64 protein-coding genes and 1 riboswitch (2 of these 65 cut by a window edge) are annotated in these 56,350 nt (G+C 34.3%); of the genes, 32 read left to right on the forward strand and 32 right to left on the reverse strand.

What is annotated here, in order from left to right; genetic code table 11:
• On the forward strand, positions 1-340 hold the 3' portion of the coding sequence (locus ACM55M_RS10945; RefSeq protein ID WP_416857669.1) for a lytic transglycosylase domain-containing protein. It extends 554 nt beyond the left edge of the window; 340 of the gene's 894 nt are visible here — the last part of the coding sequence; the start codon falls outside the window, past its left edge; its stop codon occupies positions 338-340.
• A 202-nt stretch (positions 341-542) separates the two neighbouring features.
• Here ACM55M_RS10945 and ACM55M_RS10950 read toward each other — a convergent pair whose 3' ends face one another.
• Positions 543-1,058: a DUF2892 domain-containing protein gene (locus tag ACM55M_RS10950; protein WP_416843101.1), complete on the reverse strand. Its 516-nt coding sequence runs from the start codon at positions 1,056-1,058 to the stop codon at positions 543-545.
• Positions 1,059-1,223: 165 nt separating this feature from the next.
• On the opposite strand from ACM55M_RS10950, the gene rpmH reads away from it, so the two are divergent.
• Together rpmH and carB are read left to right on the forward strand one after the other, a co-directional pair.
• Positions 1,224-1,385, forward strand: coding sequence for a 50S ribosomal protein L34 (gene rpmH, locus ACM55M_RS10955; RefSeq protein ID WP_007136275.1), 162 nt, complete (start codon positions 1,224-1,226; stop codon positions 1,383-1,385).
• A gap of 154 nt (positions 1,386-1,539) precedes the next feature.
• Complete coding sequence (gene carB, locus ACM55M_RS10960; RefSeq protein ID WP_416857670.1) at positions 1,540-4,392, forward strand: carbamoyl-phosphate synthase large subunit; 2,853 nt, start codon at positions 1,540-1,542, stop codon at positions 4,390-4,392.
• Positions 4,393-4,563: 171 nt separating this feature from the next.
• On the opposite strand, the gene ACM55M_RS10965 is transcribed toward carB, so the two are convergent.
• The 9 genes from ACM55M_RS10965 to ACM55M_RS11005 form a co-directional block, all read right to left on the reverse strand.
• Complete coding sequence (locus tag ACM55M_RS10965) at positions 4,564-4,920, reverse strand: hypothetical protein (RefSeq protein WP_416857671.1); 357 nt, start codon at positions 4,918-4,920, stop codon at positions 4,564-4,566.
• A 426-nt stretch (positions 4,921-5,346) separates the two neighbouring features.
• Entirely contained in the window at positions 5,347-5,493 is a 147-nt protein-coding gene (locus ACM55M_RS10970; RefSeq protein ID WP_416857672.1) for a hypothetical protein, read from the reverse strand.
• Between the two features lie 376 nt (positions 5,494-5,869).
• Positions 5,870-7,540: a helicase associated domain-containing protein gene (locus ACM55M_RS10975; RefSeq protein ID WP_416857673.1), complete on the reverse strand. Its 1,671-nt coding sequence runs from the start codon at positions 7,538-7,540 to the stop codon at positions 5,870-5,872.
• 224 nt (positions 7,541-7,764) lie between these two features.
• The gene (locus tag ACM55M_RS10980) at positions 7,765-8,658 is read right to left on the reverse strand and encodes a dienelactone hydrolase family protein (RefSeq protein ID WP_416857674.1); all 894 of its coding nucleotides are present in this window, start codon (positions 8,656-8,658) and stop codon (positions 7,765-7,767) included.
• A gap of 76 nt (positions 8,659-8,734) precedes the next feature.
• Positions 8,735-9,358 (reverse strand): YkgJ family cysteine cluster protein, encoded by a 624-nt coding sequence (locus ACM55M_RS10985; protein WP_416857675.1) that lies wholly within the window; start codon positions 9,356-9,358, stop codon positions 8,735-8,737.
• Between the two features lie 319 nt (positions 9,359-9,677).
• On the reverse strand, positions 9,678-10,106 hold the full coding sequence (locus tag ACM55M_RS10990; RefSeq protein ID WP_416857677.1) for a VOC family protein: 429 nt from the start codon (positions 10,104-10,106) through the stop codon (positions 9,678-9,680).
• A gap of 133 nt (positions 10,107-10,239) precedes the next feature.
• On the reverse strand, positions 10,240-10,884 hold the full coding sequence (locus ACM55M_RS10995; protein ID WP_416857678.1) for a dienelactone hydrolase family protein: 645 nt from the start codon (positions 10,882-10,884) through the stop codon (positions 10,240-10,242).
• A 39-nt stretch (positions 10,885-10,923) separates the two neighbouring features.
• On the reverse strand, positions 10,924-11,559 hold the full coding sequence (locus ACM55M_RS11000; protein WP_416857680.1) for a phosphoribosyltransferase: 636 nt from the start codon (positions 11,557-11,559) through the stop codon (positions 10,924-10,926).
• 278 nt (positions 11,560-11,837) lie between these two features.
• Complete coding sequence (locus ACM55M_RS11005; RefSeq protein WP_416857681.1) at positions 11,838-13,124, reverse strand: serine hydrolase domain-containing protein; 1,287 nt, start codon at positions 13,122-13,124, stop codon at positions 11,838-11,840.
• A 354-nt stretch (positions 13,125-13,478) separates the two neighbouring features.
• On the opposite strand from ACM55M_RS11005, the gene ACM55M_RS11010 reads away from it, so the two are divergent.
• The 7 genes from ACM55M_RS11010 (at position 13,479) to ACM55M_RS11040 (ending at position 20,166) form a co-directional block, all read left to right on the forward strand.
• The gene (locus ACM55M_RS11010; RefSeq protein WP_416857682.1) at positions 13,479-14,441 is read left to right on the forward strand and encodes an ion channel; all 963 of its coding nucleotides are present in this window, start codon (positions 13,479-13,481) and stop codon (positions 14,439-14,441) included.
• A 71-nt stretch (positions 14,442-14,512) separates the two neighbouring features.
• Positions 14,513-15,412 carry a MerR family transcriptional regulator gene (locus ACM55M_RS11015; protein WP_416857683.1) on the forward strand — a complete coding sequence of 300 codons (900 nt, stop codon included), beginning with the start codon at positions 14,513-14,515 and terminating at the stop codon, positions 15,410-15,412.
• Between the two features lie 36 nt (positions 15,413-15,448).
• Positions 15,449-16,918: a phytoene desaturase family protein gene (locus tag ACM55M_RS11020; protein ID WP_416857684.1), complete on the forward strand. Its 1,470-nt coding sequence runs from the start codon at positions 15,449-15,451 to the stop codon at positions 16,916-16,918.
• Positions 16,919-16,920: 2 nt separating this feature from the next.
• Positions 16,921-17,760 carry a phytoene/squalene synthase family protein gene (locus tag ACM55M_RS11025; protein ID WP_416857685.1) on the forward strand — a complete coding sequence of 280 codons (840 nt, stop codon included), beginning with the start codon at positions 16,921-16,923 and terminating at the stop codon, positions 17,758-17,760.
• A gap of 47 nt (positions 17,761-17,807) precedes the next feature.
• The gene (locus ACM55M_RS11030; protein WP_282718092.1) at positions 17,808-18,248 is read left to right on the forward strand and encodes a sterol desaturase family protein; all 441 of its coding nucleotides are present in this window, start codon (positions 17,808-17,810) and stop codon (positions 18,246-18,248) included.
• Between the two features lie 161 nt (positions 18,249-18,409).
• Positions 18,410-18,871 (forward strand): SRPBCC family protein, encoded by a 462-nt coding sequence (locus ACM55M_RS11035; protein ID WP_416857686.1) that lies wholly within the window; start codon positions 18,410-18,412, stop codon positions 18,869-18,871.
• Entirely contained in the window at positions 18,871-20,166 is a 1,296-nt protein-coding gene (locus ACM55M_RS11040) for a cryptochrome/photolyase family protein (RefSeq protein ID WP_416857688.1), read from the forward strand. Before ACM55M_RS11035 ends, ACM55M_RS11040 begins: the two co-directional genes overlap by 1 nt.
• A 53-nt stretch (positions 20,167-20,219) precedes the next feature.
• Here the strand turns inward: ACM55M_RS11040 and ACM55M_RS11045 are convergent, their stop codons facing one another.
• The 9 genes from ACM55M_RS11045 to ACM55M_RS11085 form a co-directional block, all read right to left on the reverse strand.
• A complete protein-coding gene (locus tag ACM55M_RS11045) occupies positions 20,220-21,638 on the reverse strand; it encodes an SDR family oxidoreductase (protein WP_416857689.1) in 1,419 nt (472 codons plus the stop codon).
• A gap of 127 nt (positions 21,639-21,765) precedes the next feature.
• Positions 21,766-22,377 carry a GTP cyclohydrolase I FolE gene (gene folE, locus ACM55M_RS11050; RefSeq protein WP_416857690.1) on the reverse strand — a complete coding sequence of 204 codons (612 nt, stop codon included), beginning with the start codon at positions 22,375-22,377 and terminating at the stop codon, positions 21,766-21,768.
• 148 nt (positions 22,378-22,525) lie between these two features.
• Positions 22,526-23,209 carry an SDR family NAD(P)-dependent oxidoreductase gene (locus ACM55M_RS11055; protein ID WP_416857691.1) on the reverse strand — a complete coding sequence of 228 codons (684 nt, stop codon included), beginning with the start codon at positions 23,207-23,209 and terminating at the stop codon, positions 22,526-22,528.
• Between the two features lie 50 nt (positions 23,210-23,259).
• A complete protein-coding gene (locus ACM55M_RS11060) occupies positions 23,260-23,544 on the reverse strand; it encodes a TIGR03643 family protein (RefSeq protein ID WP_416857692.1) in 285 nt (94 codons plus the stop codon).
• A 54-nt stretch (positions 23,545-23,598) separates the two neighbouring features.
• Positions 23,599-25,083 (reverse strand): cryptochrome/deoxyribodipyrimidine photo-lyase family protein, encoded by a 1,485-nt coding sequence (locus ACM55M_RS11065; RefSeq protein ID WP_416857693.1) that lies wholly within the window; start codon positions 25,081-25,083, stop codon positions 23,599-23,601.
• A 7-nt stretch (positions 25,084-25,090) separates the two neighbouring features.
• Positions 25,091-26,395 (reverse strand): DASH family cryptochrome, encoded by a 1,305-nt coding sequence (locus ACM55M_RS11070; protein ID WP_416857694.1) that lies wholly within the window; start codon positions 26,393-26,395, stop codon positions 25,091-25,093.
• On the reverse strand, positions 26,371-26,505 hold the full coding sequence (locus tag ACM55M_RS11075; RefSeq protein WP_082014130.1) for a DUF2256 domain-containing protein: 135 nt from the start codon (positions 26,503-26,505) through the stop codon (positions 26,371-26,373). Before ACM55M_RS11075 ends, ACM55M_RS11070 begins: the two co-directional genes overlap by 25 nt.
• Entirely contained in the window at positions 26,505-27,812 is a 1,308-nt protein-coding gene (locus tag ACM55M_RS11080; RefSeq protein ID WP_416857695.1) for an ABC1 kinase family protein, read from the reverse strand. Before ACM55M_RS11080 ends, ACM55M_RS11075 begins: the two co-directional genes overlap by 1 nt.
• A complete protein-coding gene (locus ACM55M_RS11085) occupies positions 27,812-28,471 on the reverse strand; it encodes a TetR family transcriptional regulator C-terminal domain-containing protein (protein WP_416857697.1) in 660 nt (219 codons plus the stop codon). The genes ACM55M_RS11080 and ACM55M_RS11085 overlap by 1 nt, the downstream gene beginning before the upstream one ends.
• A gap of 119 nt (positions 28,472-28,590) precedes the next feature.
• Between ACM55M_RS11085 and ACM55M_RS11090 the strand changes: the two genes are divergently transcribed.
• A complete protein-coding gene (locus tag ACM55M_RS11090) occupies positions 28,591-29,505 on the forward strand; it encodes a TIGR01777 family oxidoreductase (RefSeq protein ID WP_416857698.1) in 915 nt (304 codons plus the stop codon).
• A 2-nt stretch (positions 29,506-29,507) separates the two neighbouring features.
• Here ACM55M_RS11090 and ACM55M_RS11095 read toward each other — a convergent pair whose 3' ends face one another.
• The 4 genes from ACM55M_RS11095 to ACM55M_RS11110 all read right to left on the reverse strand — a co-directional run bounded on the left by ACM55M_RS11095 (position 29,508) and on the right by ACM55M_RS11110 (position 32,528).
• Positions 29,508-30,047: a YceI family protein gene (locus ACM55M_RS11095; RefSeq protein ID WP_416857700.1), complete on the reverse strand. Its 540-nt coding sequence runs from the start codon at positions 30,045-30,047 to the stop codon at positions 29,508-29,510.
• Positions 30,048-30,232: 185 nt separating this feature from the next.
• Positions 30,233-30,781 carry an acyl-CoA thioesterase gene (locus ACM55M_RS11100; RefSeq protein WP_416857702.1) on the reverse strand — a complete coding sequence of 183 codons (549 nt, stop codon included), beginning with the start codon at positions 30,779-30,781 and terminating at the stop codon, positions 30,233-30,235.
• Between the two features lie 5 nt (positions 30,782-30,786).
• A complete protein-coding gene (locus tag ACM55M_RS11105; protein WP_416857703.1) occupies positions 30,787-31,152 on the reverse strand; it encodes a 6-phosphogluconate dehydrogenase in 366 nt (121 codons plus the stop codon).
• Complete coding sequence (locus ACM55M_RS11110; protein ID WP_416857704.1) at positions 31,149-32,528, reverse strand: DNA recombination protein RmuC; 1,380 nt, start codon at positions 32,526-32,528, stop codon at positions 31,149-31,151. The genes ACM55M_RS11105 and ACM55M_RS11110 overlap by 4 nt, the downstream gene beginning before the upstream one ends.
• Positions 32,529-32,901: 373 nt before the next feature.
• Between ACM55M_RS11110 and ACM55M_RS11115 the strand changes: the two genes are divergently transcribed.
• A complete protein-coding gene (locus ACM55M_RS11115) occupies positions 32,902-33,150 on the forward strand; it encodes a phage tail protein (RefSeq protein ID WP_416857705.1) in 249 nt (82 codons plus the stop codon).
• 172 nt (positions 33,151-33,322) lie between these two features.
• Here the strand turns inward: ACM55M_RS11115 and ACM55M_RS11120 are convergent, their stop codons facing one another.
• Positions 33,323-33,688, reverse strand: a complete 366-nt coding sequence (locus ACM55M_RS11120) for a hypothetical protein (RefSeq protein ID WP_416854081.1) — start codon at positions 33,686-33,688, stop codon at positions 33,323-33,325.
• A 171-nt stretch (positions 33,689-33,859) separates the two neighbouring features.
• Here ACM55M_RS11120 and ACM55M_RS11125 point away from each other — a divergent pair, with 171 nt between their 5' ends.
• From ACM55M_RS11125 to ACM55M_RS11135, 3 genes are all read left to right on the forward strand, one after another.
• Entirely contained in the window at positions 33,860-34,435 is a 576-nt protein-coding gene (locus tag ACM55M_RS11125) for a pseudouridine synthase (protein WP_416857706.1), read from the forward strand.
• A 26-nt stretch (positions 34,436-34,461) separates the two neighbouring features.
• Positions 34,462-34,917: a tRNA (cytidine(34)-2'-O)-methyltransferase gene (locus ACM55M_RS11130; RefSeq protein ID WP_416857708.1), complete on the forward strand. Its 456-nt coding sequence runs from the start codon at positions 34,462-34,464 to the stop codon at positions 34,915-34,917.
• A 112-nt stretch (positions 34,918-35,029) separates the two neighbouring features.
• The gene (locus tag ACM55M_RS11135; protein WP_416857709.1) at positions 35,030-36,640 is read left to right on the forward strand and encodes a class I SAM-dependent methyltransferase; all 1,611 of its coding nucleotides are present in this window, start codon (positions 35,030-35,032) and stop codon (positions 36,638-36,640) included.
• Between the two features lie 67 nt (positions 36,641-36,707).
• On the opposite strand, the gene ACM55M_RS11140 is transcribed toward ACM55M_RS11135, so the two are convergent.
• From ACM55M_RS11140 to ACM55M_RS11160, 5 genes are all read right to left on the reverse strand, one after another.
• Positions 36,708-37,562, reverse strand: coding sequence for a hypothetical protein (locus ACM55M_RS11140; protein WP_416857710.1), 855 nt, complete (start codon positions 37,560-37,562; stop codon positions 36,708-36,710).
• A gap of 282 nt (positions 37,563-37,844) precedes the next feature.
• Positions 37,845-38,627, reverse strand: a complete 783-nt coding sequence (locus tag ACM55M_RS11145) for an ABC transporter ATP-binding protein (RefSeq protein WP_416857711.1) — start codon at positions 38,625-38,627, stop codon at positions 37,845-37,847.
• Entirely contained in the window at positions 38,627-39,658 is a 1,032-nt protein-coding gene (locus ACM55M_RS11150; protein ID WP_416857713.1) for an iron chelate uptake ABC transporter family permease subunit, read from the reverse strand. The genes ACM55M_RS11145 and ACM55M_RS11150 overlap by 1 nt, the downstream gene beginning before the upstream one ends.
• A gap of 1 nt (position 39,659) precedes the next feature.
• Positions 39,660-40,802: an ABC transporter substrate-binding protein gene (locus ACM55M_RS11155; protein ID WP_416857714.1), complete on the reverse strand. Its 1,143-nt coding sequence runs from the start codon at positions 40,800-40,802 to the stop codon at positions 39,660-39,662.
• Positions 40,803-40,892: 90 nt separating this feature from the next.
• Positions 40,893-41,153, reverse strand: a complete 261-nt coding sequence (locus ACM55M_RS11160; RefSeq protein ID WP_416857784.1) for a hypothetical protein — start codon at positions 41,151-41,153, stop codon at positions 40,893-40,895.
• 7 nt (positions 41,154-41,160) lie between these two features.
• Here ACM55M_RS11160 and ACM55M_RS11165 point away from each other — a divergent pair, with 7 nt between their 5' ends.
• The 8 genes from ACM55M_RS11165 (at position 41,161) to ACM55M_RS11200 (ending at position 48,473) form a co-directional block, all read left to right on the forward strand.
• Entirely contained in the window at positions 41,161-41,265 is a 105-nt protein-coding gene (locus ACM55M_RS11165; protein WP_416843205.1) for a DUF5522 domain-containing protein, read from the forward strand.
• A gap of 23 nt (positions 41,266-41,288) precedes the next feature.
• Positions 41,289-41,654 (forward strand): four helix bundle protein, encoded by a 366-nt coding sequence (locus tag ACM55M_RS11170; protein WP_416857783.1) that lies wholly within the window; start codon positions 41,289-41,291, stop codon positions 41,652-41,654.
• Positions 41,655-41,713: 59 nt separating this feature from the next.
• Positions 41,714-42,229, forward strand: coding sequence for a bifunctional adenosylcobinamide kinase/adenosylcobinamide-phosphate guanylyltransferase (cobU, locus tag ACM55M_RS11175; protein ID WP_416857716.1), 516 nt, complete (start codon positions 41,714-41,716; stop codon positions 42,227-42,229).
• Between the two features lie 90 nt (positions 42,230-42,319).
• Positions 42,320-42,964, forward strand: a complete 645-nt coding sequence (locus tag ACM55M_RS11180) for a Dph6-related ATP pyrophosphatase (protein WP_416857717.1) — start codon at positions 42,320-42,322, stop codon at positions 42,962-42,964.
• Between the two features lie 147 nt (positions 42,965-43,111).
• The gene (cobT, locus tag ACM55M_RS11185) at positions 43,112-44,794 is read left to right on the forward strand and encodes a nicotinate-nucleotide--dimethylbenzimidazole phosphoribosyltransferase (RefSeq protein ID WP_416857719.1); all 1,683 of its coding nucleotides are present in this window, start codon (positions 43,112-43,114) and stop codon (positions 44,792-44,794) included.
• 53 nt (positions 44,795-44,847) lie between these two features.
• Positions 44,848-45,654: an adenosylcobinamide-GDP ribazoletransferase gene (locus ACM55M_RS11190; protein WP_416857721.1), complete on the forward strand. Its 807-nt coding sequence runs from the start codon at positions 44,848-44,850 to the stop codon at positions 45,652-45,654.
• Positions 45,639-46,175 carry an alpha-ribazole phosphatase gene (cobC, locus tag ACM55M_RS11195; RefSeq protein ID WP_416857723.1) on the forward strand — a complete coding sequence of 179 codons (537 nt, stop codon included), beginning with the start codon at positions 45,639-45,641 and terminating at the stop codon, positions 46,173-46,175. Before ACM55M_RS11190 ends, cobC begins: the two co-directional genes overlap by 16 nt.
• A 46-nt stretch (positions 46,176-46,221) precedes the next feature.
• A riboswitch (cobalamin riboswitch) is annotated at positions 46,222-46,486 on the forward strand.
• A gap of 76 nt (positions 46,487-46,562) precedes the next feature.
• Positions 46,563-48,473, forward strand: a complete 1,911-nt coding sequence (locus tag ACM55M_RS11200; protein ID WP_416857725.1) for a TonB-dependent receptor plug domain-containing protein — start codon at positions 46,563-46,565, stop codon at positions 48,471-48,473.
• A 70-nt stretch (positions 48,474-48,543) separates the two neighbouring features.
• Here ACM55M_RS11200 and ACM55M_RS11205 read toward each other — a convergent pair whose 3' ends face one another.
• Positions 48,544-49,158 (reverse strand): N-acetylmuramoyl-L-alanine amidase family protein, encoded by a 615-nt coding sequence (locus tag ACM55M_RS11205; RefSeq protein ID WP_416857726.1) that lies wholly within the window; start codon positions 49,156-49,158, stop codon positions 48,544-48,546.
• Between the two features lie 65 nt (positions 49,159-49,223).
• The gene (locus ACM55M_RS11210) at positions 49,224-50,669 is read right to left on the reverse strand and encodes a S41 family peptidase (protein ID WP_416857727.1); all 1,446 of its coding nucleotides are present in this window, start codon (positions 50,667-50,669) and stop codon (positions 49,224-49,226) included.
• Positions 50,670-50,796: 127 nt separating this feature from the next.
• Here ACM55M_RS11210 and ACM55M_RS11215 point away from each other — a divergent pair, with 127 nt between their 5' ends.
• The 6 genes from ACM55M_RS11215 (at position 50,797) to ACM55M_RS11240 (ending at position 54,295) form a co-directional block, all read left to right on the forward strand.
• The gene (locus tag ACM55M_RS11215) at positions 50,797-51,306 is read left to right on the forward strand and encodes an RNA polymerase sigma factor (protein ID WP_416857729.1); all 510 of its coding nucleotides are present in this window, start codon (positions 50,797-50,799) and stop codon (positions 51,304-51,306) included.
• Entirely contained in the window at positions 51,293-51,766 is a 474-nt protein-coding gene (locus ACM55M_RS11220; protein WP_416857730.1) for a hypothetical protein, read from the forward strand. The genes ACM55M_RS11215 and ACM55M_RS11220 overlap by 14 nt, the downstream gene beginning before the upstream one ends.
• 13 nt (positions 51,767-51,779) lie before the next feature.
• Positions 51,780-52,307: a DUF4252 domain-containing protein gene (locus ACM55M_RS11225; protein ID WP_416857731.1), complete on the forward strand. Its 528-nt coding sequence runs from the start codon at positions 51,780-51,782 to the stop codon at positions 52,305-52,307.
• Between the two features lies 1 nt (position 52,308).
• Positions 52,309-52,842, forward strand: coding sequence for a DUF4252 domain-containing protein (locus ACM55M_RS11230; RefSeq protein ID WP_416857732.1), 534 nt, complete (start codon positions 52,309-52,311; stop codon positions 52,840-52,842).
• Positions 52,843-52,961: 119 nt separating this feature from the next.
• Positions 52,962-53,186 carry a hypothetical protein gene (locus ACM55M_RS11235; RefSeq protein WP_416857733.1) on the forward strand — a complete coding sequence of 75 codons (225 nt, stop codon included), beginning with the start codon at positions 52,962-52,964 and terminating at the stop codon, positions 53,184-53,186.
• 755 nt (positions 53,187-53,941) lie between these two features.
• A complete protein-coding gene (locus ACM55M_RS11240; protein ID WP_416857734.1) occupies positions 53,942-54,295 on the forward strand; it encodes a cyclophilin-like fold protein in 354 nt (117 codons plus the stop codon).
• 135 nt (positions 54,296-54,430) lie between these two features.
• On the opposite strand, the gene ACM55M_RS11245 is transcribed toward ACM55M_RS11240, so the two are convergent.
• Positions 54,431-54,637 (reverse strand): winged helix-turn-helix transcriptional regulator, encoded by a 207-nt coding sequence (locus ACM55M_RS11245; RefSeq protein WP_416857735.1) that lies wholly within the window; start codon positions 54,635-54,637, stop codon positions 54,431-54,433.
• A 151-nt stretch (positions 54,638-54,788) separates the two neighbouring features.
• On the opposite strand from ACM55M_RS11245, the gene ACM55M_RS11250 reads away from it, so the two are divergent.
• The 3 genes from ACM55M_RS11250 to ACM55M_RS11260 all read left to right on the forward strand — a co-directional run.
• Positions 54,789-55,262 (forward strand): (2Fe-2S)-binding protein, encoded by a 474-nt coding sequence (locus ACM55M_RS11250; protein WP_416849983.1) that lies wholly within the window; start codon positions 54,789-54,791, stop codon positions 55,260-55,262.
• Between the two features lie 262 nt (positions 55,263-55,524).
• Positions 55,525-55,965: a c-type cytochrome gene (locus tag ACM55M_RS11255; RefSeq protein ID WP_416849982.1), complete on the forward strand. Its 441-nt coding sequence runs from the start codon at positions 55,525-55,527 to the stop codon at positions 55,963-55,965.
• 60 nt (positions 55,966-56,025) lie between these two features.
• Positions 56,026-56,350: the 5' end (the start) of a xanthine dehydrogenase family protein molybdopterin-binding subunit gene (locus tag ACM55M_RS11260; RefSeq protein WP_416857736.1), read on the forward strand. Its footprint extends 1,811 nt past the window's final position; only the first 325 of its 2,136 coding nucleotides appear in the window; it begins with the start codon at positions 56,026-56,028; its stop codon lies beyond the right edge, outside the window.

The following is a 56,350-nucleotide window of genomic DNA, read 5'->3' on the forward strand; positions in this document are numbered from 1 at the left end:
TGTGAATAAACAAATTGATCTTCAAAAAGTATCTAATTATTACGATTTGTTGCTGACTGAAGAAACGTCTCGCTATGTTTTCAGAATTTTAGCGTTGAAAGAGATCATGAAAAACCCGGTAAAATATGGATTTGCCATTGCTTCGGAAGATTTATACGGAATCTTGCCGACCAAGAAAATCGAAATTGACAGTTCGATTACTGATTTGGCCAGTTTTGCAATAAGCCAAGGAATTAACTATAAGATTTTGAAAATACACAATCCGTGGTTAAGGGAAACGAAATTAATAAATGATACTGGTAAAAAATACCAAATCGAAATTCCTTTGAAGGGATATTAGCTATTTTTTTTTAAACCATATAAGGCATTAAGAAAATATAAGTCACGTAAAAACTAAGATAAGCAAATGCTTAAATGAACTTATATTTCGTATATGGTTGATGAAAAAAGTGATGTAATTTTGTTCTTTCAAAGCAGGATTGAACGAAATAAAAAAGGGTCAAATGTGTATCATTTGACCCTTTTTCAATAGTTGAAATAAATTATATTTTCTTCATTTGATCTTTCATCATCGTAATCTGATCTTTCAACATATTCTGTTTGTCTAATTTTTTGGCTTCATTCAATAGAGAAGTAGCTTCTAATTTTCGGCGACGTGTCATGGCAACTCCAGCTAAATTTAATTTGGCTACAGCTAAATCCATATCCATTGACAATCCTAACTCAATTGCTTTCTTGAAATATTTCTCTGCTTGATTGATATTCGTTTGCGAAAGCATGATTCCGTGTAAGTAATTAAAGTATCCTTGTTGTTTTTGTACTAACGCAGTTTCGGGATTTTTGATGTAAGTCAACCATTTTTTAGCGCCTTCAAAATCCTGTTTTCTTAGTTTTAAGAAGGCAAGTAAGATGAATTCGTTTTTGAAGTACAGAAAAATAGGAATTGCACTCAATAAAATAAGGAATATTCCATTACCGATATTTCCTTCTGTAAATTGCCAAATGCCAGTAGCTATAATAAGTCCGGCGATAATAAGTTTAATATTTCTGTGAAACATAGTGTGTTTATTTTAAGATCACAAATATAGTAAAAGGAATTGAAAATATTTTTACAAAACTGCTTGTGAGAAAAAAAAGTCTTTGTATATTTGCACTCGGTTTTAGAATAACAGTTGTTCTAAAAATAGGAAGACATATAAATAAGATTTTAAAGATACAAAGCAATGAGCAAAAGAACGTTTCAACCATCGAAAAGAAAAAGAAGAAATAAGCACGGATTTATGGACAGAATGGCTTCTGCTAATGGAAGAAAAGTTCTAGCGCGTAGAAGAGCTAAAGGAAGACATAAATTGACTGTTTCTTGTGAACCAAGACACAAAAAATAATGTTTTTATAAACATACATAAGGCGTTACTTTTTTTAGTATCGCCTTTTTTTATACCTTATCGTTAAAAATTGTTAAGATTTAATGTAAGGACTTAAAGTTGAGTAACTTTGAACTTCGAAAAAAATAACTACACAACACAATAATACCATACAATGCCAAAAGATACATCCATAAAATCAGTTTTAATAATAGGTTCAGGCCCAATTGTTATTGGTCAAGCATGCGAATTTGATTATGCAGGATCACAATCTGCACGTTCTATTCGCGAAGAAGGAATTGAAGTGATCCTAATCAACTCGAATCCTGCTACGATTATGACCGACCCCACTATGGCCGATCATGTTTACTTGAAGCCGCTAACGACCAAATCCATTATTGAAATCCTTAAAGCACATCCTCAAATCGATGCCGTTTTACCTACTATGGGTGGACAAACCGCTTTGAACTTGTGTCTGGAAGCTGATGAAAAAGGAATTTGGCAGGATTTTGGAGTAAAATTAATCGGGGTTGATGTCAATGCCATTAATATTACCGAAGACAGGGAGCAATTCAAAAACCTTCTTAAAAAAATCGGAGTTCCATCTGCGCCTGCAGAAATATGTACCTCTTATCTTAGAGGAAAAGAAATTGCTCAGGAATTTGGTTTCCCGTTAGTAATCCGTCCGTCCTTTACTTTAGGTGGAACTGGAGCTGCTATTGTTTATAAAAAAGAAGATTTTGACGAACTTTTAACCAGAGGTTTAGAAGCTTCACCCATTCACGAAGTTTTAATTGATAAAGCATTGATGGGTTGGAAAGAATACGAATTGGAACTTTTGAGAGATAAGAATGATAATGTTGTGATTATCTGTTCTATCGAAAATATGGATCCAATGGGAATTCATACCGGAGATTCGATTACGGTGGCGCCTGCCATGACCTTGTCTGACACGACTTTTCAAAGAATGCGTGATTATGCGATCTTGATGATGCGTAGCATCGGAAATTTTGCTGGAGGTTGTAACGTGCAGTTTGCCGTTTCGCCTGACGATAAAGAAGATATTGTAGCGATTGAAATCAATCCTCGTGTGTCTCGTTCCTCCGCTTTGGCATCAAAAGCGACGGGGTATCCTATTGCTAAAATTGCTTCCAAACTGGCTTTGGGGTACAACTTAGATGAATTACAAAATCAAATTACCAAATCGACTTCGGCTTTATTCGAACCAACTTTGGATTATGTGATTGTAAAAATTCCACGTTGGAACTTTGATAAATTCGAAGGAGCTGATAGAACGTTAGGACTTCAAATGAAATCTGTTGGGGAAGTAATGGGAATTGGACGTTCGTTCCAAGAAGCATTGCACAAAGCGACTCAATCATTGGAAATCAAAAGAAATGGTTTGGGTGCTGATGGAAAAGGATATACTAACTACGAACAAATTATCGAGAAACTGACTTTTGCGAGTTGGGATCGTGTTTTTGTGATTTATGATGCTATCGCGATGGGAATTCCATTGAGCCGCATTCATGAAATTACTAAAATCGATATGTGGTTCTTGAAACAATACGAAGAGCTTTATACGTTAGAAAAAGAGATTTCAAACTATAAAGTAGAATCTTTACCAAGAGAATTGTTGCTTGAAGCGAAACAAAAAGGTTTTGCCGACAGACAAATCGCTCACATGGTAGGTTGCCTGGAAAGCCAAGTTCACAATTTACGTTCAGAAATGAATATCAATCGTGTATTCAAACTCGTTGATACTTGTGCGGCCGAATTTAAAGCGAAAACGCCTTACTATTACTCGACTTTTGAAGCAGAAATTGAAAAAGCAGATGGAACACGTTACGTTGATAACGAAAGTGTTGTTACAGATAAAAAGAAAATAATTGTTCTTGGGTCAGGCCCCAATAGAATTGGACAAGGAATCGAGTTTGATTATTCTTGTGTTCACGGGGTGCTTGCCGCCAAAGAATGTGGTTATGAAACGATTATGATCAACTGTAATCCAGAAACAGTTTCGACTGATTTTGATACAGCGGATAAATTGTATTTCGAACCGGTTTTCTGGGAGCATATTTACGATATTATTCAACATGAGAAACCGGAAGGCGTTATCGTACAATTAGGTGGGCAAACGGCCTTGAAATTGGCCGAAAAACTGTCTAAATACGGGATTAAAATTATAGGAACGAGTTTTGATGCTTTGGATTTAGCCGAAGACAGAGGACGTTTCTCAGAATTGTTAACCGATTTAAAAATTCCTTTTCCACAATTTGGGATTGCAGAAACAGCGGACGAAGCTTCTGCTTTAGCTGATACTTTAGACTTTCCATTATTGATTCGTCCTTCTTATGTGTTGGGTGGTCAGGGAATGAAAATTGTAATCAACAAACAAGAACTGGAAGAACACGTAATCAATTTGTTGAAAACGATTCCAGGAAATAAATTGCTTTTAGACCATTATTTGGATGGTGCAATTGAAGCGGAAGCGGATGCGATTTGCGATGGGGAGAATGTATACATCATAGGAATTATGGAGCATATCGAACCTTGCGGAGTACACTCTGGAGATAGTAACGCTACTTTACCACCGTTTAACTTAGGCGAATTTGTAATGCAACAAATAAAAGACCATACCAAAAATATTGCGTTGGCTTTGAGAACCGTTGGTTTAATCAACATTCAGTTTGCGATAAAAGATGATATCGTTTACATCATTGAAGCAAATCCTAGAGCGTCTCGTACGGTTCCATTTATTGCTAAAGCTTACGGAGAACCTTATGTAAACTATGCGACTAAAGTAATGTTAGGTCACAATAAAGTAACCGACTTTACTTTCAACCCACAGTTGAAAGGATATGCTATCAAGCAACCGGTTTTCTCTTTCAGCAAATTCCATAATGTGAACAAAGCATTAGGACCGGAAATGAAATCAACAGGAGAAAGCATCTTGTTTATTGATGACTTGAAAGACGATCAGTTCTACGAATTGTACTCTAGAAGAAAAATGTATTTGAGTAAATAAAAACTTGAGTTTATATATTGAAAAAGCCCCGATTGGGGCTTTTTTTTGTGGGTGTGTGTGTTTTGAAAGGACCACTTGGTAGTATAATATATTTGTACGTACCACCTTTGAAATTTAAAAATAAAAAAAGCCCAAATGTAAAAATGAGCTTTCTGGTTATTAATAGTAGTACTAAACTCTGATTAAAAATCTCGTAGAGGTTTTTGTGTTGTTTTGATCATAGACATCAATCATAATGTAAGTGTCCTTGGTAATACCAGTAATTAGGTAAGAGTAAGGATAGTTGTTTTTATTTTTTGCTGTTGTGTCATCAACAATAAATGGTGTTGCACCCCCTTCTTTCGTAAGAATAACCTTTAATAATGCTACCGAAGAAGTAATTGTTCCTGTAATAGTATATTCTCCATTTACAGCTTTTCCTTCTGCCTGTGTAAATGCAATTGCTGGTGTCGATGTCGGTTCGTCTTTACTACAGCTTACAATTGATAGCGCAATAAATAAGAATGCGAGAATTTGTTTCTTGATCATAAAATAATTGTTTAATTGGGGTTGAATTTTTACCTTTTGTTTAAATAAGGATTAGTTCTCAAATGTAGCTAAATATTAATGGTTGAGGTGATTATCTGTGAATTATGAAAATATAATTAATTTTTATATAAATTAATTTTTTAATAATTGGAATAAAAAAACAAGTAGATTTATTATGGTTGACTTTTCATGAAACTTACTACTCATATAATTTCGCATTTTTCAGTTACCCTTCTTAATAAGTATTCCAAAAAGCATTGCGCATTGGTATTGTCATTTTTATTCAGGTAGAAAGAGCTGCGAAATTGATGGCCGAAAGACGATTAGTTCTAATAATTTTACTCTAGAAGAAAAATGTATTTGAGTAAATAAAAACTTAAATTTGTTATATGTAAAAAGCCTCGATTGGGGCTTTTTTTTGTGGTTTTAAGGTTTTACCCTAACTATTTTATTATCCTTGAGAATAACCAATTCACTATTTTTTCTCTTTTTGAATTCGATTAATTTCTCGTAAACTTTGTTCATCCCATCAACAATTTTTTGTTGGTTTTGAGATCTTTTATACTCTTTCATTCCAGTATTTTTTTAAGTTATAGAATTTAGTTTCGCTTAAAATTTTTATTTCAGTTTCTAAAGATTTTTCTGCAATTAATTCTGGTACTCCAAATGAATTATCAAAAATAAGTACTTCATCTGCAATTTCAAGATAAATTTCAAAAAGGTTAGATAAACCCCCCGATTGGTTTTTTTTGTGGGATAATGTTTCGTGTTAGTGGCTTATTTTACGAGGTCAAAGTCGGAGACATTTGCCCAGCGTAAACCGACTAACTATTCGTAGAGCGAGGAAATTTTGAAACCAAGTATTTTCGGCTAAACGAAAATACAAATTAAAACGGTAATTCCACTAAAGTCCCAAATACGGCAAAACGTGTGTTGGGGGCTGGCATTTTTATGGAGTTTCATTTGGTTTTGGATAGGGAAAACCTGCATTGTCTAAAATATCAAGTTTCCACTTATTTTTTTCATTATCCCATATTTTAGTTCTGTGTCTAAGTTGAGTTACTTTTTCTCGGTATGATTTTATCAACTCTTTTTCTGTTTCAGTAATGTTTTTTTTAGAAGGTTGAGAGTCTATAAGTTTTAACTCCTCCCAACTTTTTAAGGTTTCTTCAACACTTTCTCTATGTTTTTGCTTTTCCCATTCCCATTCAACCGAATTTCTTTGTAGCAAATTACCAAGCATTTCTTCTCTAACAGGAGAAAGGAATTTTTTAACTTTTCCTCTACTACCTTTCAGTTTTAACGTCATCTGGTCATTAAGCCATTTACCTACTTTAGTCGTTTGTGGTGGTACAGTTTTATAATTCACAGATTCACTGTAATAATTTTCTAAATTGACTAAATTGTCTATCCATTCATCATCTTTTGGTCTGCTTCCCATATTAGAAGCCTCCCATAAAAAGTTTATTGAATTCATTTTTTCTTCTTCATAATCTGTCCATTCAGGGGGATAATTACCTTTTCTTCTTTGTTTTTGAGTTGCACACCAAGTTCCTAATTGATAATACTTGTTGGAGCTGTCTTTAAATTGTGGCACGTGGGTAAACTTACCTTCTGGGTCAACCATTTTCTTAAAAACTTTAAGTTGTTCAAATCGGTTATTCCAATTCATTAACCTTTTTCGTTCTTTACCTTCCCCAAATGGAAAATCAACTTCTAATAATCGCTCAAATATTTCCTCCGGTAACTCATCATTTCTGAAATAATCGGTCATTCTACGATACCAATTATATAGTTCTCTATCATCTGTATGATTGCTTACAACTCCACTTGGATTTATAGTTTTAATATGAGTAATATATTTCTCAATAAATACTTCGAAAATTTCGAACTCACGGTCAGTAAAATTCACATTTCGTGGTTTTGACTCTGTCGTATTTTGTTCAAAACCTGAGTTAATATCAAATTCAGTAACTGTTAGAAATTCATTTTCGTCAGGATTTTCGCCATCATTAGTTTTATTTTCTTTTATTGAATTACCTAGATCCTTTTGTGAATATATTAAATTGTCTGAAACAAGTTTTTCAATTAATTCAGTTGTTAGTCTTGTAAGTTGCTTAGATTTTAAGCTTAGTAATTCTGAGAAGTTAGTTTTAATTTCACTAAGAAGTTTTTCGCCTTGCTTATCAGTTTTTGTTCTGAAATCAATTTGAACAGAAGCTTCTATATTAGTTTTAATTCCTGAATTTGTGAGATTTGATGAACCAATAATTATTCTTGTAAAAACAGGTCCTTCAAAAATATAAATTTTCGGATGATATGTAATATATTCTCTGTTGTCGTGAAATATGTATGTTTCAATATTTTCCTTTAATAAAAGTTCAAGAGCTTCCTTAGAAGTTCCCATATTATCAACACCAATAAAAAAACGTAATTGAGAATAATTTGTTGATGCTAATTTTAAATTTTTTAAAATTGTCAAAACCCCTGATACAGCAGCAAAAGCAACAAAACCGTTAAAAGAATTATACTTATTGTCCGCTAATGATATTACAATTTGTTTCCCAACATTGAATTTATTTTCTGCATTTAGTCCGTGCCCTAAAAATGTTGCTTTCATTTGTTCGTGTTGTTCATTATGCTTGACCCCAACTTGTATATAGTTCTGACGATACTCGACTTATGATTCCTAAATTGGGTCGCTTTGTCTTGTAAACATCAGAGTTTATTTATTTTCAAATATAACCAAATTTAGTACTTCTTTATATTTATGCAGTATTTTCTTAAAAATAAGTAAATAAAAAAGTCCCAATCACGGGACTTTCTAAATATCAAAACTTATAATTATTTCTTCTTCAATTTCTCCTTGAAAAAATCAATAGTTCGTGTCCAAGATAAAGTAGCGGCTGCTTCGTCATATCTGGGAGTGGTATTGTTATGAAAACCATGATTCACTCCGGGATAGAAATAAGCGGTATGTTCTACTTTGTTTTTTTTGAGTATGGCTTCAAATACTGGCCAGCCCTCATTTACTTTGGTATCTAAACCGGCATAGTGTGCCATGATGGGCGTTTTTATTTTTTCGGCTTCCTCGACTGTGGGTTGTCCGCCGTAATAGGGAACTGCTGCAGCTAAAGTAGGAATCTTGACCGCCATCATATTGGCAATCCAACCGCCAAAACAAAATCCTACCACACCAATATGTCCATTACAATCTTTGTGTGATTTTAGGTATTCGTAGGCTGCAATGAAGTCTTCGAGCATTTCTTCACGGGTACGTTTTTTTTGTAATTCTCTTCCGGCGTCATCATTTCCGGGATAACCGCCCAAAGGGGATAAAGCATCTGGTGCCAAAGTGATGAATCCTTCTATTGCGGCTCTTCTGCCTACATCTTCAATATACGGATTCAGTCCTCGGTTTTCATGTACTACGATGATTCCCGGTAATTTCTTTTTGGTGTCGGTCGGTTGGGATAAAAGGCCTTTGATTTTTCCTCCGCCTTTAGGAGAATCATAGGTGATAAATTCTGATTTCAACCGTGGATCTACAGGTTTTATCAAAATGGAATCCACATAATTAGGCGTCATAAAGCTCAGTAATGACGGAAGTGTAAGACTTCCTACCGCAAACAGCGATAACTTTTCAACAAATTGCCTTCTTTCTATTTTATTATGTGCGTAGTCATCGTATAAGTCAAATACTTCCTGACTGATATCTTCTTTGGTTAGCTTTTTCATAGTTTTTATTTGATCCAACTAATTTAGGGAAAAAAGCGATTGTTTTAGCATTATCAGAATTTGCATGGTTTTAATGCTAAATTACTTTTTTCTCGGTAAGATTTTCGAGCCCATCGGGAAACGGTCTGTAGGCGTAATAATGCAAGACTTCTTCAATGGCTATTTTTAAGGCTTCATTTATTGGGAGTAAAGTGATGGCTAGTCTGTTGTCAATTTGGGAAAGCTGCATGTAATAATCAGAGAAAATGGGCACGTATAATCCTTTGCTAATGTCCTCTTCAGTATCCTTAAAGTTTTGTTGCTGCTCTTCTTTGATTATTTTGCACGTGGCCAATCGCAGTTTGCCATATTTGTCTCTGCTGGCGGCATACCCAAAAAGCCTGCAAATTAATCCACGATAGCGATAATTGCTGCAAATTCCGTTGCTGCGATCCAAGACATCTAGCGGTCGGTATAAATGACAGTTACTATCGGATTTGTTGTTTAATTCAACAAGCATTTCTTCGGCTTTGCCGTTTAAAAATAAATGCAATGCCCACGGCAAAAACTCCAAGGGAGAAGCAACGATGTCTGGGGTGGAACAGCACTTGCCACAACCAGTACGACAATGTAAATTAGTTTCTGATTGGAAAGCACTAATTTCATTTTCAAGACGGCCGAATAATTCTTCAACCAGCCGGACCTTATGTTCTATAGACATAGATTTTTGTGTAAGGTAGTCTATTAAAAAGAGTTAACTGTATAATCTATTTTTTCTTACTGTTCATGGGGTGTTTTTATTTTCGAAGTTATAAACGACGTGAATTTGAGTATACGAATTTATGCTAAAGGAAAACACAAATTCCAATTCAGAGAGATTTACGTTTGTCGAAAGTTAAGAATTTCCAATTGTTGAATTGGTTATAAATCCTAATGGTTTAGATTAATAAATTAAAGTTTTGAATCAAATCATAAAAAGAAAGTCCCACAATTAAGGGACTTTTCTTGTGGTATATTAATTTTGGTTGGTTTTATTTTTCTTAATCTTTTTCAAAATTCACCATCCAGTTTACACCAAATTTATCAGTAAATGTTCCAAAATAGCCTCCCCAAAAAGCATCTTCCATGGGCATTCCCACTTTTCCACCTATTGAAAGCGCATCGTAGAGTTTATCGGCTTCTTCTTTACTTTCTGCATTAATGGAAACCGAAAAATTATTCCCATAAACAGTTTTAGCTCCAAAGGATTCGAAACTGTCACTTCCCATTATAGCTGTTTCTGTACTAATGGGTAGCGAAACATGCATTATTTTTTCGGCATCTCCTGGAGGACAGGTTTTTCCCTCTAGTATTGGCATTTCCTTGAATCTTCCAAAATAAGAAAATTCACCCCCAAACACTGATTTGTAAAAATTGAACGCTTCTTCGCAATTTCCATTATAGTTGATGTATGTGTTTACTGTTGCCATTGTAGTTTCATTTAAATGTTAGACTGTTTATTTTTTAATTGATCTCAATACTATCAATAACTTAGAAAGATAAATGGTTTTAAGTGTTAAATTGAAAACATAGATTGGGGACTTTGGGACAAGGATAAAAGGATTACTCGTTTTCTTTTGTCAGATATCTTTTGTACCAAACAATAGCTAAATCAGCTACTTCCTGTAATTTTTCTGACTCTTCGAATAAATGGGTCGCCCCCGGAATTATTTTCATTTCTTTTATTGATTGCAGTTCGTCATAAGCCATTTTATTCATCCCAATAACCGGAACATCTTCACCACCAACAATGAGTAGTGTTGGAGCGGTTACTAATGGCAATTCAGTAATTGCTAAATCAGGGCGTCCGCCGCGTGATACTACCGCCTTTATTCTTTTTCCAAAATGAGCTGCTGCCCTCAATGCTGATGCTGCTCCCGTGCTGGCTCCAAAGTAGCCTATGGGTAAGTTTTTTGCACCTTTATAGCCCATTAACCATAATGTAGTTTCTATTAATCTGTTGGTCAGTAAATCGATATTAAACCGGTTTTCGTAAATACGATCTTCGTCTTCGGTAAGTAAGTCAAACAAGAACGTGCCTATCTTTTGTTGCTGAATCAGTTCTGCTACCATTCTGTTTCGGGAACTGAACCTACTGCTGCCACTGCCGTGTGAAAAAACAATAATCCCAATTGCGTTTTCAGGAATTACTAAATCCCCTTTCAATATTACAGATGACAAGGGGATATCCAAATCTAATTTCTCCATGATTGATTTTTTAAAATAAACAATAGTAGATTTGTAATGCTATTCAATAGGGCTTGTAACACTCAATATTTTAATTACTTCGTCATCTTCGACTTGGTCAAATTCTTCGTAAAATCCACCTACACCTCTAAAAGATTTGGAGGCAATCAGGTAGATAAACTCATCTGCATTTTTCTCAAATACTGCTACAATCTCACGAGGTAAAACCGGTACTGCAACAATAATTTTTGCAGGGTTTCTTTTTCGCAACATACTTATGCTGACCAGTAAGGTATTTCCGGTTGCGATACCATCATCTACCACAATTACGTTTTTCCCTTTTATATCAATAGGTTCGCGATTGCCCATGTAGAGTCCATATTTTCCCCGCAGTAATTTTCGGAGTCTGACGATTGCTTCTTCTATGTATTCATTGGAAACACCAGGATGTTCATCAATAATCGTAGAATCCATTGATGCGGCACCTATGGCAAATTCCTTATTGTAAGGATGTCCAATCTTTTTGGAAAGCACAATGTCTAAAGGAAGATGTAAACTTTTGGCAATTATAAATCCTACAGGCACTCCACCTCTGGGAACAGCAAGAACTACGGTATTGGTATTCTGATATTTTTTTAATTTTTCTGAAAGCAATAAACCCGCTTCAATTCTATCTTTTAAGATCTCGTTATACATAAACATTTAGTTTTATATAAAAAAATAAAATATAAAGGTACTGATTTTCAGTTAGTTTGATTTATTTTAAAACATTTTATTTTAGGAGGAAAAATTCCAAATCCTGTATAGTTGGGTTTGATATAAAGCTAAAAAAAAAGATTGAACAAAAAAAGATTCCATTTGAAAGCAAAAATAAACCTCGCTCAAAAAATTTGAGCGAGGTTTATTTTTATAAAGACTTTTGTATTATGAGCAATACTAAAAAGCATTATTTAGTTTTTAATTTCCGTTTTATATTAATCATCAATAGATTGGCCAACTAATTGACGAAATTTCCAACCTGTAGAATCCGTATTGGCTGCTTGTGTTTGCTTCATTATGATTCCGATAATATTTTCTTTTGGATCTGCGAAATATTGGGTGTTGAAGTATCCTCCCCAGCCAAATGTACCCTTACTGTTTCTGCTTCCCATGTTTTCGCCTTTTTCGTCAATAACTTCAAAAGCCAAGCCATGATAGGCCCCAGTGTCTCCTCGTAGATTACCTATTTGATTTTTCATCATAAATTCGACTGTAGTTCTGCTTAGTAGACGGATACCGTTTAATTCTCCATTATTCAAATACATTTGTAGAAAAGTAGCGTAATCTTTAGCAGTACTAGATAAACCAGCCCCTCCAGAGAAAAAGCGTTGCGCTCCCTTTACTGGATAATTTGGGTCATAAAATGTGGTAGGAAACTTAATCCAATTTCCATTTTCTTTTTTCTGAATCGAAACCAATCGATTATGTTTTGACTCGGGAAGATAGAATCGGGTGTCATTCATCTCCAGCGGGTCAAAAATTCTTGTTTTGTAAAATTGATCAAGCGGCATTCCTGAAACTATTTCTATAAAATAACCTAATACATCAAGGCCTTCGCTATAAGTGAATTTTTCCCCCGGATTATGGTGTAAAGGAAGTTTTGCCAGTTTTTTAATGCTTTCTTCTATACTAATGTTTTCTGTGGTAAACAAATCGGTTATTCCGGCATTTTTATATATTCTTTTAAAGCGGTTGTCACTGTCTATGGCGCCATAACCAATTCCGGAAGTATGTGTTAAAAGATGTCTTATGGTAATTGGATTCTTGGCTGGGATAGTTTTATAAGTACCGTTTTCATAAAGAGTGTCTAAAACCTGTTCGTTTTTAAATTCTGGAATATATTTTGAAATGGGATCATCTAATTTGAATTTTCCTTCTTCCCATAACATCATAATTGCAGTAGAAGTAATGGCTTTTGTTTGAGAAGCGATTCTAAAAATAGCATCCCGTTTTAATTCTTTTCCGGATTCATTATCAGCCATTCCAAAGGCCTTGTAGAAAATAATTTTTCCGTTTCTTGCCACTAGGACTACCGCTCCGGGAATTTCATTTTTTTCTATTGCTTCTTTGCACATGGCGTCAATTTTTGCTAATCTTTCTGCTGACATTCCAGCACTTTTAGCAGGCGCTTCAATAAGTAAAGGAGATTTTTTAATTGAAATTGTTTGTGCAAAAGACGATAGTGTGTAAATACTGAAGAGGAGAAAGAACAGGTTTTTCATAAAATATTTAGTTTAGTTTGGTTTTTCTGTTGGTATAGGAAAAGAATTGATGGCTAAAATACTAATTATTTTTTAGTTAGTACTCTCCATCAAAATAGGATAGGTAAGTTGTTTACTAGCGTATTATTGCTTTTCGGAAGCTGTTGTAAGAACTAATAAATAGAGTATTAGTGACTAAAGCCGATACGACTTCCCCTAAAAAATAATAGCGGTTGTATCTGTTTTTAAATTTAAAGAATCCGGCCATTAGTATCAAATCCAATTGAACTCATAACTCCCAAAAATATCCCTTTACAGCGTAAAATTTCAAGCTGTTTTTTTAGCTATTTTTACATCACAACTAATTGAAATGAAATGGCCTCTTTGAAAAATATCAATGTAAAAGCTAAAGCAGATAAAAATACTGGTTTTGGGACGAATGCTAATAATTATGGGGGACGTTTTGTCAATAAAAATGGTACTGCCAATGTAGAGAAACGAGGCATGCATCTTTTGCGTCGTATCAGTTGGTATCATACGATGATTGATTTGCCGCGGTGGAAATTCATGTTGGTTCTATTGTTATTTTATGTTGGAATGAATTTTTTGTTTGCCTTAATCTATTATGCTATAGGTATTGAATATTTGAATGGGATTGATACCTCAGAATCAGATTGGGTACAGTTTGGTCAAGCTTATTTTTTTAGTGCTCAGACTTTCACCACTGTAGGGTATGGGCATATTAGCCCATCAGGGTTTATGGCAAGTCTCGTTTCTGCTGTTGAAGCATTAATTGGGTTATTGAGCTTTGCTATTGCTACGGGTTTATTCTTCGGGCGATTTAGTAAACCCACAGCATTTTTAAAATTTTCGCATAATGCATTGATTTCGCCTTATGGAGAAATCAAGGGTTTAATGATTAGAACCTCACCTTTTAAAAATACAAATTTTACTGATGCTGAAGCCAAAATGACTCTTGGGATGAGCATTGAAGAAAATGGAATAAGGACCAATAATTTCTACTCTTTGGAATTAGAATTGGATAAAATAAATGCTTTAACCTTAAGTTGGACTTTGGTTCACCCAATTACCGAAAACAGTCCGCTTTATAACTTTACTAAAGAAGATTTTGAAAATATTCACGGTGAAATCCTTGTTTTTATAAAAACCTTTGATGATATGTTCAGTAATACGGTTGCTATTCGAACGTCGTATACTTTTGATGAGGTTGTGTATGGAGCAAAATTTGAACCGATGTACGCACGAAGTACTGATAATTCTAAAACAATCCTGAATTTAGACAAATTGGATGCATTTGAAAGTCTCACTTTAGAATAAAACAATAGTTTTTACATTATTTCAAATTTATAGGGAAAATTATTTTACATTTGTTTATTAAATTTAGGTAAATGATAAACAATATAAAAAGTGTTTTCAGTATAAAAGATCTTGAAAATCTTTCTGGAATAAAAGCGCATACCATACGAATCTGGGAGAAAAGATACGACATACTGCAACCCATGCGTACGGATACCAATATTCGTTTGTATGATTTGGCTAGTTTGCAAAAGCTTTTGAATATTACTTTGTTGCATGATTATGGGTATAAAATATCTAAAATTGCCACTTATCCCCAAGAAAAAATACCGTCTCTTGTAAGAGAAATTATTTCTACAAAAAACGCTAAAAATCATGCAATCAGTGCTTTTAAAATGGCAATGATGAACTTTGATCAAGAGCTTTTTTTTAATACCTATAATTGGTTAATTGCCGAAAAATCTTTCAAGGAAATCTTTCATCAAGTTTTTATTCCTTTGATGAATGAACTCGGATTGCTGTGGCAGTCTGATACAATTACTCCGGCACACGAGCATTTTGTCAGCTATTTAATTAAGCAAAAACTACTGGTTAATACTGAAAAATTGCAAGTTTTGAAACAAACCAAATTTGACAAGATATTTGTTTTGTCTCTTCCAATGAATGAAATACATGAATTAGGATTGATGTATCTGAATTATGAAATCCTTTTGAACGGATATAAAACGATTTACCTGGGAGAGAGCATGCCAATTGAAAATTTGAAAGATTTAAAGAAACATTTCAATTCGATTGTTTTCGTATCCTACTTGACCGTTCAGCCTGATAGAGATTCCATAAATGAATATGTGACTAAAATGACCGATGAACTGGTGGACGATTCCACTGAGTTATGGTTCACCGGTAGGTTGGTTGAATTTATTAATAAAGAAGAACTTTCTGATAAAATATCGATTTTTGATTCCATTTCGGAATTAATAGAGCAAATTTAATTTTTTGTTTAATATTTTTGTATATTTGTTAAACAAATGAAAAAAAAAATTACAATTATAGGTTCGGGGTTTTCTGCTTTGGCAGCTTCTTGCTATTTGGCAAAAAGTGGTCATGAAGTTACGATTTTTGAAAAAAATGACACTATTGGCGGAAGAGCGAGACAATTAAAAAGAGAAGGGTTTACATTTGATATGGGACCGAGTTGGTATTGGATGCCCGATGTTTTTGAGCGTTTTTTTGCTGATTTTGACAAAAAAACAACAGATTACTATGAGCTCATAAAATTATCTCCGGCCTACCGAGTGTATTATGGTATAGATGATTTTATTGCCATTGCAGATAATTTACCTGATATTATATTTGCTTTTGAAGCGATTGAAAGAGGAAGCGGTAAAATACTAAATGAATTTATGGCCGAAGCCAAAAGCAATTATGACATTGCCATCAAAGATTTAGTATACCGTCCCGGTGTTTCACCATTGGAATTGGTTACTAAGGAAACCGCTTTAAAAGTAGGGCAGTTTTTTAGTAACATCAGTAAAGAGGTCCGAAAGAAATTTAAGAATGAACGTTTAATTCAAATATTGGAGTTTCCAGTATTATTTCTGGGAGCAAAACCATCAGAAACACCATCGTTTTATAGTTTTATGAATTATGCTGATTTTGGTCTTGGAACTTGGCATCCTAAAACAGGAATGTTTGATGTGGTTCGTGCGATGGAAAGTTTAGCAAGAGAATTAGGAGTTACGTTTCATACGAATTCAAATATTGAAAAGATAATCGTTGATAATAAAACAGCAAAAGCGATAGTTGTAAACGGAGAAACAATTGCGTCCGATTTGATTTTGAGTGGAGCGGATTATCATCATACAGAAACATTATTGGATCAGGAACATCGCGCGTATTCTGAGAAATATTGGGACAGTCGTGTTTTTGCGCCTTCGTCATTATTGTTCTATGTTGGTTTCAATAAAAAAATAGAAAATATTTCGCATCACGCCTTGTTTTTTGATGTTGATTTTTATCAGCATGCGAAGGATATTTATGATGAACCGCAGTGGCCGAAGAAACCATTATTTTATGCAAATTTTCCCTCGTTAACTGATACAACGGCTGCGCCTGAAGGTATGGAAACCGGATTTTTTCTCGTTCCGTTAGCGCCCGGAATCACAGATACAGAGGAATTAAGAGAAGAATATTTCAATATAATAATGGACCGTTTTGAAACTTTAACGAAACAAAGTGTAAAAAATAACATTATATTTAAGCAATCGTTCTGTAAAAATGATTTTGTTTCAGAATACAATTCCTATAAAGGAAATGCCTATGGAATGGCGAACACCTTATTACAAACCGCTTTTTTAAGACCGAAATTAAAAAGTAAAAAAGTAAAGAATCTATATTTCACTGGACAATTAACCGTTCCGGGACCGGGTGTTCCGCCCGCATTAATCTCAGGAAAACTAGTGTCGGAATTAATAAATAAGCAATTTTTAGAACAATAGCCATGAAGCAATTATTTGATGATGTATCTTTCAAATGCAGTAAACTGGTTACAAAAAACTACAGTACTTCATTTTCATTGGCGGTATACATGCTTTCGCCGATCATTAGGGATGCTATATACAGCATTTATGGGTTTGTTCGTTTTGCTGATGAAATTGTGGATTCATTTCACGGTTTCGACAAAGAAAATTTGATTAATGATTTCGAAAAAGAATATTACAAATCGTATAATTCTGGGATAAGTCTGAACCCAATTTTGAATTCTTTTCAGCATACGGTTAAGAAATACAACATTACTGATGACTTGATTCAGGCTTTTTTGAAAAGTATGAAATTAGATTTAGTGAAATCAGATTACAACAGCAAAGCCGAATATGATGAATACATTTATGGCTCTGCAGATGTAGTTGGACTAATGTGTCTAAAAGTTTTTGTAGCCGGGAAAGAGCAAAAATACGAACAGTTGAAAGACGAAGCAATGCGATTGGGTTCTGCTTTCCAAAAAGTTAATTTTCTGAGAGATTTGAAGGACGATAATCTGGTTTTGAATCGGAATTATTTTCCGGGAGTTGATTTGAATTCATTCGATGAAAATGCCAAAAAAATGATTATAAAGGAAATTCAGGAAGATTTTAATGTCGCATATCAAGGAATTCTGAAACTGCCCATCGAAGCTAAATTTGGAGTTTACACTGCATTTGTATATTATAAAAAACTCTTGAAAAAACTTGAAAACACACCTTGTCATGAAATTGGGAACGCCAGAATTCGGGTTTCAAATTATACGAAAGCGGGACTATTGGCGCAATCTTTTGTAACTTACAAGTTGAAATTAGTATAAAACAGTGCTTACTTTTAAAACCAATATTTTAAATAAATAACAGAATAATGATTTCCTTTTTAATCTTTTTAGGTGTTTTCCTTTTCATGGAATGTGTGACGTGGCTGACGCATAAGTACATTATGCACGGTTTGATGTGGTATTTTCATGCCGATCATCACCAACCTAAATACGCGAATGTTTTCGAACGAAACGATGTTTTCTTTGTGATTTTTGCCATTCCCAGCATCGTTCTTTTTTACTTTGGAGTTCAAGGCGGAATGAACTATCTTTTTTTCATTGGACTCGGAATCACATTTTACGGATTCTGTTATTTCATGATTCACGATGTCTTGATTCATCAACGTTTCAAGTGGTTCAAAAACACCAATAACAAGTATTTAATAGGCTTGCGGAAAGCCCACAAAGTGCATCACAAACATTTGGGTAAGGAACATGGTGAGTGTTTCGGAATGTTATTCGTACCTTTCAAATACTATAAAATCTAACAATTCCATTTGGGCGTGACCCGATGAAAAATCGGGTCGGGCTGTACGTTCCCGCTTTTTTATACCTGGAAAAAAAGCCAGCTATAAAAAGAGCTCCACTGCCATCCCTCACGCAACCCGCATTTCAATACAATTTCCGATTAAAATAACAAGTATCACCGATGAAACTCTATAAAAAAGAAACCGTTCAGTATGTAAATGCAAGTTTAGAAGAATGTTGGGCTTTTTTTTCCAGTCCAAGTAATCTTCAAAAAATCACACCAGTAACAATGGGTTTCGAAATCACTGATTTCGATAATAAATCCATGTACGCCGGGCAAATAATACAATACAAAGTGTCTCCACTTTTGGGATTGAAATTACCATGGGTTACCGAAATCACATTCGTAAAAGAGAATAGTTATTTTATCGACGAACAACGTTTTGGACCTTATGCATTGTGGCATCACAAACATTTTTTTGAGGCTACTGAAAACGGAGTGAAAATGACTGATTTGGTTCATTATGCTTTGCCTTTGGGTTTCATCGGTCGCATTATGAACACACTTATCGTAAAAAATAAATTGAAAGCCATCTTTGATCACAGACGCATTATGGTGGATAAAATGTTTAATGGTAAATAATGGAAAAACAAGAAGTATCGTTTTTTTGGTTCAGACGCGATTTACGTCTGGAAGATAACGTTGGATTATTTCATGCTTTAAAATCTAAATTTCCTGTTGTTCCATTGTTTATTTTTGATAATTCCATTTTAGACAGTTTACCAAAAAGCGATGCCAGAGTAGGTTTCATCCACGAATCACTTTCGAAAATAAATGAACAATTACAGGAAGTAGGAAGTTCCCTTTTGGTAAAAAAAGGAAAAACTATTGACGTTTGGCAATCACTTTTAGAAGAATTTGATACCAAAGAAGTTTTCTTCAATAAAGATTACGAACCTTACGCCATACAACGAGACATTGTTATTTGTGAAATATTAGAAGCAAACCGCACCATTTCCTATTCTTTTAAAGATCAAGTCATTTTCGAAGAAAAAGAAATCACAAAAGCCGATGGATTGCCCTATACCGTTTATACACCATTTAAAAATAAGTGGGTAGAAAAATACAAATCAATGGCTCCGGTTCCAGAATACGATGCCACGGATATGTTTTCTAATTTCCATAAAAACAGTTTCACTTTTCCAACTTTGGAACAAATAGGTTTCGTAGAAAGTCCTATAAAAGTAAAGCCACACAATTTAAAATTCATTGCAAATTACCAAGATATAAGAGATTTTCCAGCGTTGGATAAAACCTCCTATCTTTCGCCACATTTGCGTTTTGGAACCGTAAGCATTCGGAAACTGGTCAATTGGGCATTTCACAAAAACGATATTTTTTTGAGTGAACTGATTTGGAGAGAATTCTTCATGCAAATATTATTCAGTTTCCCAAAAGTCGTTACGCAAAACTTCAAATCAGCGTATGATGGGATTCAGTGGCGTAATGATGAAGCCGATTTCAAGCGTTGGTGTTCGGGAACAACCGGATATCCTATGGTTGATGCCGGAATGCGTCAGCTCAATGAAACCGGATACATGCACAACAGAGTCCGAATGGTGGTAGCGAGTTTTCTATGCAAGCATTTATTGATTCAATGGCAATGGGGTGAAGCCTATTTTGCTCAAAAATTACTGGATTACGAATTGTCTGCCAATGTTGGAAACTGGCAATGGGCAGCAGGAACCGGTTGTGATGCAGCTCCTTATTTCCGTGTTTTCAATCCGGAGATTCAACAAAAAAAATTCGACGAAAAAGGAATCTACATCCGAAAATGGATCAAAGAATTCGATTTAGGATATGGAAAACCAATGGTAGAGCACGCTATGGCTAGGGATAGAGCGATTGCCATATATAAAGCCGGAATTTTGAAGTAATTTTTCTTTTTTTGTCTTTCCGACGAAGGAGGAAAGACAAAAAAATGTTAGAGTTACTGGATCAATTTCTTCAGCATTCCCTCAAAAATAAATCCATGAAAAGGCAAAACGGAATACCAGTATAATTTTCCCCAAATCCCTATTGGTCTGAATGTTGCGGATTGGTACAAAGTATTTCCTATTATTTTGAATTCGAGCCAAGCTTCACCTGGTAATTTCATTTCAGCAAATAAGATTAACTTTCCCTCTTCTTTATTGGCATACAAAACGCGCCAAAAATCTAAAGCATCACCAGAATGAATATCATGTCTGTTCGTTCGTCCTCTTCGAGAACCTACGCCACCGTATAATTTGTCTATAAAACCTCGTAAATTCCAAAGCCAATCGCCATAATACCAACCCGAATCACCACCGATGGACCAAATTCTGTTGATGGTGAAATCTCGGTCTATGATTTCCATTTTACGTCGGTCGATGTAGCAATCCTTTTTTGGAACCTTTAAATATTCCGACATATTGCTGTTAAAACGTCCGCTAACTAAGGAATCTTTCCAGCTCGAAGCTACTTTGTCTTCGTCTACTTTTATCAAAGCACGGGAAAGTGCTTGTTTGTAAGACATAGGCGTAACATTCAGTAGAGTATTGATTCTGTTATCGCTGCAAACGACTTCGACTTTCATGCTGCTGACCAGTGCTGACGCGAGTCTATAGGATGTTGAGGTTACAAAATACAACCAATACGAAGATAATTTTGGTGTCATTATAGGAACAGTAAATATCCATCGCTTTAGTTTTTTTGCTTCTGCAAAACCCAAAAGCATTTCTTTGTAGGTTAAAATATCCGGTCCGCCAATGTCAAAACTCTGATTGTAAGTGACTGGGTTTAATAATGATTTGGATAAAAAATCAAGAACATCCGGAATTGCAATCGGCTGGCATTTAGTATTGAGCCATTTTGGGGTAATCATGATGGGCAGTTTATTCACTAAATCCCGAATGATTTCGAACGATGCGCTTCCAGAACCCACAATAATTCCAGCTCTTAAAGTTGTCGTGGCAAAAGTTCCAATATTTAAAATTTCTTCTACTTTTTTTCTCGATGATAAATGTTTCGACAGCGATTTGTCATTTATGATTCCGCTCAAATAAATTACTTGTTTTGCTTCAGTTTCATTCAATCGTTGCACAAAATTCAGTGCCGATACGCTTTCTAATTCATCAAAATTAGCAGCGGTTCCTGACATGGAATGAATCAGATAATAAGCGGCATCAATAGCATCTGGAATGGCTGTCAAAGTTTCTTGACTAAGAAAATCAACTTCAATTACTGTAACACTTTTTTGAAATTCGATAGGACAATAAAACCTATTTTTATCCCTTACACAACAGATTATTTCGTGACCTTGTGTCACCAATAGTGGTAAAAGTCGCTTCCCGATATAACCTGTTGCGCCTGTTAAGAGAATTTTCATGATTTCTGTTTTTTTGTTGCTAATCCCATAGGTACTAAGCTAATTGCTTTAATTGGTCAGATTTTTCTTTGAGTCTTTGTGCCTTTGTGGCCATTTTAATCCGTTTTCTTAATTGTAAAAATTAAAATTAACTCAGTTTATTAGAAACTAAACTGATAAATTCTTTTCTGGTTTTGTCTTTTTCGAAAGCACCGGTAAAAGATGATGTTGTTGTAACTGAGTTTTGTTTTTGAATCCCTCGCATTTGCATGCACATGTGTTGGGCTTCAATCACAACTGCTACACCAAGAGGATTCAAAGCTTCCTGGATACAATTTTTGATCTGGTCTGTCAATCGTTCCTGTACTTGCATTCTTCTGGCAAAAGCATCTACGACTCTTGGGATTTTACTTAAGCCTACAATTTTACCATTTGGAATATAAGCGACATGTGCTTTTCCAAAAAACGGCAACATATGGTGTTCGCACATGGAATATACTTCGATATCTTTTACCACAATCATTTGTTTATGGTCTTCAGTGAACATTGCCGATTTAAGTATTTCCAAAGGATCCAGTCCGTAACCATGAGTTAAATATTGCATTGCTTTTGCAACACGTTCCGGTGTTTTTTCGAGACCTTCTCTGTTAACGTCTTCCCCTAAATTTTCAATTATTACTCTATAATTATCAGCTAGTGCTTCCGTTATTTCCGTGTCGTATTGTTCAATTTTCTCGTAACTTTTCATTTCTTTTATCATGGTATGCTATCTTTCAATATTAAGTTTGGCTAATTATTTTATTGTTTTTTTTAACCATTAAGGAATTTAGAATAATTAAGCAATTTTTTCTAAATAAACTTAATTTCTTAACGGTTAAGGATCTTTTTTTATGGGGTAAACAACTTCTTTAGATTTTAAAAGTTACTATCCCGTAATCCATCTCGAATACTTGACCAGAAATTGATTTCGCATTTTCCGAAATCAGGAAGTCAGTCATACTAGCTACTTCTTCTGGTTTCAAATAGCCTTTCATCGGGTGGCGTTCTACCATATTTTCTTTCATTCGATCATTTCTCAAAATACCTGCCGAAAGTGATGTTTCGGTAATCGTGGGAGCAATGGCATTGATGCGTACTACCGAAGCCAATTCTGCTCCCAACGATTTCACTAATCCTTCAACTCCAGCTTTTGCGGTAGCAATACTAGCATGAAATGGCATTCCTAATTTTGCGGCTACCGTGCTAAACAAAACAATTGATGGATTAGTTCCCTTTTTTAAAACAGGTAAATATTTCTGAATGGCTTTTACAGCGCCAATGACATTAATTTCAAAATCATTCCTGAAATCATCTATACTAAGACTTCCTATGGGTTTCAAATTGATGGAACCCGGACAATAAATCAAGGTGTCTATAGCCTCAATTTCCGGAAGCGAATCCTGCAATACATCTGCAGAAAAGTGTTTCAGATTGGGATGTGTGATATCTGGCGTGTTTCGGCTAATGTTGTAGACCAAGTTTGTCTCTAATTGTTGCAACAAAATAGCATTGCCAATTCCTTTACTACCACCAATGATTACTATGTTTTTCATTTTTTATATGTTGTTGTTTTAACAGATTACTGTTTACTGAAAACTAATTTTTAACGCTTAGAAATCTTGTTGTTGTTAATTTGTCTTTGCATCGTACATTTAAAACGACCCTCCCGAAAATCTCTTGATTTCTCATGTTTTGTTTTGCGGCCTTGCACTCTTTCACGCCACATTCTAAAACTTGAAGGTTTCATTTCGGTACGCATCAAGTCGATTACTTCTTGTTCTTTTAGTCCAAATTGCATTAAAATCGCATCAAAAGTGGTTCGGTCTTCCCAAGCCATTTCTATGATTCGGTCTTTGTCTACATCATTAAATTCTTTTTTTACAGTCACGATATTTTATTTATTTGATATTGCTGTTGTTTTTTTGAGATAGCTATTGAAAAATTATTCACTGTCGCCAATATCAGCCATGGTGTGTAATTTTAATATGCGGAAACTTTCCTCTTTTATCAATGGATTCTTTTTCATTTTCCATAAAAAATCACTCGCAAATTTCCTTGTCCGTTCCATATTTACAATTGGTTTCGGATAGCTGATGCCTACTTCAAAATCATTAAACTTCTGGTCCAAATAGGTCATTTTATAGGGTTCATGTACAAAAGTCCGTGGCAAATTGCGCAATTCCGGCACCCATTTTTTTATAAATTCTCCATCAGGATCGTGTTCGTAACTGTTCTTTATTGGATTATAGATACGCAACATATTGATTCCGGTTTCACCAGCCTGCATTTGCAACTGCGGAAAATGAATTCCGGGTTCAAAATCCAGGAACATTTGTGATAAATGTTGTGTTGCTTCTTGCCAAGGCTGCCATAGATTATGTGTAAAAAACGATACTAACATTGCACGCATTCGAAAGTTTAAATAACCGGTTTCATTCAAGCAGCGCATCGAAGCATCGATTAATGGAAATCCAGTTTGTCCCGTTTTCCAGGCTTCAATATAATTTTCATTGACTTTCTTTTTCAACGAATGGAAGCCTTTATTGATACTTTCAAACTCCATTATCTCTTCCATTTCAAATTTTTGAATGAAATGTGCCTGCCAAGTCAGTCTGGATATAAAAGAATCAATTTGCTTTTTATGGCTGCACGTCAATCTGAACGTGGCCGCTTTTTGCAAAACTTGTCTGGATGATACATTTCCCCAAGCAATGTATGGGGATAATCTGCTGCAGCTTCTTCGAGCCAATAAAGGTTTTGAAATATGGGAACTATAATTGTGATAGCGCTCGTCAAAGAAGTTTTGTAAATATTTACCAGCCATTGTGCTGCCTCCTTTTTGAAAAATAGTATCGGGAATAGTTTCTAAATTTGTCTTTTCCAATGCTTTTTCAAGTTCGGTTATTGCTTCCGTATTGAGGAAATTTTCTTCTTTCGAATCAAAAATAAATTGCGTTTCATTCATGTATTTTTCCCATTTTGAAACCCAATCCGTTCTGTTTTTTAACGCCCTGAAAATACCGTTATTGGTGTTTTCAACCCAATTGATTTGATTATTTTTACAAAATCGTTTGAAGGTTTTATCTCTTTCGTAAGTGATTTTTAAACCCGTTTCCTGATGCGAAAAAACCGTATCTATTTTATATATTTCTTGTATGGTATTGAGTACTTGCAGCACCTCTGAGGACACCGCTAAAACATGTGTATTCGATTGTTCCAGTTGTTTATTGATATCTACAAGCGATTGCTTTATGAAATTCCAATGTCTCGGACTGTAATGGGAATCGTTTTCTAAAGATTTTTCGAATACATAAAGCAACAAAGTAGGTGTATCAGTTTGTGTAGCATTAAAAATCGCTTCGTTATCCTGTAAACGAAGGTCCCTTTTAAACCAAACTACATTGATATGTTTCTTGTTTGTATTCATTTAATTTTTAAAATAATTGTTGTTGCAGCCATAATTTCTGGAATTTTGATTGCCCGTCGTAATTTTCAGCTTGTAGCTTAATATTGAATTTTCGATCTCTTAGGTCGTTGCCAACTCCTGAAACATACATCCAATTCCCGTAATTGCTGTGGACATCGTAATCAATAAGCATCGCTTCAAAATAAGCGGCTCCGATACGCCAGTCTAACAGAAGCTCCTTTGCAAAATAAGATGCTACATTTTGTCTCCCACGATTGCTCATCCAGCCTGTTTGTTGCAATTCAATCATATTGGCATTTACAAAAGGCTCTTCTGTCGTGCCGTTAATCCAATTGTTTATGGCAGATAGATTGTTTTTCCAATCGTAATTTTTATATAAAATTCCTCCAATTTTAAAAATCGAATTCCCGTTTTTCATCGAAACGTATTTAAAATAATCCCTCCAAATCAGTTCGAAAATTAACCAATGCGTCGAGTCATTTTTCTCGACTTCTTGCTCATATTTGACAATCTCCCAATAAATAGTTTTCGCAGATATAGAGCCATTAGCCAACCAAGGAGAAAATTTCGAACTAAAATCAGTCCCAATTAATCCGTTGCGAGTCAATTTATAAACACTTAGTTTTTTGGTTTCCCAAAAATAATTTTTCAATCGTTTCAGTGCTTCGTTTTCACCACCACTAAAAGGAAAAGCAGTTCTGGAATCCATTTCAAAATCACTATATCCCAATGTTTCCATCGTAGGTATTACAGTTTCGTTTGTGGTCCAATTTTCTTCAGTCAACGGTGTAACTGTAAATTCAGGTCTGACTTTTATTGATTTTTCACACTGATTCCTGAATTGTGAAAAAACATTTGGAATCGATGAAATGTCAAACGGAATGTCTTCAGGATAAAATTGAAACTGATTGTAAGTGCTTTTGAAGGCTACTGAATCCCGAACTTTCGATTTTATATTCTCTAAAACTTCTATTTCCTCACTCGTCCATTCTTCTTGCAAGTAAACAGAATTGATTCCATTTTGAGCAATAATTTCCGGAATAATTTCTTCCGGTTTTTGGTGATAAACCAAAAGTGGAATATTTAATTTTTCCAGATTTTGTTTCAATGCTGTTACCGATTCAATTAGAAATTTAGCTCTAAATTTCTCTGTTTTTTTAAAACCAAATCTTGTGTTTTCAAAATGCCTTGGATCAAAAAAATACATTGCTATTACAGTATCATTTCCGCCAATAGCATTTGACAACGATTCATTATCATTGACTCTAAGATCATTTCTAAACCAAACTAACCCTTTTTGTTTCTTTTGCATTTTTCACTACAATATTTGACTTCGTCCCAAACTTTTTCCCATTTTTTCCGCCAACTAAAAGGCCGGTTACAAACCAAACACATTTTTGAAGGCAGATTTTCCTTTTTCACTAGTTGTATTTTTGATATTCATTGACAACGATTGTTGTTTTCAAATCAAACATCAAATTGTATAATCCAAAAAAGGTTCTGTTCATATAAATGAAATGTTTGGAACCTCGATTACCATTCATTTTCCTAAGATTAGTGTCTTTTGAGAATCGTTCGCCCAATTGTGCGATGCTTTCAAAAAATGCTGCGTCCGAGAAATCAAAAGTTTCGGTTTGAAAAGGTTTGGTGAACAGGGATAATAAATCGTAAAACATTTGAGTAAAATATTCCACTTCCTCTTTGGTGTCATCGACTCTAAGGATTTCTAATTCGAATAATTTTTGGCTAAAAAGTTTCTTATTATCAATCACTTCTTTGTTTATTAATTCGAAATAAGGAATATAGAAGTTATTAGGAATTTGTTTCATACAACCAAAATCCAGTGCCACTAATTGGTTTTCATCGTTTACCAAAAAATTTCCCGGATGCGGATCAGCATGTACTTTTTTCAGAATATGAATTTGGTACATATAGAAATCCCACAATGCCTGACCAATTTTGTCTGCAATTTCTTGATTGTCATTTTTATTGGTAAATTCCGAAAGATGAATTCCTGTCATCCAATCCATCGTGATAATCTTCTCCGATGAAAATTTTGGATAGTAATTCGGGAAAACTAAATTGTCAATCTTTTTACAGGCTTCAACAACTTCTTGGCTTTGTTTTAATTCCAATAAATAATTGGTTTCCTCAATCAATTTGTCTTCGACTTCCTTGAAATATTTATCAGAATCTTTCCCTTGAAGGTTAAACATTCTGATTGCTATTGGTTTCACCAAAGCCAAATCAGATGAAATACTATTGGCAACGCCAGGATATTGAATTTTTACCGCCAGTTTTTTGCCGTTTTTTACTGCAACATGAACTTGTCCGATACTTGCGGCGTTAACAGAGTTTGCGTTGAATTCGTCAAAAATCTCATAAGGTGTTTTTCCAAAATTCGTCTTGAACGTTTTTAGTACTAATGGTGCTGAAAGTGGCGGAACGGAAAATTGAGAAAGAGAAAATTTTTCTACATAAGCCTGTGGCAAAAAGCTTTTGTCCATGCTTAACATTTGCGCTACTTTCAGCGCGCTTCCTTTCAAACTTTTCAGTCCGTCGTAGATGTCTTCTGCGTTATCTTCGTTGAGTTTGTCACGAGTCAAATCAGAATTAACCATTTTTTCTCCGTAATATTTGAGATAATTTACACCAACTTTTGCGCCGGTTTGCACCAGTTTTGTAGCTCTTTCAATTTTTGATGTGGGTATATAGTCTATGGTTTTCATTATTTGTTGTGTATTTTTTCTTTGAAAATAAATTTTCCAAAGTCTATTAAGCTCTCTAGCGGAGTGATGTTCATCAATTCAAAGGTGGCTTTTATTGACTTCTCTATATATAGGTCTGTTTTCTCGAAAGCAGGAGAGGAGTCTTCCAACCAAAATTTCAAGGTTAATAAAAGTTGTATCCAAGAAGTTTCCTGAATTGCTTTCTCCTGAAAGTTTTGAAATTTTTCCTGCTTGATTCGGTATTCATCTGAAATGATTCCTGCGAGATAGTTTTTGAAACTGCTTCTCAAACTGGATAGCAGCATTAAATTTTTCAAATCATTGTGATGCTGTTTCAAACTCATGGTTACATAACTTCTGTTAGCAGACAATAATTCAAAGAAAGTAAAGTAAAAACTCAACATTTTACTTTTCATATCATAGGTTTCATAGTCCTGGTCTTTTTGAAGTAATTCGACCGTTTTTTCTAGAAACATTTTGAAGATTTCTTTCTCTACACTCTCCATGGTTCCGAAAAAGTTATAAAATTCAGATTCTGAAAAGTTATTCAGTTTAGTGAAATTATAAACGGATTTCGGTTTGTCATTATTTTCCAATGTATAATTCATATACATTGAAACTATTTTCTCTCTTGTTATTGTTGTTTTTTTAGTAGCCATTTTTGATGTATTTCAAATTATAGTATAAAGGTAATGAATGTTTAACTAAAATCTAATAATGTTAAACAAAAATTAATGTTAATGTTTATATGCCTCAAAATGACTAGATTTGTTTTGTTATGAAAAAAAATATATTAATAAGCGGAGGTTCAGGATTTATCGGTAAACACTTAACTGATTTGTTAATTGAGAAAGGATTCTCAGTTTCTATATTGAGTCGAAGTGATAAGAAAAACACAACCGATATTTCTTATTTTAAATGGAACGTTTCCAATCAAACGATTGATGAAGCGGCAGTACTAAATGCGGATTACGTAATTCATTTGGCAGGTGAGAATATCGCTGAAAAAAGATGGACTGCTAAACGCAAATTAGCTATTGTTGAAAGTAGAGAAAAGTCAACACAATTGATTTATTCTGTTTTGAAGAAAAATAATAAAAAACTGGATGCCTTTATTTCGGCTTCGGCAGTTGGGATTTATGGTGCTGTGAATGGAGAAGAAATCTGTACGGAAGAAACACCTTTGGCTCATGACTTTCTCGGTTCTACGTGTCAAAAATGGGAAAATGCAATAGATTTTATTGAAAACTTGCATATTCGTACGGTAAAAATCCGAACTGGATTAGTATTAGGAAAAAATGATGGGTTTTTAAAGAAACTGATTCCTATATTTAAGTATCGATTGGGTTCAGTATTAGGATCAGGAAAGCAATACATGCCGTGGATACATGTCGATGATTTATGTAATGTATATCTTGAGGCTGTTGTAAATGTGGAAATGAATGGACCTTATAATGCAGCCATTAATGATAATACAAATAATGCGATTTTTTCTAAAATACTGGCGCGAGTTTTGGGTTATGCTATTTGGTTGCCCAACGTCCCTGAATTTGTGTTGAAATTTGCAATGGGTGAAATGTCTAAAATTGTTTTAACTGGAAGAAGAGTATCATCAGAAAAACTGGAAAAATTAGGATTCCAGTTTAAATATAAAAACTTGGAGGAAGCTCTTAGGAATTGTTTAATTAAATAGCTTTATTGTAAAACACAATAAAGCTGAGTGTTCACGTTTTTGGATACTTTACTGCGCACGATAAAAGGAATTTCGATTTTGAAATCATCAGTATTTAAAGGAAAATTAGTAATTAATTCGATTCCTTGAGCTCCCTTTTTGATTGTACCCAATACTATGATTTTTTTTGATTTTCCATGCATGGTAATTTTTCCTGTAATTTGATATTCAGTTGCATTTGAGTCAATATTTTTCAGATCGAATTTCTCAATTCGGCCTTTGAATATAGCTTTAGGAAATCGATGACTCTGCATGTAATTTTTATTAAAATGTTCCTCCATCAAACTTCTTTCAAATTGAAAATTTTTGATGATGGCAAAACAGGTTATCTCTCCAGTTTTGGTAATCAAAACGCAGGCTGTTTTATTATTTATTGCTTTTACTTCTTCAAAGAAAGGAACTGAAGCCTCAAAATAGATGATTCCTTTATCAGTAGTCATTTTTTCTTGTGAAACAGCAGTATTAGCTATAAAAATTAGGTAAAGGAGCGTAATTTTTTTCATAATCATTTATGAATTAAACTACTTAAAGTTACGAAATTTCAAGGAAATAAGTTTACGATTAATGATAAATAATCGCATTAATATAAACTAATTGAGCCGTTTGTATAAATCTGAAATTGCATTAATTTTTGGTTTTTTAGATCTTAAATCGATTGATTTTAGTTAAAAAATAAGGCTGAAATAATCTAGTGTAACTCTAATTGTACATTGTATTTTTTAAGGCTTGCCAGCGATTCAGGAGAACTATAATCAAACTTTTCTTCGTGTAGGTCTTTTTCCTTTTTTAAGGCTATTTGTTTGATGCAATTGCAAAAACGGCGTACTTCATTTAGATTGGATAAGATTAAACCGGGAACCAGAACACTTTTGCCTTCCTTGTCTTTGGCAACCATAGTAAAATAAGAAGAATTACAATGTTTTATTTTTCCTGTTTGAATATTTTCAGCCTCAACCCGAATGCCTATAATCATAGAACTATTACCCACATAATTCACACAGGCTTTCATCGTAACCAGTTCGCCTACTTCAATTGGTTTAAGGAAATTCACGGTATCAACAGATGCTGTTACGCAATAATTGCCTGAAAATTTTGAAGCACAAGCAAATGCAATTTGATCCAGTAAAGATAAAATATAACCACCATGAATCTTTCCGCTAAAATTCGTGTGAGAGGGCAGCATCAATTCTGAAATACTGATATTTGACGAAGCAACAGTTTTAAAAGTAGTATTCATAAAAATTATTTTTGATTAAAAGGAGAAGGCTCTTTTTGAACGGATGTAACAAAATATCTCGTTTCTCCCCACCAGGCAAATGTTCGGTATCTTTCGACATAAGTTAGTCTCACATAATTTCCTTGAAGCCCTTTCAAATCTTCAATCACTTTTTTATCGCTGTCCAAAACAGAAAAACTAAAAATCTGAGCTCCGGAAATTCCCTGACTCAATTCGCCTTCCCATGTTTTTATGGCCATTCCTTTATGACTCAATTTTATGAGTTCACCGGAACGAATGCCTTCACTGTAAGGAACGTAATAGAGAAATGCAAAATAACAAATCAAGACCAAGGTGCCAATTCCTAAAATAATTCCTAAAATTCGTTTCATTTTATTTCGTTTAATAATTGATTTTCATCTTTTTCTGCTCTGTTCAATATGCTTTCCGGGAGTGCTTTCTTGGCTTTGGCTCCCATTTTTTTCAATTTTTCGACACTTACGATTAAGTTTCCTTTTCCTTCCACCAGTTTATTCATAGCGCCACTGTATTCAATTTTGCTTTCGTCTATCTTCTTTCCAATTTTGATTAAATCCCCAACAAAACCTTCAAATTTGTCATACAAAGCACCAGCCTGGCGTGCAATTTCCAAAGCATTTTCCTGTTGCTTTTGGTTGGTCCACATACTGTCAATAGTTCGCAAAGTAGCTAATAAAGTGGCAGGCGTAACAATAACAATGTTTTTCTCGAATGCTTTGTTGTATAAAGTCGTATCCTCGTTCAGCGCCATAGCAAAAGCAGGCTCTATCGGAATAAATAACAATACAAAATCAGGGCTTTCAATTTGATATAAATCTTGGTAGTTTTTATTGCCCAATTGTTCTACATGGCGTTTGATGGAGTTAAGGTGTTCTTTTAAAAATCCAACTTTTAGATCGTCATCTTCTTCATTGATGTATTTTTCATAAGCGGTCAAAGAAACTTTAGAATCGACAATCATCTTTTTGCCGTCCGGCAGATTTATCACAACGTCAGGAAAAACGCGATTTCCATCTTCAGTAGTGAATGCTTGTTGGACTTCATATTCACGACCTTTCTCTAATCCTGATTTTTCAAGAACGCGTTCCAAAACCAATTCGCCCCAATTTCCCTGCATTTTACTATCGCCTTTCAAAGCTTTCGTGAGATTGAGGGTTTCCTTGCTCATTTGGATATTCATTTCTCGCAAGCCCAGAATCTGTTGGCGCAAAGCTGCATGGTAATCAATGCTTTCTTTGTGGGTGTCTTCGACTTTCTTTTCGAACAAATGAATTTTATCCTGCAAAGGCGTCAAGATGTTTTTCATATTTTCCTTATTCTGCTCCGTGAATTTATTAGACTTTTCTTCTAATATTTTATTGGCGAGATTCTCAAATTCTTTGGTGAATTTTTCCTGTAATTTCTCGACTTCTTCTTTTTGCTCTTTGTTGCGTTCCCAAAGATTCTCAAAATCAACTTCTTTCTTAGAAAGCTGGATGGCTAAACTGTCTTTTTCGCTTCGAATACTTTCTTTCTCCCCATTGGCGTTTTCTAATTGTTTTTCAAAGGCTATTTTGTCAATAGCAATTTGTTCTTTTAGTTGATTGAACTGTGAAGATGAAGCAATCAGTTTTTCTTCTAAACTAATTTTTTCCGACTGAAATCGAGCAGAGAAAATGAGTTTGCCAATGAAAATACCAATGGCGAGAGCAATAATAAAAAGCAGTAAGAACGGAAGCATATTTGACATAGAAGTATTATTTTTTGTAAAAAGTAAAAGTAATAAAAAGATGCCACAATTGCTATGATGGATCTTTGAACTTATACCATTTTCTTGAATCTATTCCTGTCAAAAAACGATATTTATTTGTAATGGTCAAAAGTTTTGAATGCCGGGAGATACGGTGTAGAGTGTTCGACATTCAGGTTAATAGTACTTATGTTTAGGATGTAAAATGATAGAGATTTAGAAATTTTCCTTCACCTTATTCTGTAATCAACTTTGATAATCACTGGTTTTAAGGTTTCTGTTTAAATTAAAAATTTGGTGTCAATAATTATTGATATATTTATAAGCAATTATAAAGAATAAACTTATTAATTAATCAATTTAAAAAACAACTATGGAAGATTTTATTGGAACTATTAAAATGTTTGCAGGCACATTTGCCCCAAAGGATTGGGCTTTCTGTGATGGGAAATTAATGTCTATTCAAGAAAATACTGCTATGTATTCAATTCTGGGCAATCAATACGGTGGGGATGGAATTACAACTTTTGCAGTTCCTAATTTAGAAAAGGAAAAATCAAGTCAAGGCGAAGGGATTAATCATATCATTTGCATGTATGGAATATTTCCATCAAGAAGCTAAATCGTTTATAGTTTAGGTTCCGATTTATGAGCGTTTGAAACTTTAAAATTTAAAACACCAAGCACAACGTTTGGTGTTTTTTTTTATGAAAATCATTTGCTTTAATTTTCTAAAATTAAAAAAGACCAATAAAGAAAATGTACTTATTGGCCTTTTTAAACAAAATCAATTGTTATTCATCCAGTTTAATATTTCCTCTGTCTTCCTTATTATCAGGATGCTCATTAGGATAACGATTTGGAATGATGTCTGAGTTATGATCTTTATTTTCTACCATTTTTTTAGCTTGTTCTTCAGAAACATTCGCGGTATCAGAACTTAAATTTTTAGGAGTACTATCCTCATTTTGTTCTAAAGTTCCATCAATATTCCGTGCTCTTTGGACAATTTTTTGATTTCCATGTGCATCAGTTTCTACTTCTGACTTCAAATGTGATACCTCAGGATTCGTATTTTGGGCTAGATTCTGACCACTAAATCCTTCGTTTATATTTTGCTTATTATTTGTTTTTTTTGAACCTAAATCGTTGCTTTCCATGCTCTTTAATTTTAAAGTTAATACTCTTAACTTCTATAATGTTACGTCTTTTATATTAAGAAATTCAATCATTTAACATAGCTTTTGGTTTATACCAATAAATGTATGGCGACACTATTTTAAATCCAGCTAAAACAAAACTATCTTTGCAGGCACAACTAATACACTAAAATGGCTCATTCTCATTTCATCATTCATAAGCCTTACGGGTATCTGAGTCAGTTTATTTACGAATTAAAAAGAAAAAAGAAACTTCTGGGCGAATTGCACGATTTCCCCAAAGGAACGATGGCAATAGGACGTCTTGACGAAGATTCTGAAGGATTATTGTTATTGACCACGGACGGGATGATGAGCGAAATCATTCGAAGTAAAAAAGTAGACAAGGAATATTATGTACAAGTCGATGGCATTATTCATCAGGAAGCCATTGAGCAACTGCAAAAAGGGGTCGAGATAGGTTTCAATGGCACGAAATACATTACGAAACGGTGTAAAGCTTTTTTAATTAATGAAATTCCTGCTTTTGGAACTAGAGGAAAAAAAATTCGTGATGAACGTCACGGTCCAACTTCTTGGGCTTCGATAACGGTGAATGAAGGGAAATTTCGCCAAGTCCGGAAAATGACTGCCGCTGTTGGTTTTCCAACGTTACGATTGGTTCGTGTTCGAATAGGAAACGTACACCTCAATGATTTACAGGCTGGAGAAGTTTTGGAAGTTGAAGATTTTCAAATAACCGAATAAACAAATAACCGATTAATCAAAAAGAAATGTTAAACATCGTTTTAGTAGAACCTGAAATCCCAAATAATACTGGAAATATTGGCCGATTGTGCGTAGGTACCGAAAGCCGTTTGCACTTAATTCATCCTTTTGGATTTGTCATTAATGATAAAAACCTAAAACGTTCCGGTTTGGATTATTGGGTGTATCTTGATGTTACTGAATATGAAAATGTAGCCGAATGGAAAGAACAGATTCCTGATTTGTCCCGAGTTTTCCTGATGAGTTCCCATGCCGAAAAATCGTATTTGGAGAATGATTTTCAGGATGGTGACTGGTTGGTTTTTGGGAAAGAAAGTAAAGGCTTGAGCGAAACGGTTTTAAACGAATTCCCCAATCATCTGACAATTCCAATGTCACCGTTAATTAGAAGTTTTAATATTGCAAATTCTGTCGCGTTTGTCATTGGCGAAGCAAAGAGACAAATCACTAATAAACGGTAAGTTGTAAATTTTGAATTGTAAAAAGTAAGGCGATTTTGTGGATGGAATTTCATATATTTGAGTAGGTCATTCTAGATCTAATTGTGTTTTTTCTCCTTTAAAACTTACTTTTATGATTGATAAAGTTATCCTTAGAAGTACCATTTTCAAACATTTAGATGGTTTGGTTACCGCTCCGGTTGCGTATGTTTTGTTTGAAAAAGGAGTGCTATCCTATATTCTTGACAAAAAAGAAGTCACACTTACGGAACTTACGGAATATTTTAAAGCCAATGAAGGCTATCTCAATGTGGGTTTGCGTGTTTTGTGTTCGCAAGGATTCTTGGATTATCATATCAATACTACCACAGACCAAATTAAATTCAGCATAAACAATAAAAGCGCGATTGCTTTTCCAATGTTCTATTTGTATGAAGATGTTCTTGATTTACTGCATTTCACGATGCAATTTCGTACACGATTATTAGACGATATACCATTCGCTCGATTGGGTTTAATTTTCGATTTGTATAAAAAAAAGTATGGAATTTCATTTTCGAATGATACGCTGACCAATGAAATTCAGCATCAGATTCTAACCCATATTGAAGGTTCTTTGGTTGGACCAATATTAGTAAGATTGGGTATGAGCGGCATGTTTCATAAATATTTTATGGAGATTTCTTTCCGCCCCGAAGAATTTCATAAATCTCCCGAAAATTTCAAAATGATTCTCGATTTCTTTGTTGATTTAGGTTGGTTTACCCAAAAAAAAGGGAATTATCAGTTTACGGAAAAGGGGTTGTTTTTTGCCAAAAGAGCTTCTGCTTATGGAGTGACGGTTTCCTATTTACCTACTTTCAGTAAAATGGAGGAATTGCTTTTTGGTAACCCAAATATACTCCGAACGGTGGCCGAAGGGGAAGATGAAATTCATGTGGACCGAGAAATGAATGTTTGGGGAAGCGGAGGAGCACATGATACTTATTTTAAAGTTGTAGATGAGATTATCATCAAATTATTCAATTTACCAATTGAAGATCAGCCGAAAGGAATTCTCGATATGGGTTGTGGCAATGGAGCATTTATAGAACATATTTATACTGTAATCGAAAGACAAACCCTCCGCGGAAAAATGCTGGATGATTATCCTTTATTTCTGGTTGGTGCCGATTACAATCAGGCAGCCTTGAAAGTAACCCGAGCCAATTTAATCAAAGCCGATATTTGGGCCAAAGTGATTTGGGGAGATATTGGGCAGCCCGATTTATTAGCCAATGACTTATTGGAAAATTATAACATTGATTTGAAAGATTTATTGAATGTGAGAACCTTCTTGGATCATAACAGAATTTGGGAAATGCCTCAACACGTTACTAAAGGCAGAGTAAGTCATTCTACAGGTGCATTTGCGCATAGAGGAGAGCGAATCAGTAATAGTTTAGTCGAAGATAATCTATTGGAACATTTGAATAAATGGTCGCCTTTCGTTAGGAAATTTGGGTTATTAATGATTGAATTGCATACCATTGCTCCAAATTTGACTGCTGCTAATTTAGGAAAAACAGCTGCTTCGGCTTATGATGCCACGCATGGTTTTTCGGATCAATACATCGTCGAAATTCCTGTTTTGCACAAAATCGCTGCTGAAGCGGGATTGTATCCAGACACTAATTTCTTCAGGAGATTTCCTGATTCTCCCATTGCAACAGTGAGTATAAATTTATTGAAAGGAAATGGATAGTACCATTTTGTATTGAAAAATTAAAAAGAAATAAAATGAGGAAGTTGATACGCTTCCTCATTTAGAATTAATTTCGGGCAACAAAATCACTTAATGTAACGTAAGTGTTTCCGCTCTCCGCATCGTGATAAATGTTATATTTCGTCGGATAATTTCCTGCTTTTTCAAAATGTTCCGGTTGAGAATAATTGGCACTAAAATCAACATCAGAAAGTAGATAATCTAAAGTAATCATTGGTTCCACAAAAATAAATTTACCATTATAAGAACCGTAAATCATAATTTTAGAAAATGGAAGATACGCTCCTAAGTTTATAGGTAGCCAGTGTTTTCCCATTTGGGGCTCAGCCGTTGCTGGACCAGGTGGAGTAAAATAATCTGCAGGCATGTAACCTATAGGAGGATAATTGTTGAAAGCAGCATCCGTTTCTGTTGACCATGCCGGTATTGCGAGTTGCTCTTGGGCAGAAATCATGTAAAAATGAATGTCAAAATGGGGTACATTAAAAACGCCAGCGGGTTCGTGACCATGAGGATTCCAGTTAAGCCCGATGTGATCAAAAGGAGTTAATTGAGTAGCTTTTAATTGCAATGGTACTACAATAGTTTCGCCATCTGGTGGGACAGATTTACTATTATCAGTATCCAGATTTTTAAAGGCTTCAGGAGTGATTTCAATTCCTATTTCGTAAGGATGACCATTTGAATCCACACTTATCCAGGAACGTACTTTTCCGTATCCAAGAGCTACCTGAGGTCCTTTAAATACCGTAAGTTTGGCAGCACTCGTTTTAGCCGTAAATGATGAGGATACGTTTTTTTGTAAATCAGCAGTAATCATTTCATCCTGACTGCAAGAAAAAAGCAAAAATAAGCACCCCAAAACGATAATTTTTTTTGGCAATGTAAACAAATTTTCCATAATTAAAATTTTAAAAGATTGTTTTTAATGCTGTAGATAAGTTAAGCTTTGGGGGAAAATAAAAAGAAGAACAAAAATACAATAAATATCATAACTACTTGATATTCAATTTATTTTTATTTTAAAATTAATTAAACGCTCTGTGTTAATTGGTTCGTGAATGATCTTCCAACTATTGTAAAATTTATAGATAGGAAGAAGGATAGTTTTTAGAAAACAGATTTTATAAAGTAGAATTTTGTTATAAAAACGTTGTGTTTCAGTAGGGTAATTACGGAAAAACTAAACAATCATGAATTTTCCTTTTTCAGCGTCAAAAACAATATGCTCGTCTTTGAATAAGGTATTAAAACTTCCTTTTGAAATAAAATTACAAGGCTCGTCTTGAAGCACTGTTTCAGGAGTCATAATAATCATTTCGTCACTCAATTGTATCGCCATATCAATATCATGAGTAGAAAATAAAATGCATTTTCCAGTTTCATGAGTAAGTTTTTTCAAAAGTTTGAATAAAGCCACCTTATGTAATAAATCCAAATGGGTAGTAGGTTCATCTAAAATTATTAACGGAGTATCCTGCGCCAAAGCTCGTGCAATCAATACTTTTTGTAATTGTCCGTCACTGATTTCATAATGCTTTTTTGTGGCTAAATGACTGATTTGCGTCAATGCCATCGCTTCATTAACTTTAACAATATCAATATCAGATAAAGTTCCCATCCAATTGGTGTAGGGCTGTCTTCCTAAAGCAATGAGTTCAAAAACTGTTAAGTTACTGGGAGGCAATTTTTCGGTTAAAACGATACTTAGGTTTTGGGCCAAGTCCAAAGATTCGTAATCACTGATTTTCTTTTCATTTAAAAATACAGCACCGGAAAGTGGTTTCTGGATTCCTGTTATCGTTTTTAAAAGCGTTGATTTTCCAATGCCATTCGCACCAATTAAAGCAATCAGTTTTCCTTTTTTTAAAGCAATAGAGATATCTGAAGCCACTACGATTTTCTCTTTTTTATGAAAATAGCCGATGCTGATTTGAGACGCTTGTAAGATGATTTTGTTTTCCATTAGGCAATCATTTTTCGTTTACTAACCAATAACCAGATGACCACAGGAGCACCAATTATGGAAGTCACCGCATTAATTGGCAAAGTAATCTCCAATCCTGGCAATTCTGAAAGTACATCACAAATAAGCATAATCGAAGCTCCTAAAAGTAACGTACTCCAATACAAAACCGAATGGTTGCTGGTTTGGAATACTAATTTTGCTATGTGTGGAACTGCCAGTCCTACAAAGGCAATTGGACCTGCATACGCGGTGATGCTTCCGGCTAAAATACTTGTTGCAAAAATAATAATTAATCGTGTTTTTTTGAAATTCAAACCTAAACTGCGAGCGTAATTTTCACCCAATAATAAGGCATTTAGCGGTTTGATACTAAACAGACTTAATAACAAACCAATCCCAACACAAACGGATAAAATTAATATGGATGACCAAGACAAATTACCTAAATTTCCCATAGACCAAAACGTGAATTTCTGCAATTGTTCCGCCGAACTAAAATACGTAAGAACACCTACTATTGCACTGGTAAAACTACCAAACATTAGCCCTACAATTAAGATGGCCATTGTATCGCGTAACCTTTGGGAAACCATCAAAACGGCGAGTAATACAACTGAGCTTCCTATAGTTGAGGCTAAAACCACTCCATAAGAGGATAATAAAATTGTACTTAAAAAAGGTGGAAGTAAGCTCGCTCCTAATATTACAAAAGCGACGCCTAAACTGGCACCGGAACTCAGTCCTAAAACATAAGGTCCTGCCAATGGATTCCGAAATAAAGTTTGCATCAGCAAACCACTGATTGATAATCCCATTCCTACGAGAATTGCCGTAATGGCTTTGGGTAACCGATAATTGATAATAATATATTCCCAAGTAAATTTACTCGCTTGACCACCCGTTAAACTCGTATAGACTTCTTTAAAAGGTATGGTGATGGAACCAAAACTAATGTTTACAAAAAACAATAGAACAAGCCCAAAAGTAAGCAAGAAAAATAGAATCGTATTTCGTTTTTGATATGCCAATTTAATTTAGTTTTTGTGCAAAAGTAAAAGTATAATTTGGAAGCAGTTCAGGATGGAAAATTTTAATGTAATCTTTCAATACTAAATCCGGTCTGCTTGGTGCTAATTCATAATAAATAGTTCCTCTTGTTGCACCTAATTTACTTTCAAAAGTATACACATTTTTAGATTTAGAAGCGTCAAACTGACTGTAATGCGGATTACTGTTTTCGAACTCACCAATACTTTTAAAAGAACCTGTTGCAATCCAATATTTCGCTGTTTTTGCTTTCTCTAATATTTTTTCAAAAGGCAAACTAAGACTTCCTGTTCCTTCCACATTTGCCCACAAATAATTTGCTTTGGCATCTTTCATAAATTGGGCTACCCAGCTATTTCCTCTTGCTACATACCATTGGTTTTGATACATAGATCCGTACAAAACGGTTGCTGTTGGTTGTTGGGTTGCAACCAATTGTATCGCGTCATTGTAATTTTTAACGATTTCATCAAAAAACGTTTTGGCTTCTTTTTCTTTTCCAAATAAAGCACCGTAAAGCTTAATCCATTCTGCTTTTCCAAGCGGAGTTTGTTCCATCCAGTCCGCTTGTATGAGTACATTAAGTCCGCTTTTTTGTAAATTATCAATCATTGGATTATTGTTGTCAACTCCAAAAGTTACGATTAAATTAGGCGCCAATTCAATGAGTTGCTCCATGTTTAATTTTTCGTTTTGTCCTATGTTTTTAACAGCGCCGGCATCAATTAGTTTTCTAGTTTTTTCAGAAGAAACATAATCGGTATGAGGGAAACCCACCAGTGATTTTTCAACTCCCAGCATTTCCAAAAAAGGAATATTGGTCGTTGAGGTAACGACGATTGATTCTAAAGGAACTGAAATTGTGGTGTATTTTTGTAGGCTATCAGGAATGCTGCCGTTTTTTTCTTTTAATATATAAGTGAAGTTTTTATTGGCTTCAGGCCAAGGATTGGAAACCGTCACTATTGTATATCCTTCGTAGGTATTAATAGAAAGTCCCGAGGAGTATTCGATTGCATTTTTTGAATTTGTGCTTTCTTTTACCTTTAAGGTTTCGCTTTTTTTACATCCAACTAAAGTTGAAAAAGAGAAAACAAAAAGGATTAATTTAAAGGTGAATTTCATGGTTTAATTTTTCGATAGCGACAAAGGTATACCAAATTTATAAAATTTCTTGTTTATTTTTAGCAGTAAAAAATTGAACAAATACTATCTTTACGAAATGAATAGCATTAAAGTCAAAAACTGTTCTACTTGCGGAACTCCTTTTAATTGTGGGGACACACCAGAAGGAAGTAAATGCTGGTGCAACAATTTTCCACCTATTTTTACTCCGTCAGAAGTGGTGGATTGCTTGTGTTCCAGTTGTTTTACAAACGCCTGCTCCACTAAAATTGACGAATATGTTGCCACACTATCTTCTGAAACTGCAACGGATAATAAAGCTAAAGATTTACCCAAAACGACTGATCTCATAGAAGGAATCGACTATTATTTAGAAAATGGGAACTATGTTTTCAAGGCTTGGTTTCATCTTAAAAGAGGACATTGTTGTACTAATGGATGTCGACATTGTCCGTATAAATAATTATAAATTATAAATTATCAATGATGAAAGATAATATTGTTAAAATCAAGAGTTTTGATTTTGCTGTACGAATAGTTAGATTATATCAATATCTATGTTGTGATAAAAAAGAGTTTGTGCTTTCAAAGCAGCTATTAAGATCTGGGACAAGCATTGGTGCTATGATTCGCGAAGCAGAACATGCAGAGAGCAAACAAGATTTTATTCACAAGTTTGCGATTGCACAAAAAGAAGCTAATGAGGTAGTTTATTGGTTAGAATTATTAAAAGCTACGGATTATTTGAATGAAAAAGAATATGAAAATATAAATAGCGATGCAATATCAATATTAAAACTTATAACAAGTATTATTAAAACGACTAAAGCAAAAGTTGATATCAAGAAATAAGTTATTCAATTAGCATAAAAGATGTTACAACAATTTACAATTAATAATTTACAATTAGAATGATATATTTAATAACTGGCGGCGAGCGCTCCGGTAAAAGTAGTTATGCCGAAAATTTAGCAAAAGAATTATCGGATAAACCAATGTATGTGGCTACAGCCCGAAAATGGGATGATGATTTCCAAAAGAGAATCGATCGCCATCAAAAAGATCGGGACGAACGATGGATTAATATCGAAAAAGAAAAACACTTGAGCGAAATTGATTTTTCGGAAAAAGTAGCTATCGTCGATTGTGTTACGCTTTGGTTAACGAACTTTTTTGTGGATACTAAAAATGATGTTTCCTTGTGTTTAGAACAAGCTAAAGCCGAATTTGATGCCATTGCCAATCAAGAAAATGCAACTATTATTATTGTAACCAATGAAATAGGGATGGGCGTTCATGCCGAAACGCATATTGGTAGAAAATTTACCGAACTGCAAGGTTGGATGAATCAATATATAGCTGCAACTGCCGATACCGTGGTACTTATGGTTTCTGGAATTCCTGTAACGATAAAAGAAAAAAAATGAAATAGCTATGATTTTACAATATTAAATTCAAAGAAAATATTGCCTCATAGCGTATTACATATTCAATTAAAAATCAATAAATAACTACATATGAATTTTGTAACTTCTTGGAGTGGCGGAAAAGACAGTTGTTATGCAATGATGCAAGCAGTTCAGCAAGGTTTTGTTCCAAAAGTGTTACTCAATATGATGAATGAAAACGGGAAAGTGTCTCGTTCTCATGGATTACCATTGTCTATATTGAATCAGCAAGCCCAAAAAATGGGATTACCTCTGGAAGGAATTCCCGCAACTTGGGGTGATTATGAAGCCAAGTTTATTGCAGTTTTGAAAATGCTAAAAGCCAAATATGATTTGGAAGCAGCCGTTTTTGGTGATATTGATTTGCAACCTCATAAAGATTGGGAAGATAAAGTATGTGCCGCAGCATTGCTAAAAGCAATTTTACCTTTGTGGCAACAAGACCGAATTATTTTGGTAAACCAAATGCTTGAAAACGGAATTGTAACGATGATTGTTTCTTGTAATACAACAATGGGTGAGAGCTATTTAGGTGAAATTTTGACGAAAGAATTAGCACAAGAATTACACGAAAAAGGAATAGATCCTTGTGGTGAAAATGGGGAGTTTCATACTTTGGTAATTAATTGTCCGTTATTTTCTGGAGCGATTGAACTTCCTGAATTTACTAGAATTACTTATGAAAATTATTGTTTCATCGTTTGGGAAGAATAACTTTTCAAAAACAAAAAAAGCAATGTCAATATCAATGTCAATATCAATGTCAAAAATCAATATCAAATCAATATCAAAGTAATGTTTTTCAAATTGATTTTTACAATTGTCATTGAATTTTGCCATTGAACTTTTAAATAAAAAAACATGACTTATTTAGATGAAATTTTAAAATCCCGTCGAGACACTCGTCATTTTACGGAGGATCAAGTACCGGATGCTGTTCTTGAAAAAGCACTGCAAGCTGGGCATTGGGCGCCTTCTGTGGGTTTGACGGATGCTACAAAATACTATCTGATCAGGTCGGCTGAAATAAAGAAAGCCATTAAAGATTTGTTTTTAGATTATGATGAAAAAGCTGTTGCTTTAACGGATAACGAACAACAAAAACTTGCGTACAAAGCCCTTAAGTTAGAAGCAATAGAAGAAGCACCACTGGGATTAGTGATTTGTTATGATCGTTCCGTTTTGAATAATTTTACGATTGGAACCGTTGGGAGTAATGAAGCAGTAAAGTTCAGTTCCGTTTGTGCGGCGCAAAATATTTGGCTATCCTTAACGGAGCAAGGCTATTCCATGGGATGGGTTTCCATATTGAATTACTATCAGTTCAAGCAATTATTAGGTTTGCCTGAAAATATGGAGCCATTGGGGTATTTTTGTGTGGGAAAACCGGCGACCAATTATGATAATCAGCCCATGTTGCAACAACTGAATTGGAAACAAAAACAAGAAATTCCATTAGTTGAGGAAATCACTGTTTTACATGAAAGTACAGTGGAGAAAGTGTTTTTTGATACTAAAAATGAAATAGATTCTGTTGCTTTTGCAAATGCGTTGCAACATAAAATCGATCAAAAAACCAAGCCAACGGGTTCATTAGGGATTTTAGAAGTGCTCGCTAAACAAATAGGGATGGTGTTTCAAACTTTAGAACCTAAAATTACAAAACCGAATATAGTTGTTTTTGCAGCCGATCACGGAATTGCAAATCACGGAGTAAGTGCCTATCCGCAAGATGTAACCAGACAGATGGTGAATAATTTTTTGATAGGTGGCGCGGCAATCAACGTATTTTGTGAACAAAATAAGATTCAATTAGCTATTGTGGATGCTGGGGTGAATTATGATTTTCCTATGAATACGGATTTGATTTCGGCTAAAATAGGGAAGGGAACACACTCTTTTTTGCATGGAGCCGCAATGAGTAAAACAGAAATGGAATTGTGTTTTATAAAAGGAAGCGAAATTGTTGCCACTATTGCAAAAAAGGGGAGTAATTGCATTGGTTTTGGTGAAATGGGCATTGGTAACACAGCTACAGCTTCGGTTTTAATGAGCATTATTTTAGAATTACCTATTCAAGATTGCGTAGGAAAAGGCACAGGTGTAAATGATGAAAAGTTGATTCAAAAAATTAATATCCTTAAAAAATGTATTGATAATTACGATGGTTCGGAAGATTTAGACAGTAAGTTAGCCTATTTCGGGGGATTCGAAATCATGCAAATGGTAGGTGGAATGCTTCAGGCAAAAGAAGCAAATATGTTGATTCTTGTTGATGGCTTTATTTGTAGTGTGGCTTTTTTAATTGCCTTTAAAAAGAATCCGTCCATTACTAAAAATGCTATTTTTTGCCATTCTTCTGCGGAGCAAGGACATCAAAAAATATTAGATTACCTTGGAGTTCGTTCCTTGTTGCAACTCGATTTACGATTAGGAGAAGGAACCGGTTGTGCGATTGCTTTTTCTATAATTGAATCGGCAGTTGCATTCTTGAATGAAATGGCCAGTTTTGAATCAGCAGGAGTTAATAGTCGAGAACTTTAGCTATAGGTTATTAATGAATTGATGAATTGGCTTTAGCCAAAATAATATAAAAAATGAAAAAAGAATTCCACATATTTTTTACAGCATTAATGTTTTACACTAGAATTCCATGTCCTGCAACTATCGATCATAATCCAGATTATTTAAATAAAGCATCCCGTTATTTTCCATTAATTGGTTGGATTGTAGGGAGTGTGGCTTTTGGGGTATATTGTGTTTTTAATTATTTAGTTGCGCCTGAAATTGCGGTAATCTTCTCTATGATTGCTTCCGTTTTAGTTACCGGAGCTTTTCATGAAGATGGTTTTGCTGATGTTTGTGATGGTTTTGGCGGCGGTTGGACCAAAGAAAAAATCCTGATAATTATGAAAGACAGCGCCATTGGTGCTTATGGCGCCATAGGTATAGTGCTGTTGTTAATACTTAAATTTCAAGGGTTGACTCAATTAATTGATGTCTCAGATAATCCTAAATTTATAATTTATAATTCACAATTAATAATTTTATTATTGCTTGTTTCAGGGCATTCCCTCAGTCGATTAGCAGCGATTTCAATTGTTTTTACCCATGAATATTCTCGGGAGGATGCTTCAAGCAAAAGCAAACCTATCGCACAAAGTTATTCTTGGAGAGAAGTGGTTGGAGCTTTCTTTTTTGGATTGCTTCCATTAGTTATTTTATCCTATTTTCAGTGGCAAATGCTGTTGGTTTTAATCCCTGTTTTTCTGACCCGATTTTTTATGGCGCGTTATTTTCAGAAATGGATTGACGGGTACACCGGGGATTGTTTGGGTGCAACCCAACAGGTTTGTGAAGTGGTTTTTTATCTATCAGTTATTGCATTATGGAAGTTTATTTAGTACGTCATACGGAAACGGTTTGCGAAAAAGGAATTTGTTATGGACAATCGGATGTGAAAATAATGGAGCCTTATGACGCTGTTTTTCACTCTGTTTTGAGCCAATTGCCTCAAGATGCACTACTGTATTCCAGTCCTTTGCTGCGTTGTGTGCTTTTGGCAAATTATATAAAAGACAATTCAGAAATTGCTGTTATTAATGAAGATTCCCGCTTAATGGAAATGAATTTTGGAGATTGGGAAATGAAAAATTGGGATGTAATTCCACCGGATGATTTCACACCTTGGATGACTGATTTTGTAAATGTTCGTGTACCCAATGGAGAGTCATTTACCGATTTACATGATCGAGTAGTTGATTTTATAAATAATGAACTTCCAGTAACCGATTCAAAACCAGTAATTATTGTGGCACATGCGGGAGTGATACGAAGTTTTTTATGTAAAATTTCGAAATTACCTTTAAAAGACGCTTTTCAGAATAAAGTAGATTTTGGGGCTGTAATTAAAATTGAATTATAAAATTCGCAATTATTTAGGTTATTAACTTAATATAATTTTATCTTTGCCGCCGTATTGAGGTTGAGGTTTGTTTTTTCAAACCACATTAAAAGGGAAGAGAGTGATTGAAAATTAACGATTTTTGATTTCAGATTTAAAAATCCGAAATCATTATTCAAAATTCAAAAATCTCACGCTGTACCCGCAACTGTAAGCTATCAAGCTTGTTGTTATCTACAAAACCACTGAGTTAGCTGAATTAATTTCAGTTTCTTGGGAAGGTAAACAACAAGACGCAAGCCAGGAGACCTGCCTATTACATCGAGTATCAAACTTTCGGGAAAAAAGGTTTGGGTATGGGTCATTCTGTGCTTTTCTCCCAATTTATTAAATTTTTACATTTTTAAAATGAACAAAAAATTCATTCGCTTTAGTGCGATTGCATTGTTATTTGCAATGAACACGTATGCACAAAACCAAGAGCCAAAACAACTTGATGAGGTTGTTGTTTCCGATTCGAAATTTGCATTGTCAAAAGAAAAATCTGGAAAAGTTATCGTCAAAATTACTGCTGAGGATTTAAAGAAAAAAGCAGGACAATCAGTAGCTTCGATTTTAAGTACAGTAGCAGGTGTTGAAATCAATGGAAATCAGAGCCGTAATGGTAAGGATTTGGGACTTTATATTCGTGGTGGAAGAAATCATCAGGTTTTAATTTTGATTGATGGAGTTCCCGTAACTGATGCTTCCGGGATTAGCTTATCGTATGATTTGAGATTGCTTCCGGTGGAGCAAATTGAAAGTATTGAGATTATGAAAGGCGCTTCAAGTACTTTATATGGTTCTGGAGCAGCGACCGGTGTTATTAATATTACACTAAAAAAAGTAGGAAAAAAGGCTATTGCAGGAAATGCATATATGAATATTGGTACACAAACAGTTGCTAAAAAAGCAAATTATAGTGTGCAAGAGTACAATCAGGGCTTTGCGGTAAACGGTGGTTTTGAAAAAGTAAATTATTTTGCCTCTTTGAATAGTACGGAGTCTACAGGGATTTCGGAAGCAAAACCATTAAATTCAAATACTAAATTTGAGAACGATGATTTTTCAAGAGTCAATTCTTTAGTAAAAATTGGCTTTACTCCAACTAAAAAATTATCATTTGATTTCTTTGCTAATTATGATCGAATGAAAAACCATTTTGATGCAGGTTCGTTTGCAGATGATCTAAAGAATTTCAGTCTTTCGGAGCAATTCAGAGTTGGTTTTTCTCCAAAATACAAATACAATAAAGGAGAACTGGTAATAAATACTAGTGCAAATGTAATCAACCGTGATATCTTTAGTTATGGATCTTTATTCCAGGCGAAATCAAGAAGTGTTGATGTTGATGCCTTTAATAAATACAAAATTTCATCTCAAATATTTGTGGTGACAGGGGCACAATTTCAATTTCACGAAATGTCAAATAAAAGTGAGTATGGGGAGATTACAGCCGAGATTGCAAAATTCAATATGATTGATCCTTATGCGACCGCAGTTTATAATTCTGATTTTGGATTAAATTTAAATGTTGGAGCACGGTATAATATGCACAGTAAATACGGAAATAATTTAGTTTATAATATTAATCCATCGTATAGTTTTTCAGAATCATTAAAAGTTTTGGCTTCTTATAGTACGGCATTTGTTGCTCCAAGTTTGTACCAATTGTACTCTCCGTATGGTGATTTGAATTTATCTCCTGAGAAAGATGCGACTGCCGAAGCTGGTTTTGAAGTAAGTTTGTTAAACAAAAAAATTGTTTTGAATGCAGTTGCTTTTCAAAGGGAAGAAAAAGATGCCATCGGGTTTGATTTGATGACTTATAAATACTTCAATGTTAATGGGAAAAATAAAGCAAAAGGTATTGAAACAATGATTTCGTATGCTTTTAATGATAACATAAAATTCAATGCAAATTATACCTTCACTGAATTAGAAAGACAATCTCGGATTCTAAATCCAAAACACAAAGTAAATGCTGCTGTTGATGTGCAAGCAACTCCACGTCTTGCTTTTAACGTAGCCTACCAGTTTGTGTCAGACCGATATTTAGAGTATACCACTTATCCGGCTCCTACGTATGACGCTGTTTTAAACTCCGAAATTTTGAAAGACTATCAAGTAGTAAATGCTAATACTCGGTATGAATTAATCAAAAACAGATTAAACATTTTTGCTACGGTTGATAATCTTCTTGATAAAGATTTTGTTGAAAGCAGAGGATTTAGCACTAGGGGAAGAAATTTTAAATTAGGTCTGAATTTCTTATTCTAAAAAATAAATAGAATTATTTTAGTTTTAGTACTTAAAGCCCGTTCCAGGATTTGGAGCGGGTTTTTTGTTTTTATTTCATTTCCGAAATGAATTCTGAAATGGATTTAGCAATTTTATTTTGCTCCTTATCATCAATCAAGTATTTTTTGTCATTCTCATTAGTTAAATAACCAAGTTCTACAATGACTGCCGGTACCTCTGATCTTTTAAGAATGTAGAAAGGACCCGTTTTTATGCCTGATAATTTCAAATTTGTATCCTTTGAAAATTTGTCATGCAGTCTCTGGGCAATTTCATTTGATTTTTCAAAAAACTCAGTTTCTTTTGCGACGTAAAATTCTAAGCCGGATGTTTTATTATTTAAGCTTGAATTTACGTGTAGCGATAAAACCAAATCAGGTTTGAGTTTGTTAATGAAATCAGTTCTTTCTTCATAAGATAAGAACGTATCATCTGATCTTGTAAGATGAATCACAACATTGCTATTTAAAGACTTAATTTTGTTAGTGACTTGTTCTACGATTTGCTTTTCAGTAATGGAATTTGAGATGACTCCGTAATCATTTCCACCATGACTTGCATCAATAACTATATTTATTTTTTTTGGCTCTAATGGTTTAGAGCTAATAAACAAAAAAGAAGCAATTGGGATTAAGAACAAGAATGCTTTAGTTGTGTTTTTCATTTGATTTATATTTAAAATGCTGACTATTAGATATTAACTTGAAAAACATCGTTTTAGTATATATTTTATTTCAAAGCTTTCAAAAGACCTTCGGGTGCTTTCTCAAGGTACATTTGGTTTTGCAGTCCATTTATAGATTTTGCGTCCTTAAAATATTCAAAACCTTTCTCTGGGTTTTGTTTCAGCATTTTAGCTGTTCCGGTGATTTTCCCAATCGCAGTACTCAATAAAGGCTCTGTGGTATCGCCAAGAACTCCATAAGTACTCACGGTTTCTTTTAACAAGTAATTCGGTTGTAATCCATTAAAGTAATCACCAAAACCAACTGAATTTACTATTTTTAATACAATTGGCTGCATTGCATATCTGTGGTTGGGGTTTCTGTTTGCTTTGCCAAAAGTAGGGGAATCATATAAGGTAACAGATCCAACATTTTTTCCGGTTGTCACATCACCAATTTGTACAACAGTAATGTGAGGCTTTAGACCGTTAATTACCAATTCACTTGCTGATGCAGTACTATGAGTAGTCAATATATAAACTTTAGTCAAGTTTAGACTATTGATTGCTGTCGTCCCAATTTTGTCAGTGAAGTTGTTTTTTAATGATTCAGGACTATTCGTTTCAAAATAGCTATTGATTTTGGCATTCCATTGTTGTTTTGCGAATACCTGCCCCGTAAATTGTCCCGTTATCATACTTGCCAATCGTGTTGCTGTAAGAACAGAACCACCGCCATTGTAACGTAGATCTAATACCAAATCAGTTATTCCTTGTGATTTTAAAAAAGCAAAAGTATCATTCAATTGCGTATCATAATCCGCATAAAAACCATTGTACATTAAATAGCCTATTTTATGGGAACCGGACGTTATTACTTTGTTGATTAAAATTGGATTTTCGGCTAAAACTGTTTTTGTCAATGCCACTGATTTTCCATTTGAAACAACTGTCGTACCATTGTAGTCCGCCATATTTAAGGTGTAACTATCAGCGGCTAATAGTGCTTGGTAATTGCTTATGGTAAGTTGTGTTCCGTTTACAGCAGTAAAAAAATCGCCACGCTTGATGCTTTTGGTAGAAGCATCAGAATTTGCAATAATATAACGAACATATCCAAATATTTCAGTGGTACTTCCGGGCTTATAACTTAAACCAAAATCGATACCGTCATTTTTTGTGGTACCTTGAAGCGCTCCTTCCAGTTCTAAATAATCGTCTACAATCCAACTGAATCGATCAATGGTTTTGTCGACTCTCAAGGCGTCAAATAAATTTTCGGGAACTGGATATCCTTTCAAAAAAGCATTTAATTCTATTTGATTTGCAAATCGGTCATCAGCTAAGTTGGGTACATCAGCTTGCCATAAATAATATTGATTTAATCCTTTCCAGATAAAATCCTGAATATCTAAGTTTACAGGTGCGGCTACATCGTCATTGTCTTGACAACTTTGGAAAGTAAAAACAGATAGAAGTAATAAAAGCGAAAATAGGTATGTTTTTTTCATGTTTTGGGATGCAATATCTTTTATAAACGTAAAAATAGTAACTTTAGTTTTTATTTTATGTTTTTTTTGTAACAAAAAGAAACTTGAGTCGTCTTGATTGTATAACCGCTTTAATAAATACTCCTTTATGAACCAAAATGAGTTTGTGCAGCTGATCTCACCATTCAAGGACAAAGTCTTTCGGCTGGCAAAGCGACTGCTCATCAGTACAGAAGAGGCGGAAGATGCGACTCAGGAAGTTTGGGTTAAATTATGGAGTAAAAATAAAAATTTAGAAGGTTTTAATAGTGTCGAAGCTTTTGCAATGACACTGACAAAAAATTATTGTTTGGATCAGTTGAAATCAAAAAGAGCGGGAAATATCAAAATCGTTCACAATAATTTTACCGATTGCCAGCCTAGTTTGGATAAAAAAACAGAAGACATTGACAGTTTGAACTGGGTTGAAAAAATAATAAACCAGTTGCCGGAACAGCAACGGTTAGTAATACAAATGCGGGACATAGAGCAATATGAATTTGCAGCAATTGCGGAAATAATGAATATGAATGAGACAGCAATCAGGGTAGCGCTTTCAAGAGCAAGGAAAACGATAAGAGAAAGCATGACAAAAACACACAGCTATGGAATTAAATAAAATAGAAATACTTTTAGAAAAATACTTTCAGGGAGAAACCTGTATTGCCGAAGAAAATGAATTACGTAATTATTTTTCTTCGCCGGATGTTGCGCAGCATTTGGAACAATACAAGCCTATGTTTGTTTATTTTCCGCTCGCAAAGGAGCAAATGTTACAGCAAGAAATTCCACTACTCCCAATCCCGAAATTTCGGAACGAGGATAAGAAAAGGTATGTAGTATGGGTATCTATTGCGGCTTCGGTAGTTGTTTTGCTGGGAATTGGGATGTATGTGTTTTATAATTATGATAATGCAAATGGGAAACAGGATTTAGGAACTTATGATAATCCTGAAGTTGCTCTCAAAGAAACTCAAAAAGCATTGGCATTATTATCGAATCATGTAAACGTTGGCATAGAAAGTGTATATTACATTAAAGAATACCAAGATTCAAAAGAATTAATTTTTAAACAATAATAACTATAAAAAAATGAAGAAGTTTTTAATAACAGTAGTAGCAGTATTAGTTTCAAGTCCATTTTTCGCGCAAGCGGCCTTCGATAAATTCGACGGACAAGACGATGTTACCTCAATCATAGTCAACAAAAAAATGTTTGACTTGATGAGTAAAGTAAAAGTGGATGCTTCCGATAGAGAAACGCAGCAATACCTGAATTTAATAAAAAAATTAGACAACTTAAAAGTCTTTACTACAAAAAGTACCAGAGTGGAAGGCGAAATGAAAGTTGCCGCTGATAAGTACATAAAAACCGCAGGTCTTGAAGAATTAATGCGTGTAAATGACAGCGGAAAAAACATCAAGATTTTAGTAAAATCAGGGGCGAAAGATTCTCAAATAAGAGAGTTGTTAATGTTTATTGAGGGTGCTAAAAATGACGATACGGTTTTAATGTCGTTAACAGGTGATTTTGATTTGAGTGAGATTTCTATTCTTACGGACAAAATGAGAATTCCTGGAGGTGATGATTTGAAGAAAGCAACAAAAGGTAAAAAGTAAAATGAAACCTATTTATAGTATTGCACTGCTTTTTAGTTTGTTTTTATTCAGTTGCAATTCAGAACCAACGTTGCAGAAATACTTTGTTGAAAACACAGAAAACAAAAATTTTGTGGCTTTGGATGTTTCTCCGGAAATATTGAATGTGGATCAAACGAAATTGTCATTGGAACAAAAAACAGCTTTGCAATCTTTTGATAAGATGAATGTTCTGGCTTTTAAATTAGATGGTAAAAATAAAGCGCAATTTGAAGTGGAGCGTGCTAAAGTCAATTTGATTCTTAGGGATAAAAAGTACCAGCAACTCATGAAGTTTGGGTCCGGAAAAGAAGGTGCTTCGGTAAGTTATGTTGGTTCTGATGATCATATTGAAGAGTTCGTTTTTTTTGCTAATAAAAAAGAAACTGGTTTTGCCATTGTTCGTGTTTTAGGGAAAGATATGAATCCAACAAATATTATGACCATGATCAGCGTCTTGCGACAATCAAATGTCGATTTAGAGCAGTTGAAGCCTTTGCAGCAGTTAATGAAATAAAAGTATTCTTAAACAATAAAAAAAGCGTTTTGATAGTATGTCAAGACGCTTTTTTATATTTTAAATTAAGATTTTATTCTTATTAATGTCAGCATATTCAAAAATTAATTTAGGTCATTTTGTTACCGCTATACATTTCCTCTGAAAAATATTCGGCATCTTCATCAGTTATAAATAGAACTAATACAACTTCTTTAGGGCAATATGCTGATATACCTGTAGGTAATTATACAGGAGTTCCTAATATCGATATTTCATTATTTGATGTAAAATCTGGGAAAATAGAATTGCCAATAAGGAAGTTTAGTTGGTTTAGGTTGGGCATTAAATGCAAGGAGGAGTAATTACAAGACAGGTAAGAGGCTTTGATGATTTTCTATTTAATGGATACATTAATAGACCAGTTCCCCCATCAACTGAAGCTAATTTGCCTGATTGCTCAGGAAATAATTTTCCAATATATATGAATACATACTATCCTTATTTGGATTCTGATAATTTAGCAACTAGAATTGACGGTGAGCCCGATATATTTTATGGGATGATATTATTATAGTAGAAAAGGTAGTGTTGTTAAAAATTGGGATATCATCAATTCAGCACTCATAAAGGTTATGATTTTGAAATAATTGGGTTTTGCTGAAAACTAGATATTAAAAACACCCTGAAAAAGAGTGTTTTTAAAAATGGTTGCACGTAAGTTGCACCAAATGTCCGTAAAGCCTAGTAAACAGGCTTTAAAAGTGACCTTGCCGGGACAATTTTAGAACCTTTTTTTAGCTGATTTGATAAAATTGAGTAGAACGTACTATTGAATTAGGAATGTTAGGTTTGTAATTATTATGATTTGAATATCTAAAACATGTAGAATGAATATATTTCGGAGACTCTAATGAGAACTTAATAATGATTTCGGTTTTTACGTAATCTCTGTATAAATAGGTTATATCTGACAAGGAATAGCAACTTGAAAAGCGTTTCATCTGTCAGACATCCTTCAGAGTGCAATTTTTACGGACTGAGCATACTTGAATAGTACACTACTTTGGGCTTTTGCCTGAGGTTTCATCCATCTTCTTCGGACAATACTAATGAAACGATGAATGTAAAAATCAGAATTAAGATTGGTTCAAGTGTCTTTAATACTACACTTTCGAACAATGCTACTGCAACAGAATTTAAAGCAATGCTGCCGATGACAATTAACATGAGCGATTTGAATAGAAATGAAAAGTTTTATGATTTCGCCAATGCTTTAACAACCAATGCATCTAATTCTTCTATTATACAAACAGGAGATTTAATGCTCTATGGAAATAGAACATTAGTGCTTTTTTACAAAACATTTTCTACCTTATATAGTTATACTAGGTTGGGTCGCATTGATGATACAACAAGATTAACTGAGGCACTGGGTAATGGAGATGTTAGTATAACTTTTGAACTACAATAGAAAATAATATAAGAATATTAGATTTTTTTAAAGAATTATGATTCATAAGCTTCAAATCTTGAAGTAAAAGTTTAGAATTTTGTCTTATGAGATTTGAAACTTGGCAATTAATAATAATTGTTCGTGCTGTCCGTATTAACGAATTGAAGTTTCATTTTCCAATTGCTTTTTTCCCCATTCATGTACATGCTCTATAAACGCTATTAATTCCAGACTTGTGTCACCAAGTGAATATTCTACTTTTGATGGAACGTTGTGATACATTTTCCGGATGATTAATTTATCATCTTCCGGTTCTCTTAGGGATTTGGTGAGCATTTTAGTTGTGATACATGGCAGCATTCAAACCATTTCCATTTTTTAGGTTTGATTATCTTAATTAATAGTTTGAATTCAGTAATTTTCTATACATCAGTTGGATTAATTTTATAAATTAAAACTTATTCTAAGCTATTTATACTTAATTTTGAGTAAACGATAAATTAATTTAAAAATGATTAAATTAAATGTAAACAATAAATCCTATGATTGTGATATTAGTAATGACATGCCGCTGCTTTGGGCTTTACGTGATATTCTTCAATTAACAGGTACAAAATATGGGTGTGGTGTGGCGCAATGTGGTGCCTGTGTTGTGCATCTTGATGGAGAAGCTGTGCGTTCTTGTGTTACGAAAGTCAGTCGAGCTGAAGGTAAAAAGATTACTACAATCGAAGGATTATCCTTAAATAATGACCATCCTTTACAACAGGCATGGCAGAATATAGACGTTCCGCAGTGTGGTTATTGTCATTCAGGACAAATAATGTCGGCAGCAGTACTACTTCGAGAAAATAAGAACCCTACCGATGAAGATATAGATAACGCAATGTCAGGTAATATTTGCCGTTGTGGGACGTATCCTAGAATTCGAAAAGCGATACACATAGCGGCCGAAATACAACGCAATTCTGAAAACAAATCCTAGTAGATAATAAAGATTATAAATTCATACAACTTTTGAATAATTCACTATGATGAAAAATTGGTATTCACAAAAGATGACAAATATTGTTAGAAATAGAGCTGTAAAAATTGCTGCTTTGTTCTTAATGCTGATTTCAATAGTCGCATTTAGTTTTAGTAAAAGATACTATTCGAATGATGCATACACAACTATTGCAAAATCAATTGTAAAGAAGGATAGTTTAGTCTCTGTAAAAGCTTTTGAGAAAGTTTATTCTGTGCTTATGAGTCCAAGGTGTGTCAATTGCCATCCGATAGGAGATATTCCGCTTCAGGGTGATGACAGTCATATTCATAAGATGTTTCCTAAAAGAGGAGTAGACGGTAAGGGGCTTTATGCCATGAAGTGTGCTAATTGTCATCAGCTAGAGAATACATCTGGACCACATGCGCCTCCAGGAAACCCAGACTGGCATTTGCCTCCAGCTAATATGAAAATGATTTTTGAGGGAAGATCTGCTCATGCTCTTGCCAAGCAGCTTGTAGATCGAAAACAAAATGGGAATAAAAGTATGAAGCAACTTCTAGCTCACGCTGATGATGGACTAGTACTCTCGGGATGGAAACCAGCAGAAGGACATTCAGAGCCTCCACTGAGTCACAGCGAATTTAAGAAAGCTTGGATTACCTGGATTAAAAACGGTGCCTATGCACCAGCTAAATAACAATGAAAGTTACACTCAAATACTGAAAAAATCATGTCAGAATCAAATATACTTCCAAATGTGTCACGCAGAGGTTTTCTTAAATTAGCTGGTATAGGAGGAACCGCCTTCTATCTAGGTATTTTTAGTAGTGAAGGTGCTTCAGCAAGTATAGTAAATCCAGAATTTGCTGCACTCAATAAAGTAGAGTTGAATGCTTGGATCATTATTGAGGAAAGTGGAAAAGTAACTTTGGTAGATCATCGTGCAGAGATGGGACAAGGTTCCTATCACTCAGTACCTCAGATTATTGCAGAAGAGCTTGAAGTTGATTTAAAAGATATTAATGTAATATTTGCTCAGGGAAGTAAAAAATATGGTGGTCAGATAACCGGTGGTAGCTCTA

It is taken from the genome of Flavobacterium galactosi (genome assembly GCF_048158585.1).
GTDB lineage: Bacteria > Bacteroidota > Bacteroidia > Flavobacteriales > Flavobacteriaceae > Flavobacterium > Flavobacterium galactosi.

Excerpts from the sequence above, each read along its gene's own strand:
- ACM55M_RS10950 (WP_416843101.1), bottom strand. The coding sequence starts at position 1,058 with ATGTTTCACAGAAATATTAAACTTATTATCGCCGGACTTATTATAGCT.
- rpmH (WP_007136275.1), top strand. The coding sequence starts at position 1,224 with ATGAGCAAAAGAACGTTTCAACCATCGAAAAGAAAAAGAAGAAATAAG.
- carB (WP_416857670.1), top strand. The coding sequence starts at position 1,540 with ATGCCAAAAGATACATCCATAAAATCAGTTTTAATAATAGGTTCAGGC.
- ACM55M_RS10965 (WP_416857671.1), bottom strand. The coding sequence starts at position 4,920 with ATGATCAAGAAACAAATTCTCGCATTCTTATTTATTGCGCTATCAATT.
- ACM55M_RS10970 (WP_416857672.1), bottom strand. The coding sequence starts at position 5,493 with ATGAAAGAGTATAAAAGATCTCAAAACCAACAAAAAATTGTTGATGGG.
- ACM55M_RS10975 (WP_416857673.1), bottom strand. The coding sequence starts at position 7,540 with ATGAAAGCAACATTTTTAGGGCACGGACTAAATGCAGAAAATAAATTC.
- ACM55M_RS10980 (WP_416857674.1), bottom strand. The coding sequence starts at position 8,658 with ATGAAAAAGCTAACCAAAGAAGATATCAGTCAGGAAGTATTTGACTTA.
- ACM55M_RS10985 (WP_416857675.1), bottom strand. The coding sequence starts at position 9,358 with ATGTCTATAGAACATAAGGTCCGGCTGGTTGAAGAATTATTCGGCCGT.
- ACM55M_RS10990 (WP_416857677.1), bottom strand. The coding sequence starts at position 10,106 with ATGGCAACAGTAAACACATACATCAACTATAATGGAAATTGCGAAGAA.
- ACM55M_RS10995 (WP_416857678.1), bottom strand. The coding sequence starts at position 10,884 with ATGGAGAAATTAGATTTGGATATCCCCTTGTCATCTGTAATATTGAAA.
- ACM55M_RS11000 (WP_416857680.1), bottom strand. The coding sequence starts at position 11,559 with ATGTATAACGAGATCTTAAAAGATAGAATTGAAGCGGGTTTATTGCTT.
- ACM55M_RS11005 (WP_416857681.1), bottom strand. The coding sequence starts at position 13,124 with ATGAAAAACCTGTTCTTTCTCCTCTTCAGTATTTACACACTATCGTCT.
- ACM55M_RS11010 (WP_416857682.1), top strand. The coding sequence starts at position 13,479 with ATGGCCTCTTTGAAAAATATCAATGTAAAAGCTAAAGCAGATAAAAAT.
- ACM55M_RS11015 (WP_416857683.1), top strand. The coding sequence starts at position 14,513 with ATGATAAACAATATAAAAAGTGTTTTCAGTATAAAAGATCTTGAAAAT.
- ACM55M_RS11020 (WP_416857684.1), top strand. The coding sequence starts at position 15,449 with ATGAAAAAAAAAATTACAATTATAGGTTCGGGGTTTTCTGCTTTGGCA.
- ACM55M_RS11025 (WP_416857685.1), top strand. The coding sequence starts at position 16,921 with ATGAAGCAATTATTTGATGATGTATCTTTCAAATGCAGTAAACTGGTT.
- ACM55M_RS11030 (WP_282718092.1), top strand. The coding sequence starts at position 17,808 with ATGATTTCCTTTTTAATCTTTTTAGGTGTTTTCCTTTTCATGGAATGT.
- ACM55M_RS11035 (WP_416857686.1), top strand. The coding sequence starts at position 18,410 with ATGAAACTCTATAAAAAAGAAACCGTTCAGTATGTAAATGCAAGTTTA.
- ACM55M_RS11040 (WP_416857688.1), top strand. The coding sequence starts at position 18,871 with ATGGAAAAACAAGAAGTATCGTTTTTTTGGTTCAGACGCGATTTACGT.
- ACM55M_RS11045 (WP_416857689.1), bottom strand. The coding sequence starts at position 21,638 with ATGAAAATTCTCTTAACAGGCGCAACAGGTTATATCGGGAAGCGACTT.
- folE (WP_416857690.1), bottom strand. The coding sequence starts at position 22,377 with ATGATAAAAGAAATGAAAAGTTACGAGAAAATTGAACAATACGACACG.
- ACM55M_RS11055 (WP_416857691.1), bottom strand. The coding sequence starts at position 23,209 with ATGAAAAACATAGTAATCATTGGTGGTAGTAAAGGAATTGGCAATGCT.
- ACM55M_RS11065 (WP_416857693.1), bottom strand. The coding sequence starts at position 25,083 with ATGAATACAAACAAGAAACATATCAATGTAGTTTGGTTTAAAAGGGAC.
- ACM55M_RS11070 (WP_416857694.1), bottom strand. The coding sequence starts at position 26,395 with ATGCAAAAGAAACAAAAAGGGTTAGTTTGGTTTAGAAATGATCTTAGA.
- ACM55M_RS11080 (WP_416857695.1), bottom strand. The coding sequence starts at position 27,812 with ATGAAAACCATAGACTATATACCCACATCAAAAATTGAAAGAGCTACA.
- ACM55M_RS11085 (WP_416857697.1), bottom strand. The coding sequence starts at position 28,471 with ATGGCTACTAAAAAAACAACAATAACAAGAGAGAAAATAGTTTCAATG.
- ACM55M_RS11090 (WP_416857698.1), top strand. The coding sequence starts at position 28,591 with ATGAAAAAAAATATATTAATAAGCGGAGGTTCAGGATTTATCGGTAAA.
- ACM55M_RS11095 (WP_416857700.1), bottom strand. The coding sequence starts at position 30,047 with ATGAAAAAAATTACGCTCCTTTACCTAATTTTTATAGCTAATACTGCT.
- ACM55M_RS11100 (WP_416857702.1), bottom strand. The coding sequence starts at position 30,781 with ATGAATACTACTTTTAAAACTGTTGCTTCGTCAAATATCAGTATTTCA.
- ACM55M_RS11105 (WP_416857703.1), bottom strand. The coding sequence starts at position 31,152 with ATGAAACGAATTTTAGGAATTATTTTAGGAATTGGCACCTTGGTCTTG.
- ACM55M_RS11110 (WP_416857704.1), bottom strand. The coding sequence starts at position 32,528 with ATGTCAAATATGCTTCCGTTCTTACTGCTTTTTATTATTGCTCTCGCC.
- ACM55M_RS11115 (WP_416857705.1), top strand. The coding sequence starts at position 32,902 with ATGGAAGATTTTATTGGAACTATTAAAATGTTTGCAGGCACATTTGCC.
- ACM55M_RS11120 (WP_416854081.1), bottom strand. The coding sequence starts at position 33,688 with ATGGAAAGCAACGATTTAGGTTCAAAAAAAACAAATAATAAGCAAAAT.
- ACM55M_RS11125 (WP_416857706.1), top strand. The coding sequence starts at position 33,860 with ATGGCTCATTCTCATTTCATCATTCATAAGCCTTACGGGTATCTGAGT.
- ACM55M_RS11130 (WP_416857708.1), top strand. The coding sequence starts at position 34,462 with ATGTTAAACATCGTTTTAGTAGAACCTGAAATCCCAAATAATACTGGA.
- ACM55M_RS11135 (WP_416857709.1), top strand. The coding sequence starts at position 35,030 with ATGATTGATAAAGTTATCCTTAGAAGTACCATTTTCAAACATTTAGAT.
- ACM55M_RS11140 (WP_416857710.1), bottom strand. The coding sequence starts at position 37,562 with ATGGAAAATTTGTTTACATTGCCAAAAAAAATTATCGTTTTGGGGTGC.
- ACM55M_RS11145 (WP_416857711.1), bottom strand. The coding sequence starts at position 38,627 with ATGGAAAACAAAATCATCTTACAAGCGTCTCAAATCAGCATCGGCTAT.
- ACM55M_RS11155 (WP_416857714.1), bottom strand. The coding sequence starts at position 40,802 with ATGAAATTCACCTTTAAATTAATCCTTTTTGTTTTCTCTTTTTCAACT.
- ACM55M_RS11160 (WP_416857784.1), bottom strand. The coding sequence starts at position 41,153 with ATGAGATCAGTCGTTTTGGGTAAATCTTTAGCTTTATTATCCGTTGCA.
- ACM55M_RS11170 (WP_416857783.1), top strand. The coding sequence starts at position 41,289 with ATGAAAGATAATATTGTTAAAATCAAGAGTTTTGATTTTGCTGTACGA.
- cobU (WP_416857716.1), top strand. The coding sequence starts at position 41,714 with ATGATATATTTAATAACTGGCGGCGAGCGCTCCGGTAAAAGTAGTTAT.
- ACM55M_RS11180 (WP_416857717.1), top strand. The coding sequence starts at position 42,320 with ATGAATTTTGTAACTTCTTGGAGTGGCGGAAAAGACAGTTGTTATGCA.
- cobT (WP_416857719.1), top strand. The coding sequence starts at position 43,112 with ATGACTTATTTAGATGAAATTTTAAAATCCCGTCGAGACACTCGTCAT.
- ACM55M_RS11190 (WP_416857721.1), top strand. The coding sequence starts at position 44,848 with ATGAAAAAAGAATTCCACATATTTTTTACAGCATTAATGTTTTACACT.
- cobC (WP_416857723.1), top strand. The coding sequence starts at position 45,639 with ATGGAAGTTTATTTAGTACGTCATACGGAAACGGTTTGCGAAAAAGGA.
- ACM55M_RS11200 (WP_416857725.1), top strand. The coding sequence starts at position 46,563 with ATGAACAAAAAATTCATTCGCTTTAGTGCGATTGCATTGTTATTTGCA.
- ACM55M_RS11205 (WP_416857726.1), bottom strand. The coding sequence starts at position 49,158 with ATGAAAAACACAACTAAAGCATTCTTGTTCTTAATCCCAATTGCTTCT.
- ACM55M_RS11210 (WP_416857727.1), bottom strand. The coding sequence starts at position 50,669 with ATGAAAAAAACATACCTATTTTCGCTTTTATTACTTCTATCTGTTTTT.
- ACM55M_RS11215 (WP_416857729.1), top strand. The coding sequence starts at position 50,797 with ATGAACCAAAATGAGTTTGTGCAGCTGATCTCACCATTCAAGGACAAA.
- ACM55M_RS11220 (WP_416857730.1), top strand. The coding sequence starts at position 51,293 with ATGGAATTAAATAAAATAGAAATACTTTTAGAAAAATACTTTCAGGGA.
- ACM55M_RS11225 (WP_416857731.1), top strand. The coding sequence starts at position 51,780 with ATGAAGAAGTTTTTAATAACAGTAGTAGCAGTATTAGTTTCAAGTCCA.
- ACM55M_RS11230 (WP_416857732.1), top strand. The coding sequence starts at position 52,309 with ATGAAACCTATTTATAGTATTGCACTGCTTTTTAGTTTGTTTTTATTC.
- ACM55M_RS11240 (WP_416857734.1), top strand. The coding sequence starts at position 53,942 with ATGAATGTAAAAATCAGAATTAAGATTGGTTCAAGTGTCTTTAATACT.
- ACM55M_RS11245 (WP_416857735.1), bottom strand. The coding sequence starts at position 54,637 with ATGCTGCCATGTATCACAACTAAAATGCTCACCAAATCCCTAAGAGAA.
- ACM55M_RS11250 (WP_416849983.1), top strand. The coding sequence starts at position 54,789 with ATGATTAAATTAAATGTAAACAATAAATCCTATGATTGTGATATTAGT.
- ACM55M_RS11255 (WP_416849982.1), top strand. The coding sequence starts at position 55,525 with ATGAGTCCAAGGTGTGTCAATTGCCATCCGATAGGAGATATTCCGCTT.